The following is a 57,671-nucleotide window of genomic DNA, read 5'->3' on the forward strand; positions in this document are numbered from 1 at the left end:
TTTCGGTACAAAATCCTTGCTGTTGGCTGGTATAATGTCAATGCTGCCACTTGGAGCTTTCGTAAACAATGGCACAATATCATTGTCTTTTTTAGTAAGATCGATAAGGCTATCGTAATGCTGTTTGTCCTTAAGATCTATTTCGTGGATAGTGGGGTGTTTGCGTACGGTGTCCATCAATTGGATAAAATCGTCCGTATGTGAAAAAAGACCTTCCTTCGGATTGTTATCCGGGTCGTTCACCTCTTCCGTATTCACCAATCGGAAGGCACCATTTTCCCCAAACTGTTTTTGGAATTTCCGAATCGCAAATTTGTTGATGTCGGAGTTACCCGTCAAAGCCATCAAATAACCCATGTCGTTCAATTCGATATTGTCCGTAAGGGTGTCCGAAAAAATATTCGCCGTGATGGCCTCAAGTCCCAACCTTTTGGCCTTGTCCACATTGGCCTGGTTGTTGTCGATCAACACCACGTGCCTATTGTTCTTTTTGAGGTAATTTGCGATCAATCGGGAAAGTTTGGAGGCCCCAATGATCAAAATCCCTTCGGATTTGGTCAAGAATACGCCAACCAGTTTTGCAAATAATCGCGCCGTGGTGGCATTCAACAAAACCGTTCCCAAAACGATCATGAACACCAATGGGGTAATGTATTCCGCCCCGGCTTCTCCCCTCAACATCAATTTGGAACCAAAAAGGGAGGCAATACCTGCGGCAACGATTCCTCGTGGGCCTACCCATCCTATAAAAAGCTTTTCATTGAATTTTAAATTGGATCCCTGAGCGCTCAGAAAAACACCCAATGGCCTGATAACAAATACGATAACTGCAAAAAGCGCTACGGAATTCCAGTTGAAGATCAATTCCATGTCGCCAATGTTGATATTAGCGGCCAACAGAATAAAGAGAATGGAAATCAACAAAACGCTCAACGATTCCTTGAAATAGAGCAGCTCCTTCAGATTGGGCAGGTTCATGTTGCCCAACACCATACCCATGACCACTACGGCCAAAAGTCCCGATTCGTGTGCAAAAACGTCCGACTCCACAAAAACAAGAAGTACTGCGGAAAGGGAGACCACATTCAACAAATAGTGTGGGATAAAATCCTTTTTTATGGCAAAAGCAAGCGCATGGGCAAAAGTGAACCCAAAGGTGGTTCCGAAAAGAATGATCTTTCCAAACTCAATGAGTGCCGTTTGTGTGTAGGCCTGCCCTTCTCCAACGCTGATGAACTCGAATACCAACACCGCCACCAAGGCCCCAATGGGGTCGATTAGGATGCCTTCCCATTTCAAAACGGCGGAAACATCTTTTTTTAAGGGAATGTTCCTTAAAATTGGGGTGATTACCGTAGGTCCGGTAACAATGATCAATGCGGAAAACAGAAAGGAAATCTGCCATGAAAGTCCAAAAATATAGTGGGCCGCTACACCTGCGCCAAAGAAAGTGACCACAGTACCAACCGTGATCAACTTGGAAATAACGGGGCCAACGTTAGATATCTCTGCCCGTTTCAGGGTAAGTCCCCCTTCAAAAAGGATAATACTAATGGCCAAGGAAACAAAATAATAAAGCCCTTCCCCGGGAAAAAGCCCTTTGGTGCCGTTCCAAATGGGTTCTATAAGTTTTGATCCATCTTCCGTAAATAATGTGGCAATAGGACCAACCAGTAGACCAATCAGTATAAGGGGCAGAATGGCCGGGATTTTAAATCGCCAAGCCACCCATTGAGCAATAATGCCAAGAATAACGATTCCAGCAAGTTCGAGCATTGTCTTTGTTTTGTGGAAATTTACTGCTTTTCTTTTACATTATGCTTTTGCCACAAAGTCGGCCTCTCCTATTCTGTTGCAATTAGGGCTTAAAACTTAGGTGATACGGGTGCAATTCCCGCAAAGGCTATATTGGGACGGGCTACTTATCCCTTTTTTGTTAAAATACGGCCAATTAAATCTCATTTTTAGGGCATTTGGATGGCGCATTTCTTATTTTGCATGCCAGTTTGTTTTCTAAATGACAATTTATCCCATAGAGACTGGAAATTTCAAATTGGATGGGGGTGCCATGTTCGGTGTGGTCCCAAAATCCATTTGGAACAAGACCAATCCCGCCGATGCCAACAACATGATCGATATTGCCGCCCGCTGTCTTTTGATCGAAGATGGTGATCGCCTTATTTTGATCGACAACGGCATGGGCAACAAACAATCCGATAAATTTTTCGGTTACTATTATTTGTGGGGAGAACACACCATGGACGGTTCCTTGCAAAAGGCCGGGTTCCATCGCGATGACATTACCGATGTATTCCTGACCCACCTACATTTTGATCATTGTGGCGGGAGCATTCGGTGGAACAAAGATCGAACGGGTTACGAGCCGGCGTTTGTAAATGCCCGGTTTTGGACCAATGAGGAACACTGGGAATGGGCCACCAAGCCCAATGCCCGGGAAAAAGCTTCTTTCTTAAAGGAAAACCTATTGCCGATGCAAGAAAGTGGGCAATTGCATTTTATAGACCGAAAAGGAGGGAATTATCTGGAAAAATCGGAATTGGGGTTTGGCATCCATTTTATGGACGGCCATACCGAAAAGCAAATGCTGCCCCAAATCAACTATAACGGCAAAACCATAGTCTTTGTGGCCGATCTGATCCCAACAGTGGGCCATCTTCCCGTACCTTATGTAATGGGATATGATACAAGACCCCTACTTACCCTAACCGAAAAAGAAAACTTTTTACGCAGTGCCGTGGAAAACGATTGGCTTTTGTTCTTTGAACATGATGCCCATAACGAGCTCTGCTCCTTACAAAAAACCGAAAAGGGGGCCCGGTTGGATACCGTGTTCACTTTCAATGAATTATTCTGAACACAATAAAACTTACGATTTACAAAAACAATTCTATGAACCGCACATATTATAAACTGACATTCTTTTCCCTCTCCGCCGCCCTCATTTTGATGGGTTGCGGTTCCACTGCCTTGGTTTCAACCCCTGTTGAAAACATTGATTCCATTCCGCTAAAAGTTTCAGAACTTACCGAGGCACAGGAAAAAAACTGGGGACATTTAGACCTTGTACAAGACACCATTCCCGGAATGAGCGTGGATAAGGCCTATGATGAAATCATCAAAAACAAAAAAGGAAAAACTGTGGTGGTAGCCGTTTTAGATTCTGGGATGGACCTGAACCACGAAGATCTTAAAAATGTCCTTTGGACCAATACCGATGAAATTCCGAACAACGGAAAAGACGATGATGGCAATGGGTATGTAGATGACATCCACGGGTATAACTTTTTGGGTGATGCCTATAACGAACAGTTGGAATATGTGCGCATGCTGCGCTTGAACATCGGCGATGCTGCCGACAGGGCAAAGGCCCGTTTGTTGCTTGATGAGGAATACCCAAAAGCACTTCAGAACAAACAACAGTACGAACAAATCTTTCAGGTGGTGAAAGCCTCGGATAAAACGGTTAAGGAAGAACTGGGTAAAGAAACTTATACCAAAGAGGACTTGTTGTCCATTCAACCTAAAACCCCTCAAATGGAGCAAAGTGTAGCCGTGTTAACGCAAATGTTCACCTATGGTGACAGCATTGCCGAGGTGTTGGCCGAGCTTGAGGAAGGCATCACCTACTTCACCGATCAGGTAAACTATAACCTCAACAAAGACTTTGATGGTCGTGCCCCAGTAGGTGACAATGGCTACGATATTGCCGATGTGCCTTACGGAAACGGAAACCCAAAAAACCAAGTGGTGACCGAAAGTCACGGTACCCACGTTGCTGGAATTATCGCTGCGCAACGTAACAATGGCATTGGTATCAACGGTGTAGCCAACAACGTAGAACTCATGAGCATTCGCGCGGTTCCAAATGGGGATGAGTACGATAAAGATATAGCCATGGGCATTCGCTATGCCGTGGACAATGGTGCTTCCATTATCAACTGTAGTTTTGGAAAGGCCTTTTCCCCAGAAGCACAATGGGTGTATGATGCCATTAAGTATGCAGAATCCAAGGATGTACTAATCGTGCATGCCGCCGGAAACGATGGAGAAGACCTTGATGATCCTGAAAATCCAAATTATCCTAACGACCACAGATTCGGGAATTCCGAATACGTGAGCAACGTGATTACCGTTGGCGCTTTAACCAGCAGTTATGGTTCCGATATGGTGGCCACATTTTCCAATTATGGCCATGCCAATGTAGATGTGTTCGCCCCTGGTGACAAGATCTATTCCACCATGCCAAGCAATGATTATGAATTTCAAGGCGGAACTTCCATGGCAGCTCCTGCTGTTGCCGGGGTTGCGGCCTTGATCCGTTCCTTTTATCCAAACTTGACAGCCCCTCAGGTAAAAAGCATCATCATGCAATCGGGCCTTAAGACCAAAACCTCCGTCATTTTGGCTGGGGACCAGTCCAATGCAGCGGCTTTTGACAAAATTTCAAAGTCAGGTAAAATGGTCAATGCCTACAATGCCTTAATTTTGGCAAACAACATATCCAAAGGAAAAACAACCTTGGAAAGTAACTCAAAATAATTATGAAGCGATTATCATTGTTCTTTTTTGCGGCCTTAACGGGAGTCTCGCTCCTCTCGGCACAAGACCCTTGCTACTGGCAACAACACGTGGACTACACCATGGATGTGAACATGGATGTGAAAACCTTCCAGTACACAGGTACCCAAAAATTGGTCTACACCAACAACTCTCCAGATGCCTTGGGCCGCGTATTTTATCATTTGTACTATAACGCTTTCCAACCCGGGAGCGAAATGGATATTAGGCTACAGAACATCAAGGATCCCGATAAAAGGATGATGGATGGCGACAAGAGCAGGATCGCCGCCCTTTCTGAAAGTGAAATGGGTTATCTCCATACCGAATCGCTTACCCAGGACGGGCAACCGGTAACTTTTAAGGAAGAAGGAACCATCCTGGTGGTGGATTTGGCCAAGCCGATTCCCGCAGGAGGAAAGACAACTTTGGAAATGACCTTCAAGGGGCAGGTTCCCCTTCAGATCAGAAGATCCGGAAGAAACAGTAGAGAAGGTGTAGCCTTGTCCATGAGCCAATGGTACCCCAAACTTTCCGAATACGATTTCGAAGGTTGGCACCCCAATCCCTACATCGCCCGTGAATTCCACGGCGTTTGGGGTAATTTTGATGTGAAGCTTACCTTGGACAAAACATATACGGTTGGTGGATCGGGCTATTTGCAAAATCCACAGGAAATCGGTCATGGGTATGAGGCTCCAGGAACCACTGTTAAAACCAAGGGCAAAACCTTGACCTGGCATTTTGTGGCCCCCAATGTACACGACTTTATGTGGGCCGCCGATCCTGATTATATTCACGATACCTTGGCAATGGAAGATGGACCTACCCTTCATTTCCTATACAAGAACAATCCTGACTTTATCGAAAATTGGAAAAAATTCCAGCCCAAAACGGCTGAAGCCATGCGTTTCTTTAGCAAGAATGTTGGGAAATATCCGTACGAGCAGTATTCTGTGATCCAGGGAGGTGACGGTGGAATGGAATATGCCATGAGTACCTTGGTGACCGGTGGACGTGAATATAACGGCTTGGTAGGAGTTATGGTGCACGAAATGGCGCACTCCTGGTTTCAACATGTTTTGGCGACCAATGAATCCGAGCACGCTTGGATGGACGAAGGCTTTACTTCCTTCATCAGCAATTTGTGTATGAACGAAATCATGGACCAGAATAAGCAAAATCCATTTGAGGGCTCCTATAAGGGGTATTACGCCTTGGTCAATTCCGGATTGGAAATGCCACAGACCACACATGCCGATCGTTATACCACCAACTTTGCCTACAGTATAGCCGCGTATAGCAAGGGTTCCGTGTTTCTTTCCCAACTCGGATATGTAATCGGACAGGATAAGTTGATGGAGACCATCCATAAATATTTTGAAGATTTCAAATTCAAGCACCCAACACCGAACGATATCAAAAGAACGGCCGAAAAAGTATCGGGCATGGAACTGAACTGGTACTTGACCGATTGGACCATGACCACCAATACCATCGATTACGGTATTAAAAGTGTTGAGGCAGATGGTCAAAAAACCAAAGTTTCCTTGGAGCGCATCGGAGAAATGCCCATGCCTTTGGATATTTTGGTAGTTGGCGAAGATGGCACCCAAGAAACCTATTACATTCCGTTGCGTATGATGTTCGGACAAAAGGACAACCCTTATCCAGCTCTTAAAAGGACCGTTTTGGATAACTGGGCCTGGGCCTACCCAACATACGAATTCACATTGGATATGCCTTTGGAAAAAGTAAAGGCCATTATGATCGACCCATCGCAACTGATGGCCGATGTAAATGGAGAAAACAATGTTTACCAAGCCAATCCGTAATCGGATTTTCAACAAAAAATGATTCAAGGGCGGGCCGAATGGCCCGCCCTTCGCTTTTAAAAAATTTTTGAATTGCGTTACTTTTTCAAGTGAAATCCTCCGATTGGGCAATCTCACATCAAAATATAAATTGAGTAACTTGGTGCAGTAAAAAGTACGCCCGTTGCATAAAGGCTTTCCTATGTCCACATTTCCAAAAATTGAAAAGCTGAAGAGCAAAAAAACAATAGAGGCACTTTTTGCCGAAGGAAAGAACCTTCGCGAATTTCCCATAAAGCTCATCTACCTGAAAACCGCTTTTGAGGATGGTGCCCATTTTAAAGTGGGGGTGGTAGCGCCAAAAAAAAAGTTCAAAAAAGCGGTGGACAGAAATCTCATCAAACGGCTACTGCGCGAATCCTATCGGCTCAATAAGTCCCTTATTTTTAACAACATTGAAGGAAACTATGCGTTCTTATTTTTATACCTTGGTCATAAGGCGCCCTCTTTTGATGAGGTACATATCGCCATGAAAAAATTGTTGGAAGACTTCCTTAAAAAAGAATGTGATGAAAATGTCGGTTAAGAAAAAAATATGGGTCCCCATTTTGGCAGTTGCCCTCTTGGTGACGGCCAGTAGTTTTAAAAGTGATTTTTTTGAAATCGCCAAGCAGATAGAAATCTTCACCACCTTGTTCAAAGAGTTGAACATGAATTATGTAGATGAAACCAACCCGGGCGAGCTGATGGATTCCGCCATTAAAAATATGTTGGACGAGCTCGACCCCTATACCCGCTTTTTGAACGAGCAGGATGTGGAAGCCTATAAAATCAATAATGCCGGGGAATATTCCGGAATCGGAGCCCTGGTGCGCTCCTATGAAAGCAAATTGGTGGTTGTGGAACCTTACAAAGGTTACGCGGCAGATAAGGCCGGCCTTAAGGCCGGTGACGAAATCATCAAAATTGGGGAGACCAAAGTGGCCGACTTTGACGACAACGCCAGCGAACTACTGAAAGGTGCCAACAACACATCCGTGGAAGTGACATTTGTTCGCCAAGGCCAGACCAAGACCGCTACCATCACCCGCGAAGGTGTGGAAGTGGATGCCGTTCCATTTTATGATATGATCGATACTAAAACGGGTTACATCGTGCTTTCCCGATTCAATGAAAAGGCTTCGGGCCAGACCAAATCCGCCATTCAGGATCTAAAAGGCAGGGGTGCGGAACGTTTGGTTCTGGATCTACGTGGAAATCCAGGAGGATTGCTTTCAGAAGCCATCAACGTAACCAATTTGTTCGTTCCGAAAGGAGAATTGATCGTGACCACCAAATCCAAGGTGAAAAAATTCAACCAAGAATACCGTACTCGCAACCAGCCCGAAGATGAAAACATTCCTTTGGTGGTTTTGGTGGATGGTAAAAGTGCCTCGGCCAGCGAAATTGTTTCCGGCGGACTACAAGATTTGGATCGAGCCGTGGTTATCGGGGCCAGAAGTTTTGGAAAGGGTTTGGTACAAAGACCGCTTAAACTCACCTATGGCACCCAGTTGAAGGTGACCATTTCCCGATACTACACCCCATCTGGCAGATGCATTCAAGCGTTGGATTATTGGCACAGGGATGCCGAGGGCAACGCCGTGAGAAATACCGATTTTAAGGAATACACCACCAAAAACGGCCGCAAGGTTTGGGACGGCGGTGGCGTAATGCCGGATGTGGCCATCAAATCGCTCAAGACCAATTCATTGATTGATGCTCTTCAGGACAATAATGTGGTCTTCGATTTTGCCACGAACTATTTTTACGATCATTCCTTTGCCAACATGGATGATTTTACTTTTTCCGATGCGGATTACAATGCCTTTAAAAAGTATGTACAGGAACAGAATTTTACTTTTCAGACCAAAACGGAAGAGCTGTTGGAGCAATCCATAAATGCGGACGATTCCCTTTTGGGTGCGGAGGTGCAGGAAAAATATAAGGATTTGCTTTTGGCCGTGAACCGGGGTAAGATTTCCGCCTTGGACTCCTATAAAAATGAGATTAAAAAGCTGTTGGAAGACGAAATCATTACCCGCTACTTCTACCGTGAAGGCCTTTACCAATACTTTTTGGACCATGACGATGCCATTCTGACCGCCAAAGAATTGTTGGCCGACAACTCAAAATATGCCAGTATTTTGAAATAGGGTTGGCTGTTGAAAAGTGGTGTTCAAAAGCAAACTATTTTCGTTTTACATTCAATCAACTGGGCAAGAACCAATCGATGATAACCGAAAGAGATAAAATCAGTAGGGTTTTTAACATTTTCCATGATGGTACTATCTGTGGTTATGAAGAAATATTAAATGGGCTCAGAATTAAAATCGACTGCTACTATCTTTCGTCAAGATTAAATCCTGAATTTGATAGTTTTTTTATAGATATAATAGATCAATCAAAATTTGAATTCATACCATGGTCTCCAAAGGAGTATTCGCGGAAAAGAATATCTGATTTAAAAATAATCCGTAGATGGGAGTTCAATATTTTCAGGTGTAAAATAGAAAATGCCGGTTACCAAATTGATGTTGAAATAGAAAATGCTAAAACGGCCATGATTGGTGGTAGTTTTAATTTTGAATGTAATGGTATTCGAATTTATGATCAATCAAAGTCAGAATTGACATTTAAGGAATTGTCTAATTTAAGTGATAATTATTGGGCTCAGTTTAATGCTTAAATTAAACAAGCAATTTTATGGAAGGTCAACAATTTGAAAATGAGTAGAGTAAAATCCTTTTTATCTGGATTGGATGACTATGAATTAGCCTATTTTGCCAGATTCAAGCTTCTGACCTATATGAAGGCCACTCAATCGGAAATCAAGGAGTATTTGATTGAAAGAAACTTGAACGAATCCAAAATTGACCGTTTAATTTCGGAAAATCCAAAATCTAAATTGAACGATGAACGTGAAAGGTGTCCTAGGTGTTATTCGGACAAAATCCGAAAGGATCAAGTGGAGTGGACCAACACCAGTGGCGGATTTGGAATAGAAGACGAAGTTGCCACGTGGGATGGATTGGGGGGCCGCGCAACATATAAAAATGAAGTAATATGCAATGTTTGTGGGTTTTGGCTTGAAGACCCCAATCAAGAAAAACCCCTGCCAACATCCAAAAAGGTACTCAATGTGATTTGGGACATTTTATTGGGGGCTCTGCGGCGTTGATTGATTTCGAAGTAAACCATTTACAATTAATTTTTCCAAAACAAACCATACGGCCCTTTGGTCAATCCATATTCCGCAACGGTCAAGTGTTGGGCCTTTCAACCATTTTAGGGCCTTATTTTAACGGAAAACTTCTACATGACCTACACCCTTGTCACCCTCTTTTTGGTTGGCACCACACTCCTTTTCTGGCTGTATAAAATGATGTGCAACTGCTTTTGTCGGTCCTTTTGCGCGTGGAAAGACCAAAAAAGCGGCTCCCTGATCACCAAAGAAGCGACCATTTTGTCTATCAAAACCATAAAAGAAGGAAGAAAACCACTGTTGGAACTGTTGGTGGTCTTTGAAAACCTTTCCGGATTTCCCATTCACCGAAACGTTCGTGTTTGGGACAGCAAACCCTTTTTGAGCCGGTTCCAAACCGATGACAAAATTTCCATTGCGTTGAACAAATCAAGAAGGCCCAAAGACCCTGTCTACCTAGCTGTTGGAACTTGTGACGTTTCTCTTTTTTTGCTGTTGGCATGTAGCATAAAAATCATGGTTTATGTAACCGGATGTTATCTTTTGGTGGGGGAAGCGCTGAACCGCATTTGGGACGCTCCCGACCGTTTTGAATGTGCTTTCAGTACTTCGGAAATCCCAGAAATTTTTATGATCTTACTTGCGGTGGTCCTACTGCTGCACTTTTTGCTCAAAAAAATCGGTTGGATGGAAACAGGACTTACCCGCTCCCAAAAGTGGGACTTATTGTATTACGGTAAAGGTACCTCTGCCACCATAAAAGAATGTAAGGATACCGGCACCAAAATCCGTGGTGGGCATGTGCTTCACGTAACCTATGTGTTTGAAGATGAAAGAGGTCACCTTTTTGAAGGGTCGGACAAAAAAATAGTAGGTGCCCTGGAAAAAATTTCGCTAACGGAAATGGACCGCCTTGAAATCATGTATTTACCAAACAATCCTTTCGTTTCCAAATTGACCGAAAACCTGGAAACCCCGGACATGTCCAAATTCATCAGCGCTCTTTTTCTAGTAGTGGTATTTGTATTCTCCGCTGTGGTGATTGGGTTGTTTTCCCATGTGGTTTTTGCCCCAACGGCCGTCCCATAAACGGAATAAATAAGCATCGGTTAAACAAAAGATTAATCCTATTTTTGAGCATGCAAAAACTAAAGGTGTGTGAACTTTTTGCCGGCGTAGGCGGTTTCCGTTTGGGGCTTGAACATACGGACCACTACAAAGTAGTGTGGAGCAACCAATGGGAGCCCTCCACTAAAACACAACACGCCTCTAAGGTGTATGAGGCCCGTTTTGGGTCCGAAAGCCACTCCAACCAAAACATTGAAGAAGTCCCGACTTCCGAAATTCCAGATCACGACCTTTTGGTGGGCGGCTTTCCCTGCCAGGATTATTCCGTGGCCACCAGCCTTAAAAATTCGAAGGGGCTTTTGGGCAAAAAAGGAGTGCTATGGTGGTCCATTCATCGCATTCTTTCCGAAAAAAAGAACAAGCCCAAATATCTTTTTTTGGAAAATGTGGACCGCCTTTTAAAATCGCCATCCAACCAACGTGGGCGCGATTTTGCCCTTATGCTCCGTAGCCTTTCAGATTTGGGCTATGCCGTGGAATGGCGCGTAATCAATGCGGCCGAGTATGGAATGCCTCAGCGCCGAAGGCGCGTTTTTTTTCTGGCGTATCACAAGTCTACCCCATTGTTCAAAACCATTCAAAAAACTGGTGCCACAGATTGGCTTTTAACGGATGGAACCATTGCTACCACCTTCCCCGTGGGAGAAACTGTTGAAAACGTGCAACATTTTGCATTGGATAAAGACCTGGTTTCCATTTCGGAGTATTTTAATGCCAAAAAAGGGTTGTCACCCTTTCAAAATACGGGTATGTGCCTTAATGGCAACGTGACCACTTTCAAAACCGCACCTTCTTTTGATGGTCCAAAAACCGTACTTGCTGACATTTTAGAAAAAAAGGCTGTTAATCCAGATCTCTTCATTGATGATACGGAGCTGGAAAAATGGACGTATTTGAAAGGTGCCAAAAAGGAAATCCGCAAGACCGTTGCTGGTTTTGAATACCATTATAGTGAGGGAAGCATGGTGTTTCCCGATGCGCTCGATCAACCTTCCAGAACGATCATAACCGGTGAAGGCGGCAAATCGCCTTCAAGGTTTAAACACGTGGTCCAAACCTCCAAGGGGCTCCGAAGACTATCACCAGTTGAATTGGAACGGTTGAACATGTTTCCGGACAATCACACCCAATTGGAGGGAATCCCAGATGCCAAACGTGCATTTTTTATGGGAAATGCCTTGGTTGTAGGTATTGTGGAACGGATAGGTTCTACCCTGTTCCGGAAACATTCCAAAATTGAAGAGCCACTTTAAAGCTGACCTATCCAAAGAAAAACAATTAACCCCCCTACTGGATTACTATTACAAAAACCGTTTGAAACACTGTAGTTTTGAGCGCGTTGATGACCTTAAACTTCAAAAGGCCGGGGTAGATCTTATCCTTACCGACCAGCGGAACCACTCCAATTACTATGTTGATGAAAAGGCACAATTGGATTATGTGAACGAATGTTTGCCCACTTTTGCCTTTGAGCTGTTCTATCGGAAAAATGGAAAAATACAAGAGGGTTGGTTCCTTGATGAATCCAAAAAGACCCATTTTTATGCCTTGGTGACGAGTATTTTTTCTGATGAAGAAGATGTATTCACTTCGTGCAACATCACTTTTGTAAACCGGGAAAAATTGACTGCCCATTTATCACAAAAAGGGCTTACTAGAAATTTTTTAAGGGAGATTTCCTTGGTGCATAAAAATCTTCATGGGAAAATGGAACTGAAAGAACTCCATCCCAAAAAGGAGGGTTATCTCTTCTTTTCCACCCAAAACAAAGCCGAAAAACCCATCAACCTTATCCTAAAATTGGATTTTTTGGAGAAAATAAGGGTGGTAAAGCGGTTGGTTTGATTACTTTTTCAACATTCGGGTATGGGGAATACCGTCTTCCAGATATTCTTCACCAAAGGCTACAAAACCCAAATCGGAATAAAATTTTAAAAGATAGGATTGGGCCGAAATTTCAATAGCAGTATTGGGGAACCTTTCTTCAACAGCTGCAATGGAAGCCTGCATGATAATCTTGCCATAACCAAACTTTCGCTGGTCCTGAGCCACCACTACCCTGCCAATACTGGCATTTTTAAAATAATCCCCAGGTTGAAAAATTCGGGTGTAGGCAACGACTTGTCCGTTTTTGGTGCCTACAACATGTATGGCTTTTTGATCTTTGTTGTCCAAATCCAAGTACACACAATCTTGTTCCACCACAAAAATCTCACTGCGGAGCCTTAAAATTTGGTACAGCTCCGTGGTGTTGAGTTGTTCAAAAGTCTTAACACTGATTTCCATCAATCCTGTACAATTACGCTTTTGGAATCACATTTGTCAAATTCCGGTTGAATGTTGACATGGTTGATACCGTGTTTGTGATAAAGATGTTCTTCGATTTCAAGCAAAATAGAATCGAACTGGGAAAGTTTGATGTCCTCAACAAAATCAATATGGGCCTCCATATGTACCTCATCTTCATTTAGTTGCCAGATATGAACATGGTGCACATTTTTCACTTGATCTATGGTACAAATGGATTCCACCAAATCTTGAATGATGATGGTCTTGGGCGTAAAAAGCATTAAAACCTGGGTAGATTCTTTCAACAAATCGTACCCCATATAGATCAGATAAACACCAATAGCCATGGTCAAAACGGCATCTACCCAATAGATTTGATAAAACTTCATCAAAATACCACCGACCAAAACGGCCACGGAAGCCATCATATCTGTTAATAAGTGCAGATAGGCAGACTTCATGTTCATATTGTTCTCGGAATCCTTTTTCAACAACAGCACACTGAAACCATTACCCGCAATGGCAATCAAGGCAAGCCAAATCACCAAGTTGGATTCGATTGGTTGCGGTTGAAAAAGTCGCTCCACCGCTTCTTTCATCAAGATAATGGCCACTACCACCAAAGTAGCGGCATTCACGAAAGCAGCCATGATCTCGGCCCGTTTGTAACCAAATGTCTTTTCTTTACAGGCTTTCTTTTTTCCTAGTTTGGTAGCCGCATAACTGATTACCAAAGAGAGTACGTCACTAAAATTGTGCAAGGCATCCGACAACAAGGCCAAACTACCTGAAATAAGTCCACCAATAATTTGCGACAACGTAATGGCCACATTCAAAAAAATGGAAATAAGCAGGTTCCTTCCCTTTAAATCGGGATGGGCATGTGAATGGCTATGATTGTGATGGTGGTGTGCCATGTTTTTTAGCTGCAGGGAATTTTCTCTATCCTACGTTCGTGCCTTCCACCAGCGAATTCAGTATTCAAAAAGGTTTCCACCATATCCAGGGCTTGGGGCATGGAAATAAAACGGGCGGGAAGACTTAAAATATTGGCATCGTTATGTTCACGGGCGAGTTGGGTAATTTCCTTGGTCCAACAAAGGGCTCCCCTAACTTTTTGGTGTTTGTTGATGGTCATGGTAGCACCATTTCCACTTCCACAAATCACAATGCCAAAATCTACTTTACCTTCTTCCACATCGGTGGCAACGGGATGGGTAAAATCAGGATAATCCACACTATCGGTACCATCGGTACCGTAGTTGAACACTTCAATTCCCTTAGACTTTAAAAGTCCAACAATAGCTAGTTTATAGTCGGTTCCGGCGTGGTCGTTTCCTATAGAAATTTTCATGGTTTAGGTATTTTGAGGATACCTAACAAAGGTACAACATCTTTCTTATGTGGTGGTGTTCATAAAAATCACCAAAAGTTTATATTCCATTAAAAAACAACCTATTAACAAAAGGTACGTTTTGTTCATTTTTTTAAGAAAAATAGAAGTAACTAAATTTTGTTATTTCAGAAAATGGATCAATTACAATTAATTTCCAATGTTGGTGCGAAATTCGATCAAAAATTAATCAACCACTTGAAAACAATTTATCCCAATAATTAACATTAAGTATACATTTACTTTTCAATAAATTGATGTTGAAAACGGTTATCAAAAATCGTGGATAACATTTCTAAAAGCTTGATTCTTAATTTTTTTTTAGGCTTATAAATTGTGAACAAGCTATTTTGGATGTTCAAAGCAAGATTTGCTTCAAAATTTTATTCCACATTTCAACAATACATCATCATCATCATTTTTTAAAATTTCAAAAAAGAAGAAAAAAGATAGTATTGGTTGTTGTTGATAAAAGAACGTATTGTTTGTGATTCTGGTATCAATCGTTGTGGGCCAAGAATTATAATTCGTATTTTTCAAAAAAATAAGGACGTAAATGTCAAAGAAAAAGAAGAGGGCCAAGGGTCAGCGGAAGAATGAGATAACGAAAGGCATTTTTACGGTTCTGGAAAAGGAACCTTCCAAAAGCTTCAATTACAAGCAAATAGCATCTAAATTAGATATTACAGATACCCAGGATAGAAACGAATTGATCAAACGCTTGGGCCAGCTGAAGGCCTCGGACCGCATTGCGGAAGTGGAACGCGGCAAGTATCAAAAGAAACCCACCTTGCATACGTATTTTACCGGTAAGGTAGATTTGACCTCCAGCGGAAATGCCTACGTAATCGTTGATGAACTGGATCAAGATATCTTCATTCCCAACAATAGATTGAACAAGGCTTTCCATGGCGATACGGTGGAGGTGTTCCTGAAACCTAGCCGGAAGGGGAAAAAACCAGAAGGTGAAATATCCAAAGTATTGGAACGTAAAAAGAGTTCCTATGTGGGTATTGTGGATAAACAGAAGCGCTTTGCTTTTGTAAGACCTACCGATTCCAGAATGTATACGGACATTTTTATTCCCTTGGATAAGCTAAAGAAAGCCGAAGATGGTGATAAAGTGTTGGTAAACTTGGGAGAATGGCCGGATGATGCCGAATCTCCATATGGAGAAATCGTGGAAGTACTGGGCAAACCAGGCGAACACAATACGGAAATCCACGCTATTTTAGCTGAGTACGGGCTTCCTTATGAGTTCCCTTACGAAGTGGAACAGTTTGCTAAAACGTTGGATACCTCCATCAAGGAATCTGAAATTGCCAAACGAAGGGACATGCGCGAGGTGCTCACCTTTACCATAGATCCCAAAGATGCGAAGGATTTTGACGATGCCCTTTCCTTTCAGAAAATGGAAAATGGCCATTATGAGATTGGGATCCATATTGCCGATGTTTCCCATTATGTGGAACTGGGTACGGTGTTGGAAGATGAGGCCTATGAAAGGGCCACTTCGGTTTATTTGGTTGATAGAGTGGTTCCCATGTTACCTGAAGTTTTGTCCAATTTGGCTTGTTCACTTAGGCCGAATGAGGAAAAATATACGTTTTCCGCTGTTTTTGAAATAGATGAAAAAGCAAAGGTGGTGGACCAATGGTTTGGCAGAACGGTCATTAATTCCAATGAACGGTTTGCCTATGAAGAAGCCCAACATATTATAGAAACAGGTGGTGCACAGATACCGGAAGAAATTTCCATTCGGGGTAATACCTATTCGGTATCTGATGAAATTGTGGATGCTGTTCTCACCTTTGACCGATTGGCCAAGATGATGCGCAAGGCACGTATGGATGCTGGGGCCATTTCTTTTGATAAGATCGAAGTGAAATTCAACCTGTCCGAAAACAACGAACCGGAAAGTGTCTATTTCAAAGAAGCGAAGGATGCCAATAAATTGATTGAGGAATTCATGCTTTTGGCTAATAGAAAAGTGGCCGAGTTTATCGGTAAGCAGAAAAAAACGTTTGTCTACCGGGTACACGACAAGCCGGATGAGGAAAAACTGATGGCTTTAAATGGCGTTATTTCCAGATTTGGACATAGTATCAACCTCAAGGATAGAAAGAGCATCAACAAGTCCCTAAACCAGTTATTGGAAGATGTTAAGGGCAAAAAAGAACAGAATTTGGTAGATACCTTGGCCATACGAAGTATGAGCAAGGCCATCTATACCACCGAAAATATTGGCCATTACGGTCTGGGCTTTGACTATTACACGCATTTTACCTCGCCAATCAGAAGATATCCGGATGTGATGGTACACCGATTGCTGCAGCATTATTTGGACGGTGGCCAGCAACCCAAGGCCGTTATTTATGAAGAAAAATGCAAGCATTCCTCGGATATGGAACTATTGGCCGCCAATGCGGAACGGGATTCTGTAAAATACATGCAGATCAAGTTTATGCAGGATCATAAGGACCAAGAGTTTTTAGGTGTGATTTCTGGGGTGACCGAATGGGGCATTTATGTGGAAATCATTGAGAACAAATGCGAGGGAATGGTCAGGATCCGCGATATTCGTGATGATTATTACATTTTTGATGACCGCCAATACGCCATAATCGGCGAACGTACCAAACGTATGTACCAGCTGGGTGATGAGGTGTATGTTATGGTGAAGGATACCGATTTATTGAAAAGGCATCTCGACTTTTCGTTAATCGGAAAAAGGGAATAATACTATTTTGGAATAAAATTTGTTATCCTTTTGAGAACCAAATTTTTATAACATGAAACAAATTACGCTTGTTATTATGTTTCTTACCCTTTCCGGTGTAATGGCACAGGAAAAAACCGTTACAAAGAGCCTACAAAAGTTTACAGATGTTAAAGGCTTTGATGGACTTGCCATTAATCTCATCAAGGGAAAAGAAAACAAAGCCGTGATTACCGGTGCCAATACGGATAAGGTGGCCATTGTTAACAATGATGGGGTACTCAAAATCCGGATGGAAATAGATAAAATCTTTAGTGGTTACCGCACCTATGTGGATCTTTACCATACCGAAGATTTGGTAGTAATCGATGTGAACGAGGATGCACGGATCAGTTCAGATGCCACTTATGTGCAGGATGTTTTGGAACTAAAAGCACAAGAAGGAGGCGAACTGGAAATCAATTGCCAGGTGGACCAATTGTTGATTAAAGCGGTTTCTGGTGGAAAGGTTTTGACTTCAGGTTTTTCCAATAACCAAGATGTGATCATCAATACAGGAGGTGCCTATACCGGACGTACCTTTAAAACCAAATTCACAACTATTAGTGTAAATGCAGGAGGTAATGCCGAAATTTATGCCACTGATTATGTAAAGGCAACCGTAAAGGCTGGCGGAGAGGTTCTAGTGTATGGTGATCCTAAAAAGATGGATGAACATACCTTGTTCGGAGGAAAAGTAAAAAGAGTAAAGTAAAGAATGATTGAAGATATCCAGGCAGCGATCCCTTTAGGATTTTTATTGAGCTTTATGATAGGCCCTGTGTTCTTTGTTTTATTGGAAACCAGTGCCACAAAGGGTTTTAGGGCAGGAGTTAGCTTGGATTTTGGAGTGATCATTGCTGATATTGTTTTTTTGATCATTGCCTATTTCAGTAGTTTTCAACTATTGGAAAATTTAAGCAATGAACCAGGGCTTTTTGTCTTTGGGGGAATGATCTTGTTGGTCTATGGCATTTTTCTCTTCATAAAAAAAGCAAAGAAGCGAGCCAATGTAAAGGCAACCAAAGGCACCTATCTTAGTCTTTTTGCCAAGGGATTTCTTTTGAATTTTATCAATATAGGTGTATTGGCCTTTTGGTTAGGGCTTATTATTGTGGTGGGTCCTAGTTTGGACAACGAACCTGATCGTATGGTTGTTTTCTTTGGAACAGTAATTTTGGTTTACTTCGGAACCGATCTTTTAAAGATCATTTTAGCCAAACAATTGAAACGGTATCTCACCCAAGAACGGATAGTGCTTATTAAAAAAGGGCTTGGAATTATATTGATTATATGTGGTATTGTTCTGATTACCAAAGGATTCATTCCAAGGGATAAATTTGATATAAAGAACGAGATAGAAAAAATAGAGAAGTTATAACAAAAAACCCAGCACTAAGTACTGGGTTTTGAGGCATCGAGCGGATTCGAACCGCTGTACAAGCTTTTGCAGAGCTCTGCCTAGCCACTCGGCCACGATGCCATTTCGGTTGGCAAAGCTATAAATATTTTATGAATTTTTAGATGGTAAAATATCTAAATAAGTAGTGCGATAACTTTAGCAAAAAGATTATCTTTGAGGCATCGGGTGGACTCGAACCACCATTGAAATCCTTGCGGGACTTTGTCTATCCAATTCGACCACAATGCCGTTTTCGTTGTAGACAAAATTAAAAAAAGTTTAACATTGCAGCCTTTTTGTAGGTTGCGGTTCATCGAGTAAATCGGAGTTTCACCGAAACACTCTCCACATCTCCGCCTATGGGCGGATTTATTTTTGCTACCTCTACCTCCACTTCCGAAACTTCATTAAGTTCTTCCAGAACACGGTCACAGATGCGTTTGGCAACATGTTCCAAGAGATTGGAACGTACCATCATCTCTTCTTTTACAATGTTGTTCAGGTGAACATAGTCCACAGTTTCATGGAGCTTATCGGATAATGCGGGTCTTTCCAGATTGGCGGCTATTTCAAGATCTACCCTATAGTCACTACCTATAAGCATTTCTTCTTTTAAACATCCATGATTGGAATGTATCCTGATGTTTTTTAGCTTAATTTTTCCCACGATAATGCCTTTAAAGGGGCAAAAGTAGGTTAAATGGGGCTAAATCAATACATACACCTACAGTTGCTGATTCCTTGAAAGAGGTCCATACCAACTGTAACTACGTGAGTACCGGTACTATATCCAAGGATTTCATTGGTAATGACCTGATAGGAATACCCAAAATAGAAATTGTTCTTTTTAAACCCGGCAATAGGTGCAATATATAAGGGTTCTCCCCATTGATCGTTCAAAAAACGATAGGTTAGGCCCACATAGTAGTAGTCCTCAAAATCATGAAAACGAAACTTGGCATTAAGGTCGGTAACGGAACGGCCATCACTTTCAAACCATTGGAAGAAAATGGAGGGTTCTATCTCCAACTTGCTATTCTTGTTCTTCATGATGCTGTACCCCGTATATGCATAATAGTTTCTAAGGGTATTGGGCTCAAAAGTAGGATTGAAGCGCTCCAAATTTTTGGGTAGGATGTTGGAGGCGTTCAAACTGAAATAAAACTTATCATAACGGTACAAAACCCCCAAATCAAAATTATGATTGGTAGTGGCCTTATCATCCGTGGGAAGCTGACCGTTGTTTTCGGTAAAATTCTCCACATCTATCCTAAACTGGTTAAAGTTATAGGAGATACCAAATGATAGAAAAATATCATCATACCTATCCAAGGTAAGGTGGTGGGCAAAAGAAACCCTGGCACCTCTTTGCTTGGTTTCCCCGTTACTATCATTGTACAACAACATTCCTATACCAGAACGGTTCCCGATCCTGGCGTCCGCGGCCAAGGTTTGGGTATCCGGTGCGTCCTTGATGCCTACCCACTGGGTAAGCCCGTTCAAACGCACCTTTATATGGTCCCCGATACCTGCATAGGTCGGGGACATGATAAAGGGGTTGTCTGCAATATATTGTGAAAGCTGAGGTATGGTCAACTCTTGTCCATTGGCACTAAGTGCCAAAATAAATAGGAGGACGGTTGAATATACTTTTTTGAACATGGGGTCAGCAGGTTAAGCGTTATTGTCGATACAGGGTAAAGTGGCCTACGAACTCTCGATCGTCAAGATCACCTTTCAGTTTAACTACATACCAGTAGTCGCCTGTTGGCAATGGTTTTCCATCGTAATCACCATCCCAACCTTGGCTATCTCGGGTCATCTCTTCCACTACTCTACCATAACGATCGTAAATCTTAATTAGTGCATTTGGGAAGCCTTCTAAATGCTCTGGTAGCCAAGAATCATTCAGTCCATCACCATCCGGTGTAAAGAAGCTTGGGAACTCCACATCAATAAATTCCATAAATATCTCAGCCTGAACCTCACAGCCGTTCTGATCGATAACGGTTACCGTGTAGGTATCGGTTCTGTTGATATAGAAGATATTGTCACTACCATTGTTATGATCGTTGAAATAGAAGGTGTATTCTTCCACTCCACCGTTGGCAACAGCAGAAATCTGGTTGATGACGTTGTTCTCCAATACCAATGTCAATGGTTCGTAACCCTCAATGGTAAAGTCGTAGGTGATCATACATCCATTGGCATGTGCAATGGTCAGATAATGGTCGCCCGGTGTCATATTTCTATAATCAGCGGTCAATTGCATATCCGCAGGATCGGTAGAATCCAGAGCGTACAATACATCAGCGGAAACAGATGGATCTTGGAACACAATGTTGAGATAATTATCTGGAATGTTACCGGTACACTCGTACATTGGGGTTACGGTGGCGGCCAAGTTTACGCCAGGTTCAATTTCCACGAACACATTGGTTTCGCATCCTTGGGCATCCCTGATGAAGACCACATGGGTACCAGCAGTCAAGTTTTGGAACAAGAACTGGTCTTGAACAAAATCTGCATCTGCATTGGAGTTCAACGCGGTTTCATAAGGAGCCGTTCCTCCGGTTACCTGCAATTCAAAGGAACCATCGGCACTGTTGTAACACACTTCGTGCATGATGTTCACCGCCTCGGCCTGAACAGGTTCTGGTTGGGTAATCTCAAACTGGAAGGTGATGAAACATCCATTCACATCCTGGGCGATTACATCATAAATTCCAGGCGCCAAATCGGTAAAGGTATTTTCTGAATCAAATTGATTCAAGTTTGGAGAAATGGCATAGAAAATCTGTCCGGTTCCTCCAGAGACTTCCACGGTAATGGTACCGTCGTTCATTCCTGAACAGGTAACATCGGTGAATTCTTCACGATCTACTTGCAATGGTGCAGGATCAACTATCAGGATTTCTGGAGACACGTCAACGCAATCCTCGCTGGTCACCCGTACATAATAGCTTCCGGCAGGTAACATGTTGAAGGTGCCACTGGTTTGTGGTCCAGCCAACAAGTTTGTCAAGGCGGCATCACCGAACAATTCGTAGTTGTAGTTACCTAAACCACCTGTTGCAGAAGCAATAATGGTAGCAGAAGCTTCTCCCATACAATTTATGAAAGCGGCGCTTTCGTCAATATTCAAAGTAAGCGGTGGAATAGGATCAATGCTGACTTGGTTGGAGATTTCAGCCTCACAACCGTTTGTGTCACGTACATAGAATTGATAAACCCCAGCACTTACCGTAAGGGTAACCGAGTTACCGCTCATTGGGGTAAAGCTGATATTATCGCTACTGTATTCGTATGAACCATTTCCTCCGGAAGCGGTCAATCGAATCTCGGCATCGTTAAGACAGGTCATTTCAGTTACCTGTACCAAAGAAGCCATTACTTCGGTTGGTTCATTGATGGTCACTTGTGGAGTTTCCAGACTACAGTTCCATCCATCGGATACGGTGATGCTGTAAATACCAGCAGCCAATCCTGTAAAGGTGTTATTACCCTGTTCGCCAGTAGTAAAGACGATGTTGGTTCCGGTTGCATCATAGATGTTCAACTGGTACACATAAGAACCTTCACCTCCAGCAACATTGTAAGCCCAAACAGCTGCACTATCGTCACCGTAGCAGGCCAAATCAATTGGTGCTGCATCAATATCGGCAGTGATCGGTAGTGGTTCGGTCAAAGTAAGCGAATTGTCCACCATTTCACATCCACCGTTATCGGTAACCCTAACTTCATAAGCTCCGGCAGAAAGTCCTGTGAACACATAACTGTTCACATTGTTTACTGTATACACTTGTGAAGTGGTAGTGTTGGTCAGTATGATGTCATAAGGAGCATAACCGCCCGTTGGGGCCACCAATATTTCCCCTTGGTCATTGGTACAGGTTACATTGGCCACTTCCTGTGGAACGAATGCCAATGGGCTGCTTGGGGACATAATGGTAATGGTATTGGAATCCTCGGCACAGAACGGATAACCGGTTTCGGTTACACGTACGAAGTAGTTTCCACCTACCAATGCAGGATCGGTGATGCTCAACGGGTTGGTTGAAGTATTTCCCGTTCCTACGATACCTGTTGTGGTTCCGTTGGCCATGAACACCTCATAGTTATAAGCACCGGTATAGCCAGTTACATTGATTTCCAAAGTACCCGCATCTCCAAAACACATGGCAGGAGAAGTAGCCGTGGCAGTAACGTCTATGGTATCATACGGAGGAATGGTATAGGCTACCGTGGTTATGTAACAACCGGTAGCATTATCCGTCACCCTGAAGGTATATGTTCCAGGAGCATACATCTCGAATGTAGCCGTGGTACTCGTTGGAGTACCTGTCAATGCACCATAGGTGTTTCCAATTGGCAACAGTTCAAAGGTATAGGTATTGGTTACATCACCATTATCGGTAACGGTCAACAATATTTCCTCGTAATTGGCACAACTAATAGCTGTTGTCTGGGTAACGGCAACACTGAACTTGTTGATAGTTGGTATCATCACAGAAGTTGTGGTGGTACAACCGTTACTATCCCTTACATACAAAGTGATGTTTTGATCAACCCCAGTATCCACAATAGCAAAGGTGTTAGCAGATTGGAAGGTTACATTATTCCTACTGTAGAAATATGGTCCCGTTCCACCAACCGGGCTAATGGTTACGGTTGAAGTGTTCACCGAATTGTTTGGATTACACACAAAATCCGTGGCTACGGCAGTAGCGGTCAAAAGGGCTGGTTGTCCAACAGTAACATCGAACGTATCCTCACAAGCCCTGCTAGAAATCACCCTTACACGGTAGTTATCCGCAGGAAGATTATCGAATACCAAGCTAGACTGTGCAAATCGGTACGGTGTTCCAAGGTTTGACATTTGGTAAAGCTCATAGGTATACAATGGATCAACCACGGTTGAAGGATCCATTACCACAGTCAAACTTCCATCTGAACCGCCAAAACAGTTTACATCGTCAATGGTTACATTGTTGATAACTGGGTCTACCTTGTCATCCAATTCTTGGGTAACTACATAAGTACATGGTGTAGCCGTATCATTATCCGTTACGGTGAAGGTATAAACTCCAGGCTGAATAAGTCCTGTGAATACACCCGTTGCATTGCTGGCAGTAGTAAATCCATCAGGATAAACCACATCAAATGTCAAGTTAGAAGAACCTCCACTAACATTGATGGTAATCTGACCTCCTGGATCAACAGTACAATCAATCGGTTTTACAACAGTTGAGGTTGCCGTCATGGCATTGGTCAACACTACTGGTCCAACAGTAGTAGTACAAGACCACTGATCAGCGATCAATACCTCATAAGAACCAGCGCCCAAGTTTGAGAATATCGGGTTGGTCTGTGGAGATCCAACGTTGGAACCATTGCGGATCAACTGGTAGGTATAGTTGCTACCTTGACCACCTGCGGTACCTACCACTTCAATCTCACCTTGAAGGTTGGTACAGTTTTCTTGGTTGATCTGTAATGTGGCCGTAATAGGCGTTGGATCTACCAAAGTAACGGTATCAACCATTTGGGAACATCCACTTGAGTCAATGACCCATACTTCATAAGTTCCTACAACCAATCCAGTGAAGCTTGGGCTGGCAACGTAATCACCAGGACCAGTTGGACTGGTGGTTCCCACATAATAGGAATATCCACCCCATCCACCGGACACATTGGTCACCTGGATTTCGCCATCGTTACCCAAACAGGTAATGTCGGTTACCACGGTTGCTCCTGTAATGGCAGCGGCAGGTCCAGCAATGTTGAACGATTCACTGTACACACAGGCAGAACCTGGAGGGTTGGTATCGGTCACTTCAATATAATACGTACCAGCCGCAAGACCAGTGATGGTAAAGCTTCCATCGGCATCAGATCCGGTGGTCATCACGTCATCGGCCAAGTTGGTCGGCGTATTGTTGATATCGTAATAAAGCGTATAGCTGGTTGCACTTGCGTAGGTTACGCTAGAACCGTCAACCAAATTCAACTCTACTGTTCCATCGGTATCCCCAAAACAAGTGATATTGGTAGTACCTACAACGATTAGATCTAATACTTCTGGGTCAGCCACTTCGTGGGAAACAGTAAGGATACAACCCGTTACGGTGTTTCTCACCTCAAAGTAATGCACGCCAACAGAAAGACCAGTAAAGCTGCCAGATGCTTGGAAAGTACCAGAAGGCAATTCCCTAAATTCATAGTTGGCAGGATCCGTGGTTGAGTTGGTGATAGAGCCAATTGCGGTGATGGTGATATCTTCACCCGTTACACAAGTGGCAACGGCATCCACAGCAATGTTTGCAGAGTCCAAACTATCAAACGGAGCTATTACGGCCGTGGTAGTTCCCAAACAGCCATTTTCATCATATACATTGATGGTATAGCTACCCCCGTTGATGTTGGTTTCCGTATATACAGGGTTACTGCCAGATTGCACCACTACAGAACCGGCATCATTGATAAATTCATAGATCACATAGGTTCCACTACCTCCGGTGATGGAAGCAGTATCTATGGTAATAGTGGCATTATTGGTGTTGTTACCCGCGGTACATCCGAATTCAACAACTGTTGGAGCAGGAACCACAATGGCAGCAGGCTCGTTGATGATGATATCGAAAATATCCACAAAACAGCTGTTAGATCCTACACCACGAACGCTGTAAGTACCAGCTGGAAGGTTTTCAAAAGTAGTACCGTTCAACACGGCGCCAGCTGGCATTGGGCTAAGCGTATAGGTCAATGGATTGATTCCGTTGTCAATTTCAGTAAGGGTAATGCTACCATCACTTCCACCAAAACAGCTCACATCCATATGGGTTTCTGTAAAGGAAGGCAGCGGCGCATCTGGCACATCAATTGTGATGGTCTTGGAACAGTTTGGCGGAGCAGTGCCCATATCAAAAACAATAACGTTATAACTACCAGCCGCTGCGGCACCCGTCCACGTGAATGGATTGGATGGAAGTACACTTCTTACCTGGTCGTTGGTTCCCGGACCATCTATCATGTATTCGTAGTTACCAGAACCAGCAATAACGGTTATTTCAATTTCTGCGTTGGCGGCGGAGCCTGGCTCACAATCCAAAGCAACGGTTTGAATGGCGGTAAATTCCAAAGGAGCATGGACCGTAATCGTGTCAGTATCCATACATCCATTGCTATCAAGGATGGCAACATTATAAGTTCCTGGAGCTACATTGTTGAATACGCCACCATTGTCAACATAAGTTGCTCCTCCATCCAAAGAATAGAAGATTTGTGCGGCAGCACTTGTAGCATTAATGGTTACCGAAATTGGGGTCGAACAGTTGTCAATTACAACACTGTCAATGGTTGGGTTTGGCGTTAAGGTCAGTGGCACAGTTCCCAAATTCACTCCACAACCAAATTGGTCTTCCATGGTGATATCGTAGTTTCCTGCAGGTGAATTGGCAGGAATCTCGATTGGGTTATCGGAAGTTGAGGTAATGGTCGTAAATCCGACAGGACCGGTTACGGTGTAGGTATAAATGCCTCCGCCGCCAAGTGGGTTTTGGATCTGTATCAATCCAGGAGCATCACAAGTGATGTTCTGAAGCACGACTGGAGTTCCCGTTAAAGGATCCAATTCTATTAACAGTTCATTTTCCGTAGCACCCACACAACTGTCAACGTTGCTTCCATCAACCTCAATTACTTCAATATAATAGTTCCCGGCGGGTAATCCTGTCAATGTAATATCTTGTGGGGAAGAGTAGGGAACAATGCCGCTACTACTCACCAAAACAGGGGAACCAGAACTCATGTCGTAGAAGTTCCATCTGAATTGTGTTTCAAATGGGGCTTGGTTATCAGTTACAGTATAGGTAATGCTTCCGTTGCTCAAACCAAAACAACTTGGGGTAATCGTTGAGGTGATTTCCAATGGAACGGTAATCAAATCATTAACGTTCACATTACTTTGTCTAACACATCCTCCACTATCCCTTACATAGAAAACATAAGTTCTACCTGGAACTAAACCTGTCCATTGGTACATACCATGTCCTGCGGTTACGGGGTTGCCCAAATTGTCAACACTTCCACCGGCATTCCAGGTGGCGGTTGCGGGATTAAAATTTGCCGGATCATCAGAATAGGCATAATCATATCCAGGTGAACCTTCAGAACCTTGAACGGTTACTTGTAACTCATTACAATTTACAACCAAGGCAGAAATGGTGATATCCAAATCATCCAAAGGATATGGAATAATAAATGGAGGTAAATCCGTCTGACAAAGGGTGTTCCCCAGTCCGTCCACGGTTCTCATGGAAGGATAAACGGTATCGCCTGAATTGTAACCTGTAAATTGATCAGATACACCGGGGTTGGAGTTATCCCCAATCCAAGTGGTACCACCATCGGCACTGAATTCAATGGTGCCCAAAGTTGTTGGGTATCCGGAGAAGCCAAAACCAAAATCGTTTGGATCACCGGTACAGGTTGCAGGGGTGATTCCCGCTACAACTCCGGTCAATTCATCAGGATTATTGATGGTTTGGGTATCTGTTATGGTACAACCTGCGGCATCGGTTACATTAATGGTATAGTTACCCGGCATTAAGTTGTAATATGTTCTGGTTGAGGCCAGTACATTGGTATTGGTTTGGTTGGAAGCACCTCCATTGTCCAAATCGATGATTTGGATGGTGTAAGGGGCCAAGCCCGAAGTGATGTTTACCAAAATAGAACCCGTTCCATCATGACATTGTGGGTCAGTTGGGGTAACGGTCATGGTCAGAGGTACTCCAGGATTAACGGTCACCGTTTCCATATATTCACAATATGGAGCAGTAGCAGAATTATCCCTTACGTACACATCATAAGTACCATCATTTCCGGTAGTTACAGAATATACATTAGATGTTGTGAACAGACCTGTTGGGTCTCCTCCCGTCAATACGAAAGCATATTGCAAAGTAGGCGAACCTCCAGAAGCGGTTACTGAAATACTACCATCGGCACATGTAGAAATATCCACTACTTGCACTTGGGCAACCAAGGCATCCACAATGGTCACGTTCTGTTGTACACCAAGACATCCGTATTGATCACGAACGTCGATAGTGTAGGTTCCGGCGGTCAAGTTTCCATAGGTAAAGCTAGTACCGGTTGAAGGTGTTGGGGTCATCCAAGGACCTCCGTTCAGGCTAAATTGATAGTTTCCGTTACCACTGGTCACATCCACTTGAATACTTCCATCATTGTTTCCGCTATAACAAGCGGTTGGCGTAGTGGTAAATACAATTGGGGTTGGGGCCACAACGGTCATGACCGTGGTAACATCCTCACACAAATTGGTATCTCTTGCCCTAACCACATAATCTCCGGCAGTAAGGCCGTTGAAAACGGTTGAAGATTGGAAAGCCACCAATATACCGCCAACACCATCTTCCAATTGGTACTGATAGGTTGGGGTTCCTCCCGTGGCAGCTGCCGTAATGACGGCCCCTCCGTTGGTACAGGTTAATTGCGTGGTAATGGAAGCCGTAACGTCCAACACCGCAGGTTCTGTCAATGTTTGGTTGAGCACCACGGAACATGCAGGATCCCTAAGGTCTACAATGGTGATACTATGGTTACCTGCCGCTAATCCATTTACGGTTATCGGGCTGGCAAATTGGGCCGCAGAAACGGCACCACCATCCACTTGATAGGTAAAACCGATAGCAGGGTCAAAATTTTCAGCTTCAAAAGTGATGGAACCATCAGCCGCGCCGTTACAAGTAAGATTGGTGAAGTTGGTAATGGCAGCATCAAAAGCATGTCCGTCTTCCACGGTAACGTTCAAAGTCAAGGACTCTGTACAAACTTCAGGGGTCTGGAACGCTTCAATATCATCTATAGCGATATCGTTTCCGCCAGTTACGGCAGAATTGGTTCTGATAACAATATCAAGATTGGTGTTGGCACCCGGATTAAGGGTTACGGTGTAGTTTTGCCAGTCGTTGGCACCATTATTTTTAGGAACATTTCCTGTAGTGGTACTGGCGATAACGGTTCCGCCACCATCTACCAACTGAATGTCGATATCAGGATCGGCACCACCTGTTCCATTTCTCAACAGGTTGAAGGCCCAAAGGGAAATGGTAATGTCCCTGTTGGGCACTACTTCAATATTTCTTTTAGCGTAAATTATCCCATTAGGACCTACAGCACCGCCTACGTTCATGGCCAAGAACCTTCCATTGGCCAAGCCAGAATGGTCATTTGGGCTTAACCATGTACCATAAGGATTCACAATGGTCTGGGTAACAGAGTATTCCCCATCTTGAATGTGGGTATCTATACCCCAACCACATGAATTTACGGCCCCATTTTGAGGTTCGTAGCAATAGGCCGGATCTACTTCTGGTATACTGGTATTTGGACCGGTTCCGAAAGTTTCCAACAACAACACACTGGGAGTTGGCGCAATATTGCTGGTATAGTTTACCGTAATGGTATGACTGCCAACGGCTACATCTGTAAAAATGTTGGATGTATTGGGCGTGTTAGGGTTACCATCAATTTCGTAAGTGTAGTCAAAGTCAGTGCTGCTAGGAGTAACCGTAATTGTACCGTCACCATCACACTCATAATCAATAGATGTAGTTGCTGTTGGAGGGGTTGGTTCCGGATCAATGGTAACCGTCATAGGATAGCTACACAAGTTGGCATCCCTAATGTAAAGGGTATGTGTGCCAGGTAGCAGGTATCCAATGGAACTGGCACCATAAGTGGAACCACCATTAAAGCTATATTCATATGGAGCGGTACCTCCGATGGCATTGGTAATCCTTACCTCAGCACCCATTCCTGGGTAACATTCAGCAAGAGCGGTAACCGCAGCGGAAGCAGAAAGCGTCAAAGGTTCGGTTATGGTATAGATCTGGTTTACCACACAATTGTTGGCATCCCTAACCCGAATGTTGTAACTACCAGCAGGTTGATTTACAAACGTGTTGGAAGTCTGATACGTTGCACCATTGTTAATGCTGTACGTATAAGGTGCTTCGCCTCCAGAAGCTGTAATTGTAATCTGGGCTTGAGATTCTCCACTACATAATATACCAGTGTCCACCACAGAAATCACCAATGGAGGATCTTGTGTAATCGTAATATCATAAGTTGCCTCACAATATCCTGAAGCACCACCATTATCTCTTACATAAACATCGTAATCTCCAGCACCTGTAACGGATACTGGGTTTGTAGTTGAAAAATCCCCGGCGGTTGGAGCAACACCATTGGCCACAACGGCATACACATAGTTTCCATCTCCACCTGCAGCTGTGATGGTCACATCGGTATCGGTGGTACAAGCTGTAATATTTGGAGCCGAAGCCACAACACTCAATTCAGGATCAATGGTAATGGTCTCGGAATCGAAACAGTCGTTGCCATCCCTTACAGAGATGGTATAGGTGCCAGCACCCAATCCAGTGAACACATTGCTGGTTCCATAAGGACCTCCATTTAAGCTGTATTCGTAGTTGCCATCACCACCTGAGGTAACGTTTGCAGTAAGGGTCAATCCAACAGCATCGTCAAAACAAATATCATTGGGAACAATGGCCAAAACCGGGGCCACCGCTTGAATAATGTCAAAAGTATCCGTGAACACACAACCATTGGCGTCTGTTACGGTAAAAGTATAGGTTCCACCAATGTTCAAATTGGCATATAATCCATTGGATTGTGGACCTGTAAGTACGTAACCAGCAGGGGCATTTGTAATTTCGTAGGTATAACTTCCCCATCCTCCGGAAGCCACAATGGAGGCATCACCATTGGCAACACAGGTAGGCTGATTTACAGTAACAGGAGCCGTAATGGCAGCTGGTGGAGCCGCAATGGTCACATCCGCTGTATCGGTACAGGTTGTAAAGTTATCGGTTACCGTAATGGTATAAGTACCTTCGACCAATCCAGTCAATGAAATGGTACCGTTGGTTTGTGCACTTCCGGAGAAGTTGGCAGGACCAGTTATGGTATAATCGTAATCGGTGTTAAAGCCTGCAACAGTGTATAGCAATTCACCATCACTGGCCCCAAAACAGGTTATATTTCCTATCAATTGACCCACCACAGAAATTTCGGTAACAGGATCAATCGTGAAGGATTCGTCATAAGAACATCCGTTTGCGTCGGTAACACGGAACATATAGGTATCTGGTGACAAACCGGCAAAAGTGGCATTGTTTCCATTGTTCACAGCACTTCCGGCAGGTGAAATAATTTCATATACCAAACCAGGTGTTCCGCCAGTAGGTGTTACCGTTACATCGGAAACAAATGTTGGACAGATTGGATTGGTGGCCGAGAAACTCAAATCCGTTGGTGGATCCAAAGGATCGATAGTGATCGAATTGGTCACGAAAGTACATCCGTTGGCATCCCTTAAGGTGATGCTGTATGTTCCATCAGTTAAGTTGGAGAACGTTGGAGAGGCACCAAAAGTGACCCCGTCAATACTATATTGATATGGGGCAGTACCGCCAACAACATTCTGCGCTTCAATAATGCCATCTTGCAAACAGGTATAGCCCTGTACCAATACCGCATCGGCATCCAAAGAAAAAGAAGGTGCAGAAATGGTATGATATTCAAAATAGTCGCAGGAAGCACTTCCTTTACGTTGGTTGATGACCACTACATAATCGCCACTTGCCAAACCAGGGAAGTTTCCGGAGGCGTTGGTCGCCAAAGCATTGGCATAGTTATAGTTGTTTTCGTCAAAGCCGGTTGCATCAAACAGGTAATAGGTAAGTTGGTACCCATTGCTGTTCAGTAAGTTGAACGTTATGGTTCCGGTTGTATCACCATAACACAACACATCGGTTGTGGAGGTTGCATTGAAGTCGGCAGCAGGCCTGAACTCAATGGTTACGGTGTTTGATATATCATAGCAGTTATTCCTATCAACAACGATGAAGGTATACTGTCCTGGATCGTAGATATCAAAAATTTGGCTGGTCTGGAACGCCGAAGCAGGAACAGAAGTAACGTTCGGATACGAAATAATGGTGTTTCCACCGTCATCCACATAGGACCAAATGGCATAAGTGTGAGGTGTTTTTCCTCCTGTGGATTCCATCAAAATGTTACCTTCCTTACATGTGATGTGCTGGGACACCCTTGCAGTAAGTTCAAGATCGGTTAGATCATTGATGGTGATTTGTTGGGTATAGGCACAACCGTCATCGGTGGATACTGAAATATCATATACGCCATCAGCAAGGTTTTCAAAGGTGTAGTTGTTATCGGTTGATGGTCCGTAGGTGTCCACCACTGTTCCGCCCAAAGAGACTTCATAATAGTATTGAGGCTCTACATTGAGCACCGAAATGGATATCTCGCCCAAACCGTTACAATCGGTGTCTTTGGAGGTTACATCAACTTGAAAATCCCTTTCCAAGATTCCGATGTTGTCCAAAACGAACACACAACCATCAGTAACCCCCTGTTGTCTCATTTCCACCATGTAAGCACCATTGTTGGCAATGTCAAAACTTGGGCTGGTTTGATAAGGAAACAATATGGCACCTGTGGTTTGATTGCGCAACTGGAACTCGTAGGTCAACGGCATGTTGGTGACCGTAATGTTACCGGGAGTGTTACAGATAATATCGCTAGAGTTGTATTGTGGGTCTAGCGGGTTTTTGTAAATATTGAAATAGAACCTCGTGAAACATCCATTTTGATAGTTGATCACCAAGCGGTATTGTCCTGAATTGGAGGCCAAAAAGTCGTTTCCGGTATCAACGGTGTTCCAGGTACAGCTTGCATTGGTGTTGGAGCAACCATCGGTAACCGCAGCACAGCTGGCTTCGTCCAATTGTTGCCAAACGATGCTGGTGGCATCTGGAATGTTGATTTGAAGCAACTCGGTATCGTTCAAACCACAAAGGAAGATTTCTGGGGTTTCGCTACCGTCATTTGGACACACGATCACATCCCCATCAATAGTGTTGGAGGTGTCATTGATCAATGCCGTAATGGGGTTGGATTGTACCGAACCGAACAGGGTAACCACAATGGTCTCCTCAAAATCTTTACATGGGTCGGCAACCTGTTTGTCAACGATATAGGTTCCGACTTCGGTAACCAACATGGTACTTGGGTCATTGTCAGAATCGGCATCGGTAATCACGGTATCTGTGCCAACATCAATTTGGCCGTTTCCGTTTTCGTCCCTGTACCAAATGTAATTATCAAAATTGTCTCCGGCATCCAACAATACATTGTCACCACAAAGTTGCACTGTTCTGCTGAAGTTACAGGCACTTAGGTCATCCAACAAAAAGTTGGTGGCGCCTGGCGTACCAAATCCACAACCATCAAAGTCGGAAACACTGGGGTCGTCCGTAATCTGGGCAGTATTGATAGCTCCTTGATAGGTGGAATACGCCAAGTTTTGGATGATATCCGTACAGGCATCAATAAAGTCGAAACAGTTTTCTGCCACTTGCACACGCATACGAATGGTAGCGGCAGGATCACCCTCCTCAACAATGCTGTTCGGAATGGTAAATACAATGGTCCGGGTAGATGGATCATAAGTATAGGTGACACCGGCAGGCATGGTAATACTGGACTCATCCAAAGTTACGTTGATGGGCAGTACGTCCCTGATGGTATAATTGATGGCGTCATCATTACCCACGTTCTGGAATCGAAGCACATAGTCCAAATATTGGCCCAAATGAACCCCTTGTCCGGTAATGTCGTTACCCCCAATGTCCTCTACGGTTTTGGCCAAGTTCATCAAAGGTTCAATAATCTCCACATCCAAAGAGGTGAAGAAAATATCATATTTATCTTGGGTTGAAGATGCCCGTAGTGTTGCTCCCGTCTCGTCGTTCGGGATTACCGTTTGGTTGGGGTTGGGAATGGTAAACAGGTCCACGTCCCATCCCAAAGTGTTGGTACTGTTTGGGTTACGGGTGGTTACGATGGAACCTTCGTTGGTAATGTTACTGTTAAAAAAGTTGTTGGATGGATTGACCGTGTTGGACAATGTAGTAAAGGAACCATTGCTGTTGGCCCTAATGGCTAATTGGTCACCAGTAATACGGTTGTCCCCTTCCAAGGCGGCAACACCCAATTTGGCGTTTACCGGAAATGGGGCTGGCAATGTTGTGAACCCGCTAAAGGGGATATCTACAGTCTGTCCGGATTTGATACCGGCATACCCGTCAAAAGTAGTGATATATTTACCTGGAAATGTGGGGTTTTCATATACTACCACCAAGGACCAACCCCCAGAGATACCTCCGGTAATGCTGCTGCCGGAACTGGCACGTACGTTGGCCACAAAATATTCTCCATCAGGATTAGGAAGTGCTGTTAATAAAGAAGTTACATCCTTATAACAGGCATAGGGGCTGTAACTGCCAAAATCGGAATCGTTGTATCCATCAAACAGGATTTCATCCGCAGTAAGGTTTACATAAGAACCGCCCGGAACTTGGAATTTTACTTGGTTGAAATCACTTCGGTTAGTTTCTTTATAAACGGCTGACCAATACAGTCCGGCATATCGGATCAATGAACAATCTGAATCGGGAACCGTTAATGTGGCGCTACTCGAACTAAAAGTAGTGGGGTCACTATCAACATCAATATATTGCATGTTGAGGTTATCATTGTAGGACGAGTTGCTCCCTGTAGAGTTGTATGGGTCTTCGGGATCACTACTATTCGTATCCCGGTTCACTATATTGTTGGCAATAAAGGTAAGATCACCCTTAAGTCTGTTTTCATAACGGACTTCAAAGTTGTTCTTTACCTGAGCCTCACCCGTAACATAAAACAAGAGAATACAGGCGGCAATGCCCCATCTGAGTAGAGATTGTTTCATAGGTTTGGTTGCTATGCGGTTGTGTTTGGTTTAACTCGCATGATCCACATGTCGTCATCATACGAGGCGTTTAGTTTGGAGTAGTAAGAGGTTAGGGCGTTGCCCCAAGTTTCATGTTTCTTGAGGTATACATATCGTAGACCGTCATTAGGATTAACAAAATAGCTTGCATTTAATCCTCTGGCATTCAGTTCTTTTACAAAGTATCTGGCATTGGATGAGCTTTCAAAAACACTGGCGATAATGTAAAAGCCGGAAGGAAGCCCATCAATGGAGGCCGTCTTCACGGACATATTCATTTTTCCATGGCCCAATACGGCATTGGCCACATTTTTGGACAATACGGAATTATCATATTTTGAGCCGGCATTGTTGGCAACTGCGGTATTCAATCCACCGATGGTTGCATCGGTTCCGCCATTTACGTTCATGATCCAGGCATCACCTTGGTACTTACCGTCCATTTTGGTGTGGTAGGCGTTCAATGCCTCTTTTTTGTTCCCAAAATCACCAATATACACGTAGTTAAGCCCGTTCTTTGGATTTTGGAAGTAATCCGCATCTAAACCTTGGGCCCGTAGTTCTTCTACAAACTGATCTACATTTTTGGGATCCTTGAACACATTGGCGATCAAATAATGGCCGCTTTCTACATTGGGAACACTGTGTGCCTTAAAGTAGGCGTTGTTGGTTTTGGGCGCGGTGGTCCTGAATGTATTATCCTTGTTTACAGGAGTTTGCGCCAAACGGGCATCATTTTTATTCTCATTGATCTTGATGACTTTTTTGGTTGAGGTGCTGTTGCTCAAACCATGGTTGGCCAATGGTTGGGTTTTTCTGGAGACTACATCAGCAGTATCCATATTGGCAAAATAGACCTCTTTGGCTTTCTCCTCAAGCTCTGGGTTTTGGCCGCGGGTCTCACGCTGTACCATCTTCATGACGGTTTCGAAACGCCTTTCAAGATCCTGTTTTCTATTGCTTTCGATGGAATCTTGACGCATCAACAATTCATCCAAAATGGCATCGTTTTCGGCCAGTTTGTCCTTTAGTTGTGCAATTTCAAGATCCTTATCAGTAATATTTAGACTGTCTTGGGGAACACTTTCTTCATTGGAAACCAAATCCTCGTTTTCATCTTCAAACATCACACGATCTTCGGTCAAGTTGGGGGTAAATGAGTATGCGAGTGAAATTTCATGGGTTACCCCAAAGTTTTCAAATTCGTTGCTCAATCCTTTTTCAACCGTATAACCCAATGAAATGTTCTTGGTCAGGTTAAAACCAAGCCCGGCAGAGGCTCCATAGTAATCGTCATAACCTCCTTGAACCCAACCCAATTTTGGAAGGTCAAGAATAAGGTTTCCGCCAAGTACCAGGTTTTGGTCCCCCACTTTTCTCACCCTTGCCAAAGGCATCAACCGGGCGCGTTCCATAATACCCGCACCATTTTTAAACTGATGGGTATATTGTAGGTGACCTGAGTAGGTTTTATCGGCGAATTCAGTTACCGATTCGCTATTTTTCAGGTTGTAATCAAATAGGTTTTCAGCAAATCCACCAATATCAAAGTTCCCGAAAGAAAAGTTGAAACCAGGCTGGAATGTTACCAATGAACTTCCTTCAAGCGTACTTAGGTAAGGATCCACATCAACAGAATTGATACGGTCTTGGTTAAGTGCACTTTGGTAGTAACTCACGTTGGCACCAAAGGTGAAGGTGCTCTTAGGGCTCAAACGTACCCCATAAGCATAGTTGGCATGCACACCAAAATTGTTGAAAACCCCCTCCCTATTGGTAAAAAGGCTTACCCCTACACCGCTTCTATCACTAACCCTACCACTGTAGCTCAAGAAGTACACTTGGTTGTTATCATCAAAAGATACCGATTGGTTCCTGTGGAACAAATTGATATAGGATTTGTCCTCACGCACCGTAGAAAACGTTGGGTTGATCAAGAACCTGTTGAATTTCAACAAGTTTTGAGATGGAACGTTATAGGGTACATACGGATCCTCTTCCTGTCCGCGAACTCCGGAGAAGACAAGTAGCAAGATGAATGTTAGTAGTAGTAGAGGTTTTTGGGTTTGCATTGCTGTTTATTTGATAACAGTGATGGTTCCTTGTTTCAGGCTTTTTCCACCACGTGTGATCTTATAGTAAAAGATCATACTCTGTTTGTTGAACGTTGTGGTGGACTGTGGCCAGTTGTTCTCATAGCCTGCTTGGCTAAATACCTGTTCTCCCCTTTCGTTGAAAATGGTAACGAGAACGTTCGGGTCTCTTGAATAGGTGTTGGGCAATACCCATAGATCGTTGATACCATCACCATTAGCGGTGATTACGTTAGGGATGGCGAACATATCTCTATAGGAAACGGTTATTACTTTGCTTACGGTACAGGTTCCAAAGCTGGCCACTAATAAGTACTGACCTTCGGTTTGGAAACCATAATAATTATCTGTTGATATCAGGTTGTTACCAGCATCATACCATTCATAGGAATCGGCACCACTTGCGGTGATAGTTCCCGTTTCCCCTTCAATGATGACAAGGTCACTGGATTTATCCAAAACCAACAAGGAAGCATCAAACGGAGTGATGGTCACTTGATTGGATATTATAGGACAATCATTGCTGGTGATAACCAATTGATAAACGCCAGGTTGACCAACTGTTAAACTCGTTGATGAACTGTCTACAACGGCGCCATCCTTTTTCCAGGTAAAGGTTTCGCTGCTTAGATCAATGGAGCTTTCCAATACAATGGCATCTCCTCCATCACAGTAAACCGTTCCGTTTGAAGTGATGACAAGGCTTTGGTTCGACGCCAATTTTAGGTCTAGATTGTTAGAAACCGCATTGAAGGCATCAATGGTTCCAGTTAATTGGTAGGTTCCATTTTTGGTCTGATCGGAAACGGTGATAGTCTTGGCAGTTTCGCCGCTGATATTGGCTCCGTTCCATTTCCATTGATAGGTAAATGAAGCTTGTAGATCCGCGGTAACATTCGTTTTGGCACCGTTGTCACTTACCGCATTGATAGTGGTAAGGCTTAGGGTAGCATCCGTATTTTCACAAGAAGTATAAGTTCCCACAAAATCCACTACAAACTCAAAGGAATCCGGGGATACAATGGTTGTAATGGCAGATGATTTTGGAGCGGAGGAACAAGGTCCGCCGTTTTCGGTCACTTCTGCATAATATTCTCCGATGGCGTTTACTACAACCGAGCTGTTGGTTGCTCCAGAAATCGCGACACCATCCTTATACCACTGATAGGTAGGTGATGATGCGGTGGAAGAAACGGATAATGTTTTGGATTGTGAAGGTAACAACACAATGTTCTCGGCATTTTGAAGGGTCACTTCAAAATCGCCGGCACTGGTTACAGTTACCGCAGCTGATTTTTCAATACAAACTCCAGTACCACTAATTTCTACGGCATAAGAGCCTTCAAACCCAGCGGTGTTGGCATTTACGGTATAGGAACTTCCTTCAACGGTTGGTCCGCTAACCACAACATTATCTTTGTACCAAGTATATTTATAGCCCATTCCTGTAATGTTGGCTTGCAACATTTGGGAATCTCCAGGACAAATCTGAATGGCGCTACTGCCTGTAATGGCAATTCCCGCACTTGTTCCGGTTGTAATTTCTATGGTATTGGACAACGTATTGGCAGAACCTGAACAAACAGAACCGTAATCCAGTTCCACATAGTACATGCCGGGATCGGAAACGGTGATGCTTTCCGACTTTTCGGCCAATAGGGTGCCGCTACGGTACCAGTTGTACAAATAGGAACTAGCATTAGGAATGTTGTGTGGTTTAAGGGTTACTGAACCACCACCACAAAGTGAAATCTGTCCTCCAGCCGGAATTGAACCACTTCCATTTTCGCTGATCAACAACGGGGAATTGTAGTCAATATAGTACATGGAGAACGCATCGGAAGCCGGACTTGTCTTGGCGGGATACGTACTTCTTACCCTAAACTTGAAATTTTCGCCCCTAATTTCTGTTGGTAGGGCAAATTGGAACTCAAAGTCGAAAGTAGTGTTCTTATCGCTTACCCGTGCCAACTCAACAGGGTTGCTGAAGTAGCCGTTGGCATCAGAAAGCTCTAGGATAAATTCGTTGTTGGAAGCCACCAATGGTGGGTTCCAGGTAAAGTTCACAAAATACTCATTGAAGCTGGCGGAGGCACATGCGGCCGTCCAAGCTGAGTTACCCGCTAGGTTTGGGTTATCCGCAGCAGTAGGTTTGTTCAGCACTTGGGCCTTTGCACCAGTTCCCAATAGGAGCAAAAAGGCCAAGGCCAAAAACGGAATACCATAGGTTGAACTTCTTTTTTTCATCACCGTTAGTTTTTAAGAGGTTATGGGCAATAATGCCCTGTTAGTTTGTGCCCCTTAATGTGTTTGTTCTTCGCAACGGTTCTCAGGCGTTACGATTCCATATAGTATTCCAATAACAAATATGTTCCGAATTTCGTCGAACGGAAAGATATTGTTGTGGGTGACGCCAAAAGTGTTGTGAAATGGCGTACTTTGTATAGACTATAGCACAAATAATAGCGTTGAACAGTTGATTTTGCTACATTTGCGCTTCAAATTTTGAATATGGCGGAAGAAGTTAAATCGCTGAATTTTATAGAGCATATCATTGAAGAAGATCTTAGAACGGGGTATGAAATGAGCCAATTGAGGTTCCGTTTTCCACCTGAACCGAACGGGTATCTTCACATTGGTCATGCCAGCTCCATTTGTCTCAATTTTGGATTGGGATTGAAATATAATGCCCCTGTAAACCTTCGTTTTGATGATACAAATCCTGCAAAGGAGGAAAAGGAATATGTGGATGCCATCAAAAGTGATGTGGCTTGGTTGGGCTATGAATGGGATACGGAATGCTATGCATCGGATTATTTTCAGCAGTTGTACGATTGGGCAGTTGAGCTGATAAAGGATGGAAAAGCCTATGTTGACAGCCAAACTTCCGAACAAATTGCCAGTCAAAAGGGAACCCCAACGGAGCCCGGTAGCCATAGTCCATATCGGGATCGTTCAGTGGAAGAAAACCTTCGCCTATTTGAGGGCATGAAAAACGGGGATTTCAAGGAAGGAGAACATGTGCTTCGTGCCAAGATCAATATGGCTTCATCCAATATGTTGATGCGTGATCCTGTGATGTATCGCATACTTCACAAGGCACATCACAGAACAAATACCGATTGGTGTATTTATCCTATGTACGATTGGACACACGGCGAAAGTGATTATATTGAACAAATCTCGCATTCCCTTTGTACGCTGGAGTTTCTACCTCACCGAGAGCTTTACGATTGGTTTTTGGACCAATTGGTATCAACAAAAAAATTACGCCCAAAACAGCGTGAATTTGCCCGTAGAAATCTGAGTCATACAGTAGTGAGCAAGCGTAAATTGCTACAACTGGTAGAGAGTGGCGTGGTTGCTGGATGGGACGATCCAAGGATGCCCACTATTTCTGGATTAAGAAGAAGAGGCTATACTCCGGAATCCATCAAGAATTTTGCGGACACTATTGGAATTGCTAAACGTGAAAATGTGGTAGATGTATCCCTTCTTGAATTTCATGCCAGGGAACATTTGAACAAAATCACCCCAAGGGTAATGGCAGTTTTGAGTCCTTTAAAAGTGGTCATCACCAATTACGAAGAAGGCAAGGAAGAATGGTTGGATGCCGAAAATAATCCCGAGGATGAATCCGCTGGCTTTAGAAAAGTACCTTTTTCAAGGGAGTTGTATATTGAACAAGAGGATTTTAGAGAAGATGCCAATAGAAAATTCTTTAGGTTAAAGCTGGGTGGCGAAGTGCGATTGAAGAATGGTTACATCATTCAGGCCAACAGCTGTACCAAAGACAGTGAAGGCAATGTTATCGAAGTGCAATGTACTTATGATCCCTTGAGTAAAAGTGGTTCGGGTACGGAAGAAAGTCTAAGAAAAGTGAAAGGAACCTTACATTGGGTTTCCATTCCTCATACCATTACTGCCGAAGTGCGACTGTATGATCGACTTTTCACGGATGAAACACCGGACGGTCATAAAGACAAGGATTTCATGGATTTTGTAAATCCTGATTCATTGGAAAAGATTACCGGTTATTTGGAACCCAGTTTAAAGGATGCCCAAGTTGGGGAGCAATTCCAATTTCAACGAATGGGATATTTTAATGTGGACAAGGATTCCACCAAAGAGAAAATGGTTTTCAACAGAACCGTTACTTTAAAGGACACTTGGGCCAAATTGGAACAAAAAGAGTAGTATAATTATTCCTTATTGCAAGTAAAACAACAATCAGTTTATTTTATAAAAAACGAATCGTTAGGGCGCTATTTGGCGCCCTTTTTTATTTGGGCAACCCATTTCTCTACCCTCTGGAGCGAAAGTTCCGTATAGTGTCTTATTTGCGTTTTTTCAGTGTTAGAGTCAATCTTTACATCGATTGGATCAAACTCACCCTTTTTATGATAGTAATTTAGCAGTGTACCGTTGAAACAACATGAATTAGAATTATGTTTTGAAGTTCCACCGGCACAATAAAGGAAGTTTAATTTCAAAACCTAAAAATTATGTCAAGTAATACAGGAAACATTGTAACAGCATTAGTAACAGGTGCCATTGTAGGTGCCGGAGTTGGAATTCTTTATGCTCCCGACAAAGGAACCAAGACAAGAAAGAAAATTAAGAAGAGTGCCGTAAAAGCCAAAAATGATTTGGCGAATACGATCACCAACGCAAAAGACGAATTCCATAAAACGGCAGAAGCCAAAAAAATTGAATTCGAGGAAAAGTTGGAAGACACCCTGTCCACCATGAGCTACAAGGCCGATGATATTATTGTCGCCTTGGAAAGAAAATTGGAAGATCTTAGAGCAAAGAACGCCCAACATCAAAAATAGTCTATGGCTTTCGAGGACATTAGAGAGCAAATTGCCGAGGCCGAAGATAGTGCCAAGTCCTATGTAAGCAAAAGCATCGATTTTTATCGACTGAAAAGTTTTAAATCGATGATGCAGGGAATTACTGTGGGCGCCAAGGTCATATTGATTGGATCAATGGTGGCCATGGCACTACTGTTCCTTTCCATAAGTGCCGCATTTTGGATTGGCGAATCGCTGAAGAGCAATGCTGTAGGATTTTTGTTGGTCGGCTCTTTTTATGTACTGATAGGTATATTAATCTTTGCCTTCCGACAAAGGCTGGAGAAACCGCTCCTGGAGAAGTTTTCTAAATTTTATTTTGATGAGTTATGATGCAGAAACAATATACATCCTTTGAAGCCATAGAACAGGACCTAAAAATCCTGAATCTGGAAAGGCAAATCGATGAGGAAAAACTGAAACGCTCCATTCAAAATGCCAAAAAGGAACTTTATCCGGTAAATGTTTTGGGTGGTATGGCTCCGATCATACAAAAGGTGGCCATTTCATTGATTGCCAAAAAAATATTGAAAAAGATAGGTTGAACCAATGTCTTGAGAATGGAAAAAGGCTCCCTAGGGAGCCTTTTTTATTGGATAACCAACGTGTTAATCGTTGTTCTTCTTGTTGTTTTGCTTTTTCATGGCCTCACCAATTTGGTTGCTGGCGGTGAAAGAAGCCACCATATTGTTCAACATGTCGCTACCGGCTTGTGGTGAGTTGGGCAACAAGATCAGGTTGGTATTGGTTTCCTCGCCAATGGCCTGTAGGGTATCATAGTGCTGGGTAACCACAATCAACGCAGACGCTTCCTGGGAATTGATACCCACTTTGTTCAAAACCTCTACGGATTCTTCCAAACCTCTGGCAATTTCGCGGCGTTGATCCGCAATACCTTGTCCTTGCAGTCTTTTGCTTTCTGCTTCTGCTTTGGCCTTTTCAACAATAAGGATCCTTGCGGCATCCCCTTCAAATTGGGCAGCAATTTTTTCACGCTCTGCAGCATTGATACGGTTCATGGCCGCTTTTACCTGGGCATCCGGGTCAATATCGGTCACCAAGGTTTTGATGATATCGTACCCATATTCGATCATGGCGTCCTGAAGTTCAGCTTTTACCGCAATGGCGATATCGTCCTTTTTAACAAAGACATCATCCAACTTCATTTTAGGAACCTCAGCGCGGACCACATCAAAAACGTAGGAAGTAATCTGATCATGAGGATATTCCAATTTATAGAAAGCTTCATATACCTTATCCTTGATCACTACATACTGGACAGATACTTTCAATTTTACGAATACATCATCCTTAGTTTTGGTTTCAACGATTACATCCAATTGTTGAATTTTTAGTCCAACACGAGTAACTATCCGGTCTACCAACGGAATTTTCATTTGCAATCCGGAATGGCGAATGCTTTGGAACTTTCCAAACCGTTCTATAATGACTGCGGTTTGTTGCTTTACGATAAAGAAGAACTTGAAGAAAATAACAAGCGCAAAAAATATGATAGGTATTATAAAATAATTGCCCATAGTGTTTAGATTTTTATGTTAGAAATGGAATTTACGAAACTCTAGTACACTATTAGTAGTTATCCGTTAAGTTTTGTTACAGATCCATCAATTGGATAGAGTGTTAATGGCTTTGTTGATTCGCTTTATGGTTTCTTCCTTGCCAATCAATTCCATAATATCGAAGAGATGCGGACCTTTCATATCCCCAACTAGAATTAGACGCAATGGAGGCATCACTTTTCCGAAGGAAAGTTCTTTGTTTGTAATCCACTCCTTAACTATGGTTTCAATGTTCAATGATTCAAAATCGGAAATGTTTGAAAGTATAGCGGCAACTTCTTCCATGATATCAGGAGTGTCTTCTTTCCATTGTTTTTTCACCGATTTGTCATCATAGGTGGTTGGACTTTGGAAAAAGTAATCACTTAGTTCCCAGAAATCAGAAACAAAAACTGCCCTTTCCTTAATGAGGGAAACCACTTTTTTAACTTTCGAAATTTCAGTAGTAACCTTTTGTGCTTCAAGTTGTTTGATGAAAATTTGAGCCAATTCTTCATCCGATTTTCGTTGAAGCCATTGCTGATTATACCAATTGTTTTTTTCTGGATCAAAACGTGCCCCCGATTTGTTCACCCGCTCCAAACTGAAGCTTTCAATCAATTCATCCAAAGTGAAAATTTCTTGTTCGGTACCAGGATTCCAGCCCAAAAGCGCCAAAAAGTTAACAACTGCTTCAGGAAAAAAGCCAGCCTCGCGGTAACCTTGGGATTCGTTCCAGGAAAGTGGGAAAACCGGAAAACCTCCTTTTTCCCCATCCCTTTTGCTCAATTTTCCTTTGCCGACGGGTTTCATGATGAGCGGTAAATGTGCAAATTTAGGCGCATTCCATCCAAAGGCTTTATACAGCAATTCATGTAGTGCCATGGATGGCAACCATTCTTCACCACGGATCACATGGGTAATCTTCATCAAATGATCGTCCACAATGTTGGCCAAATGGTAGGTGGGCATTCCATCGCTTTTGAACAAAACTTTATCATCCAAAATGTTGGTATCAATGGTAATTTCTCCACGGATAATATCATTGAGGACGAACTGCTCGTCCTGTGGCGATTTAAATCGAATGACATAATCCTCGCCGGCATATAATTTAGCTTGAACTTCTTCCGTAGGAAGGGAAAGGGAGTTGGAAAGTTTCAGTCTGTTATGCCAGTTATAGATGAAGGTTTTGCCTTTTTCCTCATGGTCTTTCCTGTGAAAATCCAAACTTTCAGCAGAGTCGAAAGCGTAGTATGCGTGTCCATTTTCAATAAGTTCCAGCGCGTAGGCCTTGTACAGGTTTTTGCGCTCACTTTGTCTGTATGGGCCATAATTACCTTCTTTGCCGGGTCCCTCATCAAACGGAATCCCACACCAGTTCAGTGCTTCAATTATGTATGCTTCGGCACCTTCCACATATCTGTTCTGATCGGTATCCTCTATGCGCAACAGAAAATCTCCGCCATTTTTTTTGGCGAACAAATAGTTGAACAATGCGGTCCGTAGACCTCCAATATGCAATGGACCTGTGGGACTCGGGGCAAATCGGACCCGTACTTTTTCACTCATGTTGTAAATACTTCTGGCACAAAGATACGCCCCATTTACGATTAAGAAAGCGATAGATTAAAGGCTTTTGCCTATTGTGGGCATGCCGTTCATCAAGGTTTAACAAAAATTTGCTGCTGATTTGTTAAGGATCAGGTATTTTGGTAGTACAGATTTACAGCATTTGGGCAATTACCAAGAAATATTGAACAAATTAAGTGCTTTCATTAAAAAGTACTACACCCAAAAATTGATTAAGGGCATATTGCTCTTTTTGGCTTTTGGCTTGCTTTTTTGGATAGCGGTTACCTCGGTTGAACTGTTGTTATGGTTGGACCCAAGTTGGAGGATGACCCTATTCATCCTTTTTGTTTTAGTAGAATTGTTTCTGCTATATCGATTTATAGTGGTACCTTTTTTGTACTTATTTCGGGTCAAGGGGGGAATTACAAATAAAGAGGCTTCCGTGTTGATTGGAAAACATTTTCCTGATGTTGACGATAAACTGCTCAACCTTTTGGAATTGTCTGATTCGAAAGAAAAATCAGATTTGTTATTGGCAAGTATTGAACAGCGTGCCAGTGGTTTGAAACCTGTTCCTTTTACCCAAGCTGTGGATTTCAAGCAAAGCTATTCGTATGCTAAGTATGTGATTATTCCGGTAGGGATATTGTTGTTCATTTGGATTTCGGGGAATATTGTTTCTTTTTTCAATTCCAATCAACGGGTGTTACATTATGATTTAGCTTATGAAAAGCCCGCACCATTTCAATTTCAGTTATTGAATGATAGGCTAGAGGTTTTGGATAATGAACCCTTAACTATTCGTGCCACAACCGTTGGGGATGTTCGTCCGGAAAGTGTGAGTATCGTTGTAAATGGTGAGGAGTTGTTGATGAAAAACATCGGCGGGGAGTATACCTATACGTTTGAACCTCCAGTAGCTGAAAGCACTTTTTATCTTCTGGCCAATGAATGGAATTCTAGAAGTTATACCATCAAAAGTTATGCTACCCCGGCTTTGGTAGATTTTAAGATGCAACTTCTGTATCCAAAGTATTTGAACAAAGGCCCAGAGGTGGTTTCTGGTACGGGTAATGCCGTAGTTCCTGAAGGCACCAAGGTCACATGGCATATTGAAGGAATGAATGTGGAAGAAATCCACATGGCAACTAAAGATTCGGTTTATGAATTTCAAGTTAAGGAGGGCAGATTTAGTCATGAATTAAGGTTATTTAAAAACTTGGATTATGAGTTGAGCACTTCAAATGACCACGTTCAGAATTTTGAACAACTGGCCTATGGTCTGGAGGTGATTCGAGATGCCAATGCAACGGTTCACGTGGAACAATTTTTGGATTCCTTAAATCCCAATCAATCTTTTTACACGGGCCAAGCTGCGGATGATTATGGTTTGAGTAAAATTCGTCTGGTTTGTTATCCTGCAGATGATGCCAAAGCTATTCAAAAGTTGGATTTGGAATCTCCTCAAGGTAACGTGTATCAATTTTATTACACTTTTCCTTCTGGTTTGGATTTGGTTGCAGGAAGAAATTATAAATTGTATTTCGAAGTAGTTGATAATGATGGTATTAGAGGAGGAAAGGTTACCAAAAGCCAAGTATTCAATGCTACTTATTATGACGATAATGAATTGAATAACAAAGAGTTGGAGTTTCAGAATTCAACATTGAACAAGATGTCCAAATCTCTGGAACAATTTAAGGACCAGAACAAGGAACTTTCCAAAATCAATGAAGGCCAAAAAGAGGAACGCAACCTTACGTTTGAGGACAAGGGCCAGATCAAGAACTTTTTGCAAAAACAACAACAGCAAGAAGCTTTAATGAAAAAGTTCAGCCATGAGTTAAGAGAAAGTATCGACAAAGGTTCCGAGGACAATGAACTTAAGAAAATGCTTCAGGAGCGTTTGGAAAGACAAGAACTGGAGGCGAAAAAGAATGCGGAACTTTTAGAGGAGCTGAACAAGATTGCGGATAAAATTGATAAGGAAGAACTTCAAAAGCGTTTGGAAGAATTGGGTAAAAACCAAGGAAAGAATACGCGCAACCTGGAGCAGATCTTGGAATTGACCAAGCGCTATTATGTTACTGAGAAAGCCGCTCAGATTGCCAAAGAGTTACAAGAGTTGGCAGAGAAACAGGAAATCCTCTCGGACTTGAAGCTAGGTCAAGATTTTAGTGATAAGGAACAGAAGAAGTTGAATGATGCTTTTAATGATTTGGAGAAAGAAATCAGGGAGTTGGAAAAGGACAATGCGAAATTAAAAAAGCCATTGGAAATTGATGCGGATAAAAAGAAGACTGACGATATAAGTAAAGACCAAAAAGATGCTTTGGAAGAGATAAACAAACATCAAGGCATGGATGAATCTTCACAAAGTCAGCAAAAGAATGAAGCCAGTGACAAAGCGTCCAATAAGCAGAAGTCAGCTGCCCAGAAGATGAAAGAAATGAGTCAGGGTATGCAGCAAGGTGCATCCGGTGGAGGAGCGGAAGCAGATTCCGAGGACGCTGAAATGTTACGTCAGATTTTGGACAACCTGGTAACCTTTTCCTTTAAGCAAGAAAATTTGTTTGATAACCTTCAATCCGCTGATGTTGACATTTCTCAATTTTCAAAAACCGTTAAGGATCAGCAAAACCTTCGAAGATTGTTTGAGCATGTGGACGACAGTTTGTTTGCACTTTCACTGCGTAGGGCCGAGCTATCAGAATTTGTGAATGAACAGATTACCGAGGTGTACTATAACATTGACAAGTCACTCGAAAGTATTGCCGAGAATCAGGTTTATCAAAGCGCCTCCTACCAGCAATACGTCATCAATGCTACAAATTCCCTTGCTGATTTTTTGGCAAATGTTCTGGACAATATGCAACAGAACATGAATCCAAGTCAAGGCAGTGGTGGAGGCTCGGATTTTCAATTGCCAGATATCATTAAGGGCCAGCAAGAGCTTCAGGAGAAGATGCAAGGTTCGGGTAAAGAGGGACAACCTTCACAACAACAAGGGGAACAGAATGGTAAGGAAGGTCAAGGCAATGAAGGTGAAAAAGGTTCAAAAGGTGAAGGTCAAAAGTCGGGTGAAGGAAAGGAAGGTAAGGATGGAGAGAATGGTTCAGCTGGTGGCCAATCCGGAAATGGTTTGGAAGAAATGAACTTGAATGAAGTTTATGAAATTTATAAAGAGCAACAGTTTTTAAGGGAGAAATTAGAGGAGCAGTTGAATGATATGATCAATAAATCCGATCATGATCTGACCAAAAAGCTGCTTCAGCAAATGGAGGATTTTGAAAATGATTTGTTGGAAAATGGAATCACCAACAGAACGATGAGTAAGGCTAACAACATTCAACATCAATTGATGAAATTGGAAAATGCAAGTCTGGAACAAGGAGAGAAAAAGGAAAGGGAGAGCGAAACCAACAAGAATATTTTTGCCAACCCTATTACTACTAAACCCGAACTGCTTAAAGATTACCAAAACGACATTGAAATATTAAACAGACAAGCTTTACCTTTGCGGCAAAATTTCGAAAAGAAAGTAAAGGTATATTTCAATAATGATTGAGTTTCATTTCAAGTCTGATTTGCTGTTGGGTAACATATCCGATTATTCCGATTGGATAAATAGAATATTGGATTCTGAGGACTTTGTTCTTGGTCAGATTGACTATATCTTTTGCACGGATGATTATCTGTTGGAGCTGAATCAAGAGTATTTGAATCACGATACATTTACCGACATCATTACTTTCGATTATACAGATGGAATTTCCATTTCTGGCGATATTTTTATATCAACAGAACGGGTTGAAGAAAATGCCTCAAGTTTTAAAGTTGAGTTTGAAGAAGAACTTTTACGCGTAATGAGCCACGGTGTTTTACACCTAATGGGGTACAGTGATAAGTCCGATGAAGACCAAAAGATCATGCGCAAAAAAGAGGAAGAAAAGATGAAAATGTTCCACGTGGAACCATAGATATGTTTGATAAGGAATACGATGTTATTGTAGTAGGAGGAGGTCATGCTGGCGCTGAGGCTACTGCCGCAGCAGCTAATATGGGCTCTAGGACTTTATTGGTTACCATGAACCTTCAGACCATTGGGCAAATGTCCTGCAATCCTGCTATGGGCGGAATTGCAAAGGGACAGATTGTTCGTGAGATTGATGCACTTGGAGGTTACAGCGGAATCATAACGGACAAGTCGGCTATACAGTTCAAGATGTTGAACAAAAGTAAGGGTCCCGCCATGTGGAGTCCTCGTGCCCAAAATGACAGAATGCGGTTTGCCGAAGAGTGGCGTTTGGCATTGGAAAATACCCCTAATGCCGACTTTTATCAAGACATGGTTTCTGGAATTTTGGTTGAAGGCGATAGGGTAGTTGGTGTAAAAACTAGCCTCGGAATTGAGATCCGATCAAAGGCAGTCGTGCTTACCAACGGCACCTTTTTAAATGGCCTAATCCATATTGGCGAGAAACAATTTGGGGGTGGTCGAGCAGGTGAAAAAGCTGCAACCGGAATTACAGAACAGTTGGTTGAATTGGGATTTGATAGTGGCAGAATGAAGACAGGAACCCCTCCTCGTGTGGATGGTCGTTCGTTGGATTATGCCAAAATGATTCCTCAACCTGGTGACGAAAAGCCAGAAAAGTTTTCCTATTTGAACACTCCCGTTTTAAAAACACAGCGGGATTGTCACATGACGCACACCAGTGCTTTGGTGCATGATCTTTTACGCGAAGGCTTTGATCGCTCACCCATGTTCAATGGTAGAATCAAAAGTTTGGGGCCACGTTACTGTCCTTCCATTGAGGATAAAATCAACCGGTTTGCGGATAAGGATTCTCACCAGATTTTTGTAGAGCCAGAAGGATGGGATACAGTCGAAGTATACGTAAATGGCTTCTCAACTTCCCTTCCGGAAGATGTACAATACAAGGCATTAAAAACGGTGCGTGGATTTGAACATGTCAAGTTTTTTAGGCCGGGTTACGCCATCGAATATGACTATTTCCCGCCCACACAATTGAAGCACACATTAGAAACCAAATTGGTGAACAATCTATATTTCGCCGGTCAAATTAATGGAACTACTGGATATGAAGAGGCGGCTTCCCAAGGGTTGATGGCGGGAATAAATGCTCATTTAAAAATCAACGAAAAGGAAGCGTTTGTTTTGAAGAGGGATGAAGCCTATATCGGGGTTTTGATAGATGATCTCATCACCAAAGGCACAGAAGAGCCTTATCGTATGTTTACATCGAGGGCGGAATATCGAACTCTTTTACGTCAAGATAATGCCGATTTAAGATTGACACCAAGAGGTTTTGAGATTGGTTTGGCCAAGGAAGAGCGACTGCGAAGAATGGAGGAGAAGCTAGATAAATCTGAAAAGTTTGTGGATTTTTTCAAAAAGACAAGTTTTGATCCAGAGGAAATCAATCCTATTTTGGAGTCGGTGGATTCGGCTACCGTGCGACAATCGGACAAGCTTTTTAAAGTATTCTCTCGTCCAAAAGTAACCATGGACCATATGCTTCAATTGAATGAAGTTTCGGGATATGTTGCCGAAAATGATTTGGATACAGAAGTGATGGAACAAGCCGAAATCTTGGTGAAATATTCGGGTTATATAGAGAAGGAGAAGAGCAATGCGGATAAATTACACCGTTTGGAGAATGTTCGCATTCCAGACCATTTTGATTACTCCCAATTAAAATCCTTGTCCTTTGAAGCTAGGGAAAAATTGGAATCTATTCGCCCAGTAACCATTTCCCAAGCATCACGGATCAGTGGAGTATCACCTTCGGATATAAGTGTTTTGTTGGTGTATTTGGGCAGATAATTTTATATGTGTTCCACGTGGAACACATTTTTCTTTTGTGAGAGAACATCATAAAAATGCCAAAAACCCATTCAAACGAATGCTATTATCTTCGAACTTTCATAAAATTGACCCTTCAAGAATATCATGAATCTGTTTTTAAAGACGAAAGACTTTTCTGTTTCAGGAGAAACCTTTGAACTGTTCAAAGATGAAAATCTGGACATGCTGGTGACGCGACCACAACCGGAAAATCTCTCCACGTATTACGAAAGTGAGGACTATATTTCGCACACAGATTCAAAAAAGTCGTTTCTAGACAAGTTATACCAATATGTAAAGCGTATCAACCTTAAAAGTAAGGTTCAACTTATTGAAAATCAATTAAATATATCAAAATCTCTTCTCGATATAGGTGCCGGAACAGGAGATTTTCTCCTTTTTGCCCAAACCAAGGGATTTCATGTTGTTGGTGTAGAACCTAACCAAAGCGCAAGACAACTTTCTTCTGAAAAAGGCATTTCTCTTTTGGAACAATTAGGAGCCGTTGCCGACCAAAAGTTTGATGCGATTACCCTTTGGCATGTTTTGGAGCACCTTCCCAATTTGGATGAGCAGATTACAAACATGGTTTCCTTGTTGAATGATGATGGAGTTTTGGTGATTGCCGTTCCTAATTTTAAATCGTACGATGCCAAACATTATGGATCTCATTGGGCAGCATTTGATGTGCCTAGGCATCTTTGGCATTTTTCAAAAACCTCCATTGCCAACCTTTTTGATCCTCATGGATTGGAAGTGATCGCCATCAAGCCGATGTGGTTCGATTCTTTTTATGTTTCCCTACTTTCAGAAAAATACAAAGGGAACAAAATCTATTGGTTGAGTGCTTTCTTTATCGGATTGGCGTCAAACCTTAGCGCTGTCTTCACTAAGGAGCATTCATCGCTCATTTATATCCTCAAAAGGAAAAATCAGCCCGTTTAAGCGGCGCTGTTGAGCGATCTTTTATCGACACAAGCAAAGCCATCAAACAAAAAAGAAACGCTTAGAAATCCTTATTTCTGAAAGCCGATAAAATAAGGATGTGCAATATTAACGGGAAGTTTCTATAAATTTTGCTTATACCGTGTTTAGGATGAATTTTTCAATCCCAAAAAGATAATGACCACCATTCCAAAAGCTTTTCTATTTTTGCGCAACTTTAAAAAGTGAACGATGAAAAAAATTATGATACTTGCCCTTGCTGTTACGGCCATGGCATGTCAACAGAACAAGATCGGATTTGTGGACAGCGTAAAGTTGATGGACGATTACCAAGAGAAAATCGATCTTGAAGCTCGCTTTAAAACAAAGGCCGATGCCATGAGCAAAAAAAGGGACAGTATTTCCCAATCCTTCCAAATGGAGCTTCAGGCGTTCCAGGCCAAGGCCCAAAAAATGTCGCAACAAAGTGCGCAGGAAGAATACGCCCAATTCCAACAGCGCGGTCAGTTTATCGGTCAACAATTGCAACAAGAGGAACAACAATTGCAATCAACCAGCCAAGTAGAAATGGATTCTTTGGTGAAGAAGGTGAAAAACGAGATCAAGGATTATGGCAAGGCCAATGGTTACACCTACATTTTAGGTGGAGGTGATGGCGGTTCCGTATTGTATGGCGAAGAAGCCAACGATCTTACCCAAGCCATTTTGAAGATCTTGAACGAAAAGTATAAGAAATAGTTTTTAGCACTTCTTGTAAACGGATAAGCCCATTCAATTGAATGGGCTTTTTTATGCCTTTTGAGATCGAAATTTTTTGAAAAGAAGAACGCAAAAAGAGATTTCAATGATGGATCCTGTTAGTGCGGAAAGGGCAGCATCTGCTTTTAGCCAAAATAGTATAAAGGCTGAAAGTCCCAAAAGAGCACCCAACACCCAATAGATTTTTAGGCCGTATAATGTCGAGAATGTCAAATATCGGCCACCGATGATAAGTAGCATCCCCTGAAAAAACCATTCGTGGTTTTGTAGGGAGAGCAGTAACGCCAAAGGTATGCACATGAGCATAAAAAAGGTACCCTCCATGGCCAGGTTGGCCAACACGTTTCCATTGGAATGTTTTCCCGGAATGCCAAAAGGTTTGGATAAAACTAAACCCAAAGGATGAATGAGCATACCCCCAATAAACAAGGTCCAAATGGCTGATTGCGAACTGACTTGAAAAGCAACCACCGCGGCAACAAGCCAAATCGTACCCGATACAAGAGCACCCAAGGCCCCATTTGCGTAGCCCGTTCGCATGTCGGATTGGGATTCATACACATTTTCTAGTGAGGGAGATTTAGGCGTATTGGATGTAGAGCTCATTTCTTATGCTTTTGATTAAGATCGGTTATTCGGTTTTTTTCGATTGTCAATGATTACCAATACCATAGCCAAAATCAACAAAACATTCGAGATTACTCCAAGAATGTTTATTTCGCCGTCGGGCGATGTTAGATTCAAAACTAAAAGGACAAGGCTAGCAACTAGTAGAATACCCGGAAGAATCACTTTTTTTTGAAACATAATTTTGAGGATTAAGAAAGTAAGGGTTTGAATTATTGCATCAAATACACCAAAAACACCGTAGGAATCAAATAGATGACAATGGTTTTGGCGCCTTCGTAATCCTTGGCCACCCGTTGCCCTAACAACAACATGAGAAGGGTGATGGCTGATAGGATAGATCCATATAGGCCAATGGAACTTTCCCCGTCAATGGCAAATTGGAAGATGCCCACCCCACAAAGGATTCCTGATAGCATTTCCAGCACCATGATGATTCCTAAAAGTAAGGGTACTCCACCTTTAAATAGGGTTTTGGAAAAGTGGCCGGTCAGCCAGCCCACATTGCCCTTCCAATCCATAAGTTTGTCTAAGCCACTTTGCAAAAAGGTAACGGTCAAAAAGGCCAGCAGCAGAATTTCTGTGGCGTGCGAAATTAAATTTTCCATGGTCGGTATAAATTTAAGCGGCCTTGGCGTGCAAAAGCCGTGTCAGTTTAATGGATAAATCGGTAAAAATGATTTTGGAATTTCCGTTGCGTTCCACGTGAAAAATGGCCTTTTCCAATTCTTCCACAATTTCCAAAATGTTGTTTTCATGAATAAAAGGAGCAAATTTGCCTAGGTCAAAACCCTGCATGTGGATTTTGGTATAGACCAGTTCATCTGCCTTGTAATTCAGAAGAAGCGCCTGTCGCATCATGGTCAGGCAATAGTTCAAGAATTGTTTTTGCACTTCCCTGCCCGTTTTGGCCACCTCATCGCTCCATAAAATCAATTCCTGAATGGCGCCCTTATTTCCTTTCGCCTTAAAAGCACTCCTTACCCATTGTACAAACCAACGTTCAAACACCAAATCTTCGGAATCCTTGTTCAACAGATCCAGGGCCTTGTTGAAATTTCCATTGGCTTCTTGGGCAATGGTATGCGCTTCCGCCGATGCCACACCCCGTTCAATCAGTGCGTTGCTGATCACTTGTTCCGCCAGTGGGGGAAAATGTAGTATTTGACAACGGGATCGAATCGTATTGATGATTTGCTCTTCCTCTTCAGCCAATAGTAAAAGGACTGTCTTATTTGGGGGTTCCTCAATCAATTTCAACAGCTTATTGGCGGCGGAAATGTTCATTTTTTCGGCCATCCAAATAATAAGCACTTTGTAACCCCCTTCGTATGATTTCAGCGAAAGTTTTTTGACCACATCCTGGGCCTCGTCCACACCAATTTGCCCCTGTTTCTTTTCAATGCCGATGTGTCGGTACCAATCAAACAAATTGCCATAAGGTTGTTCTTTGACGAACTGCCGCCATTCCTCCAAAAAATGGTCGCTCACGGCATGGGTTTTGATCTTGTCCGAGTTGGAAACTGGGAACGCAAAATGAAGGTCAGGATGCGTTAAGGAAGCACATTTGGTGTTGCATGCTTGGTTACCGCCTTCGTTTTCACCGCCCGCGTTGTTGCAAAGCAAATATTGGGCATAGGCCAAGGCCATGGGCAGCACTCCAGAACCTTCGGGACCCACAAAAAGTTGTGCGTGGGCCACCCTGCCCGTTTCGGCAGTGGTCACCAAATGGTTTTTGATATGCTCAAGTCCTAAAACATTTTTAAAAAGCATGTTTCAAAGATACATTATTTAAGGGTGCTGCATTTCACAGCTTTTTATGAAAAAACCTGAAAATATAACGATTCCTTCCAATCATAAAGGGAGGAAATCTTTACTTTTGAGACGCTTAAAAAGAACACATTACATGAAGACGATTGACGATTTCAATTTTGAAGGAAAAAAAGCATTGATCCGTGTAGATTTCAACGTGCCGTTGGACAGCAAATTCAATGTGACCGATACCAGTAGGATCGAAGCTGCTAAACCTACCATTCTTAAAATATTGGAAGACGGTGGTTCAGCCGTTTTGATGAGCCACTTGGGGCGTCCAAACGGAAAAGTGAACCCAGATATGTCCCTTTCCCACATTTGTGAAACGGTTGCCGAGATCATTGGGGTACAGGTAAAGTTCGCCAAGGACTGTGTAGGTCCCGAAGCTGAAAAAGCCGTTGCCGGTCTAAAAGATGGTGAAGTCCTTCTGTTGGAAAATCTTCGTTATCATGATGAGGAAGAAGCAGGTGATGAGGCTTTTTCCAAGGCATTGTCCAAATTGGGAGACATTTATGTGAACGATGCTTTTGGCACCGCCCACAGGGCCCATGCCTCTACAACCATTGTGGCCAAGTTCTTCCCTGATCATAAATGCTTCGGATACTTGTTGGCCAAAGAAATCAAAGCCATTGACAAGGTAATGGAAACCGGCGAGAAACCGGTAACCGCTATTTTGGGTGGATCCAAAGTATCTTCCAAAATCACCATCATTGAAAATATTCTGGACAAAGTGGATAACCTCATCATTGGAGGGGGAATGACCTATACTTTCGTTAAGGCCCATGGTGGAAAAGTAGGGGATTCCATTTGCGAGGATGACAAAATGGAATTAGCGCTTGATATCTTGAAAAAAGCCGAGGCCAAAAACGTAAAAGTATACTTGCCTGTAGATGTTTTGGCTGCGGATGCCTTTGATAATAACGCCAACACCCAATTTGTGGATGTGGACAAAATTCCTGATGGATGGCAAGGTTTGGACGCCGGACCCAAAACATTGGAAATCTTCAAACAAGTGATCTTGGCTTCCAAAACCATTCTTTGGAACGGACCTGTAGGGGTTTTTGAAATGGAAAGCTTTGCCAACGGAACCATTGCCGTTGGAAACTTTATTGACGAAGCCACTCAAAAAGGCGCTTTCTCCCTTGTTGGAGGAGGTGATTCCGTAGCCGCCGTGAAGCAATTCGGCTTTGAGGACAAAGTGAGTTATGTGTCCACAGGTGGAGGTGCAATGCTTGAAAGTTTAGAGGGTAGGATCCTTCCGGGTATCGCTGCAATATTGGACTAACTATCACGTTATGAGTTATTGGGGAAGGTTTTAACATGGTGTTTATGTTAATGAATTTTATTTATTCGGAAAAAAACACCATTTTCGTTTTTCCCAAAAATCAAACCCTGTCCAAATGAACCAAAAATTGAAATGTGCTGCGTTTGTAGCACTACTTTCCGCAACACCGATAATGGTGGCCCAGCAAGTGGATTCTAAACCAGTTGTGGAGCAGGATTCCGTTTTGCTTTCCGTTGAAGAAACACCGGCCATTCAAATGTCCGACATGAAAATCGATGGCGAATATATGGCCCTGGAAAAAAAGGAAAGTGGCAAATTTCAATTGCAGGATTTGGAAGCGGCCCGTAAGTATGACAGCCTTTGGTTGAAGGAACTGCACAGCAGTGCCAGCTTGTTCAGTGATATGTTGTTGGAAATTGAAAATGGACCCGGACAGGATTCTATAATTGTAGTTGATCTTCCCACGGATACGTTAAAAGCGCGTTTGGCCCGAATGAACGAGAAAACGCCTTTCAACATCTCCTACAACCCCTCTTTGGAAAGCGTGATCAAATCGTTTTTGACCAGAAGAAGGGATTTGATGCAGCGCATGATGACGGCAAGTCAGTTCTACTTTCCGCTGTTTGAAGAGGAACTGGACAAACACGACCTTCCTTTGGAAATCAAATATTTGGCCATTATTGAATCTGCCTTGAACCCCAAGGCACGATCAAGGGTGGGAGCCAAAGGGCTATGGCAGTTTATGTACGGCACCGGAAAAATGTACGGTCTGGATGTAAGCAGCTATGTGGACGAACGTCACGATCCCATCATGGCAACAGAGGCGGCCAGCAAGTATTTGGCCAAGCTATACGAAATATTCAACGATTGGGATTTGGCCCTTGCGGCCTACAATTCAGGTCCCGGTAACGTGAACAAGGCCATTCGCAGGTCTGGTGGTTATGAAAACTACTGGAACATCAGGCCATTTCTTCCACGTGAAACAGCGGGGTATCTTCCGGCTTTTTTGGCAACCATGTACATTTTTGAGTATGCGGAAGAACACGGTCTTGCCTATAAAAAAGCCGATCGCCCCTATTTTGAAACCGATACGGTTCATGTGAAGAATATGATTTCTTTCGAGCAGATTACAAAGTTGGTGGATATCAGTACCGAGGAATTGGAAATGCTGAACCCTGCCTATAAGCTGAACATCATTCCAAAAGTAGAAGGAAAGAACTACTCCCTTCGATTGCCCAAGAGCATGATCGGCAAGTTTGTGGCCAATGAGGAACAGATCTACGCCTATGTGAAACAGGAAATGGACTCCATGGAAAAACCATTGCCACAAATGGTAACAGCAAACGACCAGGTCCGATACAAGGTGAAAAGTGGTGACTATCTGGGCAAGATTGCCGAACGATATGGGGTGGGTGTAAGCCAGATCAAGGAATGGAACGGTTTAAGAAGCAATAACCTTAGGGTAGGGCAACGTTTGACCATCTTCCCACGGAAGCCCTATATTGAAACCAGCACCGTGACCAAAAGCACTTCTTCAAGCACTTCTGGGGCTGTGGCTAGTGGCTCAAAAGTGCATACGGTCCAGCAAGGAGATTCGCTTTGGACCATTTCTAAAAAATATCCTGGAGTTTCTGTTGAAAATTTACGAGAATGGAACGGTCTTAGTGGGAATAACCTAAAACCGGGCACAAAACTTAAATTGTGCGATTGTTCTTCGTAAATTTAACACAGTATGAAAAAATTTGGAACACTACTCGTTGCCAGCATTGTCC

General features: G+C 42.9%; 39 protein-coding genes and 2 tRNA genes (2 of these 41 cut by a window edge). 25 read left to right on the top strand and 16 right to left on the bottom strand.

Features of this window, described 5'->3' with window-relative positions; translation table 11 throughout:
* Positions 1-1,776, bottom strand: the 5' portion of a protein-coding gene (locus LKX84_RS07940; RefSeq protein ID WP_228236597.1) for a cation:proton antiporter. It extends 66 nt beyond the left edge of the window; only the first 1,776 of its 1,842 coding nucleotides appear in the window; its start codon is at positions 1,774-1,776; its stop codon lies beyond the left edge, outside the window.
* A gap of 241 nt (positions 1,777-2,017) precedes the next feature.
* Here LKX84_RS07940 and LKX84_RS07945 point away from each other — a divergent pair, with 241 nt between their 5' ends.
* From LKX84_RS07945 to LKX84_RS07990, 10 genes are all read left to right on the top strand, one after another.
* Positions 2,018-2,875 (top strand): MBL fold metallo-hydrolase, encoded by an 858-nt coding sequence (locus LKX84_RS07945; protein ID WP_228236598.1) that lies wholly within the window; start codon positions 2,018-2,020, stop codon positions 2,873-2,875.
* A gap of 35 nt (positions 2,876-2,910) precedes the next feature.
* Entirely contained in the window at positions 2,911-4,560 is a 1,650-nt protein-coding gene (locus LKX84_RS07950) for a S8 family peptidase (RefSeq protein ID WP_228236599.1), read from the top strand.
* Between the two features lie 2 nt (positions 4,561-4,562).
* On the top strand, positions 4,563-6,413 hold the full coding sequence (locus LKX84_RS07955) for a M1 family metallopeptidase (RefSeq protein ID WP_228236600.1): 1,851 nt from the start codon (positions 4,563-4,565) through the stop codon (positions 6,411-6,413).
* 181 nt (positions 6,414-6,594) lie between these two features.
* Positions 6,595-6,978, top strand: a complete 384-nt coding sequence (gene rnpA / locus LKX84_RS07960) for a ribonuclease P protein component (RefSeq protein ID WP_228236601.1) — start codon at positions 6,595-6,597, stop codon at positions 6,976-6,978.
* Positions 6,962-8,587, top strand: coding sequence for a S41 family peptidase (locus LKX84_RS07965; RefSeq protein ID WP_228236602.1), 1,626 nt, complete (start codon positions 6,962-6,964; stop codon positions 8,585-8,587). The genes rnpA and LKX84_RS07965 overlap by 17 nt, the downstream gene beginning before the upstream one ends.
* A gap of 77 nt (positions 8,588-8,664) precedes the next feature.
* Positions 8,665-9,120 carry a hypothetical protein gene (locus LKX84_RS07970; protein WP_228236603.1) on the top strand — a complete coding sequence of 152 codons (456 nt, stop codon included), beginning with the start codon at positions 8,665-8,667 and terminating at the stop codon, positions 9,118-9,120.
* A 39-nt stretch (positions 9,121-9,159) separates the two neighbouring features.
* Positions 9,160-9,612 (top strand): hypothetical protein, encoded by a 453-nt coding sequence (locus tag LKX84_RS07975; RefSeq protein ID WP_228236604.1) that lies wholly within the window; start codon positions 9,160-9,162, stop codon positions 9,610-9,612.
* 138 nt (positions 9,613-9,750) lie between these two features.
* The gene (locus LKX84_RS07980; RefSeq protein WP_228236605.1) at positions 9,751-10,725 is read left to right on the top strand and encodes a hypothetical protein; all 975 of its coding nucleotides are present in this window, start codon (positions 9,751-9,753) and stop codon (positions 10,723-10,725) included.
* A gap of 50 nt (positions 10,726-10,775) precedes the next feature.
* On the top strand, positions 10,776-12,017 hold the full coding sequence (dcm, locus tag LKX84_RS07985) for a DNA (cytosine-5-)-methyltransferase (RefSeq protein ID WP_228236606.1): 1,242 nt from the start codon (positions 10,776-10,778) through the stop codon (positions 12,015-12,017).
* Positions 12,001-12,609 carry a hypothetical protein gene (locus LKX84_RS07990; protein WP_228236607.1) on the top strand — a complete coding sequence of 203 codons (609 nt, stop codon included), beginning with the start codon at positions 12,001-12,003 and terminating at the stop codon, positions 12,607-12,609. Before dcm ends, LKX84_RS07990 begins: the two co-directional genes overlap by 17 nt.
* Here the strand turns inward: LKX84_RS07990 and LKX84_RS07995 are convergent, their stop codons facing one another.
* Genes LKX84_RS07995 through LKX84_RS08005 form a run of 3 tightly spaced genes read right to left on the bottom strand, consistent with a single transcriptional unit; the run spans position 12,610 to position 14,407 of the window.
* Entirely contained in the window at positions 12,610-13,050 is a 441-nt protein-coding gene (locus tag LKX84_RS07995; protein WP_228236609.1) for a GNAT family N-acetyltransferase, read from the bottom strand.
* Positions 13,050-13,970, bottom strand: coding sequence for a cation diffusion facilitator family transporter (locus LKX84_RS08000; protein WP_228236610.1), 921 nt, complete (start codon positions 13,968-13,970; stop codon positions 13,050-13,052). Before LKX84_RS08000 ends, LKX84_RS07995 begins: the two co-directional genes overlap by 1 nt.
* A gap of 5 nt (positions 13,971-13,975) precedes the next feature.
* Positions 13,976-14,407, bottom strand: coding sequence for an RpiB/LacA/LacB family sugar-phosphate isomerase (locus LKX84_RS08005; RefSeq protein WP_228236611.1), 432 nt, complete (start codon positions 14,405-14,407; stop codon positions 13,976-13,978).
* Positions 14,408-15,002: 595 nt separating this feature from the next.
* Between LKX84_RS08005 and rnr the strand changes: the two genes are divergently transcribed.
* Genes rnr through LKX84_RS08020 form a run of 3 tightly spaced genes read left to right on the top strand, consistent with a single transcriptional unit; the run spans position 15,003 to position 18,585 of the window.
* Complete coding sequence (rnr, locus tag LKX84_RS08010) at positions 15,003-17,186, top strand: ribonuclease R (protein WP_228236612.1); 2,184 nt, start codon at positions 15,003-15,005, stop codon at positions 17,184-17,186.
* A gap of 52 nt (positions 17,187-17,238) precedes the next feature.
* Positions 17,239-17,919, top strand: coding sequence for a head GIN domain-containing protein (locus LKX84_RS08015; RefSeq protein ID WP_228236613.1), 681 nt, complete (start codon positions 17,239-17,241; stop codon positions 17,917-17,919).
* A gap of 3 nt (positions 17,920-17,922) precedes the next feature.
* The gene (locus LKX84_RS08020; protein ID WP_228236614.1) at positions 17,923-18,585 is read left to right on the top strand and encodes a LysE family translocator; all 663 of its coding nucleotides are present in this window, start codon (positions 17,923-17,925) and stop codon (positions 18,583-18,585) included.
* A gap of 31 nt (positions 18,586-18,616) precedes the next feature.
* Here LKX84_RS08020 and LKX84_RS08025 read toward each other — a convergent pair.
* The 7 genes from LKX84_RS08025 to LKX84_RS08055 form a co-directional block, all read right to left on the bottom strand.
* Positions 18,617-18,687: transfer RNA gene (locus tag LKX84_RS08025), tRNA-Cys, on the bottom strand.
* 96 nt (positions 18,688-18,783) lie between these two features.
* Positions 18,784-18,855: transfer RNA gene (locus LKX84_RS08030), tRNA-Cys, on the bottom strand.
* A gap of 61 nt (positions 18,856-18,916) precedes the next feature.
* On the bottom strand, positions 18,917-19,273 hold the full coding sequence (folB, locus tag LKX84_RS08035) for a dihydroneopterin aldolase (protein ID WP_228236615.1): 357 nt from the start codon (positions 19,271-19,273) through the stop codon (positions 18,917-18,919).
* Between the two features lie 44 nt (positions 19,274-19,317).
* Positions 19,318-20,268: a type IX secretion system membrane protein PorP/SprF gene (locus LKX84_RS08040; protein ID WP_228236616.1), complete on the bottom strand. Its 951-nt coding sequence runs from the start codon at positions 20,266-20,268 to the stop codon at positions 19,318-19,320.
* 19 nt (positions 20,269-20,287) lie between these two features.
* The gene (locus tag LKX84_RS08045) at positions 20,288-34,498 is read right to left on the bottom strand and encodes a T9SS type B sorting domain-containing protein (protein ID WP_228236617.1); all 14,211 of its coding nucleotides are present in this window, start codon (positions 34,496-34,498) and stop codon (positions 20,288-20,290) included.
* 11 nt (positions 34,499-34,509) lie between these two features.
* Positions 34,510-36,591, bottom strand: a complete 2,082-nt coding sequence (locus LKX84_RS08050; RefSeq protein ID WP_228236618.1) for a PorP/SprF family type IX secretion system membrane protein — start codon at positions 36,589-36,591, stop codon at positions 34,510-34,512.
* A 6-nt stretch (positions 36,592-36,597) separates the two neighbouring features.
* Positions 36,598-38,859 carry a gliding motility-associated C-terminal domain-containing protein gene (locus tag LKX84_RS08055; protein WP_228236619.1) on the bottom strand — a complete coding sequence of 754 codons (2,262 nt, stop codon included), beginning with the start codon at positions 38,857-38,859 and terminating at the stop codon, positions 36,598-36,600.
* 264 nt (positions 38,860-39,123) lie between these two features.
* Here LKX84_RS08055 and LKX84_RS08060 point away from each other — a divergent pair, with 264 nt between their 5' ends.
* The 4 genes from LKX84_RS08060 (at position 39,124) to LKX84_RS08075 (ending at position 42,013) form a co-directional block, all read left to right on the top strand.
* The gene (locus tag LKX84_RS08060) at positions 39,124-40,809 is read left to right on the top strand and encodes a glutamine--tRNA ligase/YqeY domain fusion protein (RefSeq protein WP_228236620.1); all 1,686 of its coding nucleotides are present in this window, start codon (positions 39,124-39,126) and stop codon (positions 40,807-40,809) included.
* Positions 40,810-41,117: 308 nt separating this feature from the next.
* Positions 41,118-41,447, top strand: a complete 330-nt coding sequence (locus LKX84_RS08065; RefSeq protein ID WP_228236621.1) for a YtxH domain-containing protein — start codon at positions 41,118-41,120, stop codon at positions 41,445-41,447.
* A 3-nt stretch (positions 41,448-41,450) separates the two neighbouring features.
* Positions 41,451-41,801, top strand: a complete 351-nt coding sequence (locus LKX84_RS08070; protein ID WP_228236623.1) for a hypothetical protein — start codon at positions 41,451-41,453, stop codon at positions 41,799-41,801.
* Positions 41,798-42,013, top strand: a complete 216-nt coding sequence (locus LKX84_RS08075; RefSeq protein WP_228236624.1) for a DUF6327 family protein — start codon at positions 41,798-41,800, stop codon at positions 42,011-42,013. Before LKX84_RS08070 ends, LKX84_RS08075 begins: the two co-directional genes overlap by 4 nt.
* Positions 42,014-42,076: 63 nt before the next feature.
* Here the strand turns inward: LKX84_RS08075 and LKX84_RS08080 are convergent, their stop codons facing one another.
* Positions 42,077-43,006, bottom strand: coding sequence for an SPFH domain-containing protein (locus tag LKX84_RS08080; protein WP_228236625.1), 930 nt, complete (start codon positions 43,004-43,006; stop codon positions 42,077-42,079).
* A gap of 87 nt (positions 43,007-43,093) precedes the next feature.
* The gene (gltX, locus tag LKX84_RS08085; protein WP_228236626.1) at positions 43,094-44,596 is read right to left on the bottom strand and encodes a glutamate--tRNA ligase; all 1,503 of its coding nucleotides are present in this window, start codon (positions 44,594-44,596) and stop codon (positions 43,094-43,096) included.
* A gap of 121 nt (positions 44,597-44,717) precedes the next feature.
* Here gltX and LKX84_RS08090 point away from each other — a divergent pair, with 121 nt between their 5' ends.
* The 5 genes from LKX84_RS08090 to LKX84_RS08110 all read left to right on the top strand — a co-directional run bounded on the left by LKX84_RS08090 (position 44,718) and on the right by LKX84_RS08110 (position 52,154).
* On the top strand, positions 44,718-48,167 hold the full coding sequence (locus LKX84_RS08090) for a hypothetical protein (RefSeq protein ID WP_228236628.1): 3,450 nt from the start codon (positions 44,718-44,720) through the stop codon (positions 48,165-48,167).
* Complete coding sequence (gene ybeY, locus LKX84_RS08095) at positions 48,160-48,579, top strand: rRNA maturation RNase YbeY (protein WP_228236629.1); 420 nt, start codon at positions 48,160-48,162, stop codon at positions 48,577-48,579. Before LKX84_RS08090 ends, ybeY begins: the two co-directional genes overlap by 8 nt.
* 2 nt (positions 48,580-48,581) lie before the next feature.
* A complete protein-coding gene (gene mnmG / locus LKX84_RS08100; RefSeq protein ID WP_228236630.1) occupies positions 48,582-50,450 on the top strand; it encodes a tRNA uridine-5-carboxymethylaminomethyl(34) synthesis enzyme MnmG in 1,869 nt (622 codons plus the stop codon).
* Positions 50,451-50,576: 126 nt separating this feature from the next.
* Complete coding sequence (locus LKX84_RS08105) at positions 50,577-51,416, top strand: class I SAM-dependent methyltransferase (protein WP_228236631.1); 840 nt, start codon at positions 50,577-50,579, stop codon at positions 51,414-51,416.
* A 231-nt stretch (positions 51,417-51,647) separates the two neighbouring features.
* The gene (locus LKX84_RS08110) at positions 51,648-52,154 is read left to right on the top strand and encodes an OmpH family outer membrane protein (RefSeq protein WP_228236633.1); all 507 of its coding nucleotides are present in this window, start codon (positions 51,648-51,650) and stop codon (positions 52,152-52,154) included.
* A gap of 51 nt (positions 52,155-52,205) precedes the next feature.
* Here the strand turns inward: LKX84_RS08110 and LKX84_RS08115 are convergent, their stop codons facing one another.
* The 3 genes from LKX84_RS08115 to LKX84_RS08125 form a co-directional block, all read right to left on the bottom strand.
* Positions 52,206-52,781, bottom strand: a complete 576-nt coding sequence (locus LKX84_RS08115; protein WP_228236634.1) for a DUF7010 family protein — start codon at positions 52,779-52,781, stop codon at positions 52,206-52,208.
* Positions 52,782-53,014: 233 nt separating this feature from the next.
* Complete coding sequence (locus tag LKX84_RS08120) at positions 53,015-53,410, bottom strand: DoxX family protein (RefSeq protein WP_228236635.1); 396 nt, start codon at positions 53,408-53,410, stop codon at positions 53,015-53,017.
* A gap of 13 nt (positions 53,411-53,423) precedes the next feature.
* On the bottom strand, positions 53,424-54,575 hold the full coding sequence (locus LKX84_RS08125; RefSeq protein ID WP_228236636.1) for an ATP-binding protein: 1,152 nt from the start codon (positions 54,573-54,575) through the stop codon (positions 53,424-53,426).
* A gap of 133 nt (positions 54,576-54,708) precedes the next feature.
* Here LKX84_RS08125 and LKX84_RS08130 point away from each other — a divergent pair, with 133 nt between their 5' ends.
* From LKX84_RS08130 to LKX84_RS08140, 3 genes are all read left to right on the top strand, one after another.
* Complete coding sequence (locus tag LKX84_RS08130; protein WP_228236637.1) at positions 54,709-55,899, top strand: phosphoglycerate kinase; 1,191 nt, start codon at positions 54,709-54,711, stop codon at positions 55,897-55,899.
* A 115-nt stretch (positions 55,900-56,014) separates the two neighbouring features.
* Positions 56,015-57,619, top strand: a complete 1,605-nt coding sequence (locus tag LKX84_RS08135; protein ID WP_228236638.1) for a lytic transglycosylase domain-containing protein — start codon at positions 56,015-56,017, stop codon at positions 57,617-57,619.
* A gap of 12 nt (positions 57,620-57,631) precedes the next feature.
* Positions 57,632-57,671 carry the 5' portion of a DUF4837 family protein gene (locus tag LKX84_RS08140; protein ID WP_228236640.1) on the top strand. 959 nt of this gene lie beyond the right edge of the window, so 40 of the gene's 999 nt are visible here — the first part of the coding sequence; it begins with the start codon at positions 57,632-57,634; its stop codon lies beyond the right edge, outside the window.

The organism is Allomuricauda sp. M10 (genome assembly GCF_020782875.1).
Taxonomy (GTDB): domain Bacteria; phylum Bacteroidota; class Bacteroidia; order Flavobacteriales; family Flavobacteriaceae; genus Flagellimonas.

What these genes read in the sequence shown, in the direction of transcription:
- LKX84_RS07945 (WP_228236598.1), top strand. Translation starts at nt 2,018, where the DNA reads ATGACAATTTATCCCATAGAGACTGGAAATTTCAAATTGGATGGGGGT.
- LKX84_RS07950 (WP_228236599.1), top strand. Translation starts at nt 2,911, where the DNA reads ATGAACCGCACATATTATAAACTGACATTCTTTTCCCTCTCCGCCGCC.
- LKX84_RS07955 (WP_228236600.1), top strand. Translation starts at nt 4,563, where the DNA reads ATGAAGCGATTATCATTGTTCTTTTTTGCGGCCTTAACGGGAGTCTCG.
- rnpA (WP_228236601.1), top strand. Translation starts at nt 6,595, where the DNA reads ATGTCCACATTTCCAAAAATTGAAAAGCTGAAGAGCAAAAAAACAATA.
- LKX84_RS07965 (WP_228236602.1), top strand. Translation starts at nt 6,962, where the DNA reads ATGAAAATGTCGGTTAAGAAAAAAATATGGGTCCCCATTTTGGCAGTT.
- LKX84_RS07970 (WP_228236603.1), top strand. Translation starts at nt 8,665, where the DNA reads ATGATAACCGAAAGAGATAAAATCAGTAGGGTTTTTAACATTTTCCAT.
- LKX84_RS07975 (WP_228236604.1), top strand. Translation starts at nt 9,160, where the DNA reads ATGAGTAGAGTAAAATCCTTTTTATCTGGATTGGATGACTATGAATTA.
- LKX84_RS07980 (WP_228236605.1), top strand. Translation starts at nt 9,751, where the DNA reads ATGACCTACACCCTTGTCACCCTCTTTTTGGTTGGCACCACACTCCTT.
- dcm (WP_228236606.1), top strand. Translation starts at nt 10,776, where the DNA reads ATGCAAAAACTAAAGGTGTGTGAACTTTTTGCCGGCGTAGGCGGTTTC.
- LKX84_RS07995 (WP_228236609.1), bottom strand. Translation starts at nt 13,050, where the DNA reads ATGGAAATCAGTGTTAAGACTTTTGAACAACTCAACACCACGGAGCTG.
- LKX84_RS08000 (WP_228236610.1), bottom strand. Translation starts at nt 13,970, where the DNA reads ATGGCACACCACCATCACAATCATAGCCATTCACATGCCCATCCCGAT.
- LKX84_RS08005 (WP_228236611.1), bottom strand. Translation starts at nt 14,407, where the DNA reads ATGAAAATTTCTATAGGAAACGACCACGCCGGAACCGACTATAAACTA.
- rnr (WP_228236612.1), top strand. Translation starts at nt 15,003, where the DNA reads ATGTCAAAGAAAAAGAAGAGGGCCAAGGGTCAGCGGAAGAATGAGATA.
- LKX84_RS08015 (WP_228236613.1), top strand. Translation starts at nt 17,239, where the DNA reads ATGAAACAAATTACGCTTGTTATTATGTTTCTTACCCTTTCCGGTGTA.
- LKX84_RS08020 (WP_228236614.1), top strand. Translation starts at nt 17,923, where the DNA reads ATGATTGAAGATATCCAGGCAGCGATCCCTTTAGGATTTTTATTGAGC.
- LKX84_RS08040 (WP_228236616.1), bottom strand. Translation starts at nt 20,268, where the DNA reads ATGTTCAAAAAAGTATATTCAACCGTCCTCCTATTTATTTTGGCACTT.
- LKX84_RS08045 (WP_228236617.1), bottom strand. Translation starts at nt 34,498, where the DNA reads ATGAAACAATCTCTACTCAGATGGGGCATTGCCGCCTGTATTCTCTTG.
- LKX84_RS08050 (WP_228236618.1), bottom strand. Translation starts at nt 36,591, where the DNA reads ATGCAAACCCAAAAACCTCTACTACTACTAACATTCATCTTGCTACTT.
- LKX84_RS08055 (WP_228236619.1), bottom strand. Translation starts at nt 38,859, where the DNA reads ATGAAAAAAAGAAGTTCAACCTATGGTATTCCGTTTTTGGCCTTGGCC.
- LKX84_RS08060 (WP_228236620.1), top strand. Translation starts at nt 39,124, where the DNA reads ATGGCGGAAGAAGTTAAATCGCTGAATTTTATAGAGCATATCATTGAA.
- LKX84_RS08065 (WP_228236621.1), top strand. Translation starts at nt 41,118, where the DNA reads ATGTCAAGTAATACAGGAAACATTGTAACAGCATTAGTAACAGGTGCC.
- LKX84_RS08070 (WP_228236623.1), top strand. Translation starts at nt 41,451, where the DNA reads ATGGCTTTCGAGGACATTAGAGAGCAAATTGCCGAGGCCGAAGATAGT.
- LKX84_RS08075 (WP_228236624.1), top strand. Translation starts at nt 41,798, where the DNA reads ATGATGCAGAAACAATATACATCCTTTGAAGCCATAGAACAGGACCTA.
- LKX84_RS08080 (WP_228236625.1), bottom strand. Translation starts at nt 43,006, where the DNA reads ATGGGCAATTATTTTATAATACCTATCATATTTTTTGCGCTTGTTATT.
- gltX (WP_228236626.1), bottom strand. Translation starts at nt 44,596, where the DNA reads ATGAGTGAAAAAGTACGGGTCCGATTTGCCCCGAGTCCCACAGGTCCA.
- ybeY (WP_228236629.1), top strand. Translation starts at nt 48,160, where the DNA reads ATGATTGAGTTTCATTTCAAGTCTGATTTGCTGTTGGGTAACATATCC.
- mnmG (WP_228236630.1), top strand. Translation starts at nt 48,582, where the DNA reads ATGTTTGATAAGGAATACGATGTTATTGTAGTAGGAGGAGGTCATGCT.
- LKX84_RS08105 (WP_228236631.1), top strand. Translation starts at nt 50,577, where the DNA reads ATGAATCTGTTTTTAAAGACGAAAGACTTTTCTGTTTCAGGAGAAACC.
- LKX84_RS08110 (WP_228236633.1), top strand. Translation starts at nt 51,648, where the DNA reads ATGAAAAAAATTATGATACTTGCCCTTGCTGTTACGGCCATGGCATGT.
- LKX84_RS08115 (WP_228236634.1), bottom strand. Translation starts at nt 52,781, where the DNA reads ATGAGCTCTACATCCAATACGCCTAAATCTCCCTCACTAGAAAATGTG.
- LKX84_RS08120 (WP_228236635.1), bottom strand. Translation starts at nt 53,410, where the DNA reads ATGGAAAATTTAATTTCGCACGCCACAGAAATTCTGCTGCTGGCCTTT.
- LKX84_RS08125 (WP_228236636.1), bottom strand. Translation starts at nt 54,575, where the DNA reads ATGCTTTTTAAAAATGTTTTAGGACTTGAGCATATCAAAAACCATTTG.
- LKX84_RS08130 (WP_228236637.1), top strand. Translation starts at nt 54,709, where the DNA reads ATGAAGACGATTGACGATTTCAATTTTGAAGGAAAAAAAGCATTGATC.
- LKX84_RS08135 (WP_228236638.1), top strand. Translation starts at nt 56,015, where the DNA reads ATGAACCAAAAATTGAAATGTGCTGCGTTTGTAGCACTACTTTCCGCA.